Raw genomic sequence first — 56149 nt, forward strand, 5'->3', positions numbered from 1 at the left:
CTTCTGCAGGCGTATCCATGCGGCCCTCACGCCATCTTCGTAACCCCGCTGCTCCGGCGATCCGGGCTCTAGCCCGTCGTGGTAGCGCAGCAGGATGTCCCGGCTGACGCTGCCAAGGTGTTTCCGACCAAGGTCGTAAGCGTCCCGGTAGGCCCTGGTGGCCTCACTACGCGGCGCGTACGGGGTCGGCGGGTACTCGCGCTCGCGGCGCGGCGGCTGCTCCGGATGTGGCAAAGGGGTCGACTCCAAACTGGTTGGCTCGACCCCTTAGGTAGCCCAGTCTACGCCCCGGATGACACAACGGCTCAGGGGAGCGGGCAGGACGCTGCTCCGCCCGCCAACGGATGGCAAACCGTACGGATCTGGGAGCACGAGTCCCCAACGTAGGCTGCTGAGCGAGTCCGACGAATCGTACGCGGACTTCAGCTTTCCTCGACCGAAGGCAGCTCCTCGACGTCCTGGGCGTCGGGGGCTCCGGGCGACATCTGAAGCGTGTCGCGCTCGAGCTCCATCCAGCGTTCCACGGCAGTGCCGACTGTGCTGACCTCATCCGGCGTGAGGACCCGCGCTCCATCAGCGTCGACCACTGCGAGCTGGACTGGGAGTCCCACGAGCCCGCTGGACGCGCTGCACGTCGTTTGGATGGCACGGTAGGCCAATCGAAGTCCCTGCTCGACGGTCAAGTCGTCGACCATGTAATGCTTCATCAGTGCGTGACATACCTGCGCGAAAGGCCCGCCGCTACCGATGGCATAGAAGCCACGCTCGTGGTGCCAGTTGAGGGATCCGTCGTGATCCATCTCAAGGAACCAGGCGGTCCCATTGGCGTAGCCCAGGAGCAGAAACGTGGAGATCATCGATCCAGCGGTTGTCCCGGCGGCGAACGCCGTAGTGCTCAGCGCCGACTTGTAACACTTCAGCACTGTCGGCTGAAGGATCCCCTTCACCTTGTTCCGAAGGAGGTTGATCTGCGGCTCGGTGAACACACCCTCTGGCTTGGCATCGAGCTTGGAAGCGAACTCGACGGCCACCTCTTCCTTCACGTACACCGACCCGGCTGCCGTCCAGATGACCGGGTTGTGCTCGAAGGCATTCACTTTCTGGGACGGCATCGCGTTGCCTGTGCTCGTGCTGGCCATGCTGTCCGAAGCGACGATGACCCCGTCCTTGCAGACGAGACCAATGGCGACCGTCATCCGCTGAACTGCGACTTGGTCGCGTAGTCGGGGTAGGCGGCGTACACGTCACGAAGCAGCCTGCTGAACGAACGGCCGGTCACGAACTTCCGCACAGAGCGCAGGAATGCCTGCTCTCTTGGCTCGAGTTGCGACCACACCTTGTTGGCTCGATCTTCGCCTGCGGGCGTCGTCTTGAACTCCGGGTACTGATGCCCGGGGCGGCGCTCAAGATCGAGCAGGTCGCCCGCAGCCATCGCACGGAGGTCGGTGTTCAACTCGCCGCTGTAGGGGCCCCAATTGTACGGCTCGAAGTCATAGGTCCGGAGCTCGTCGGTCCCTCGCATCGACACCAGGAAGGCGGCCTTCTGCATGCGGATGCGGTCTAGCGGAAAGGTCTCGCCTTCACCCTTCGCTTGCTCGCTCGCTAACGCAAGCACGAGATCGCGCCCCAGCATCTCTGCCCCTTCATTGTGTTCGCCCGGCTGGTCGTGGTGTGCCGAGCGTTGCAGTCCAAACTTAGAGTATAGGTCCGGCACTCCGTGGGAGGTTAGTCCTGCCGACGCCGTGCGGTCGCCGGAGAAGCCTTCGCGCATTCCTGAGCATCGTGCGACAACTGGACATATGTGTCCACCGCTGAGCCCGCTCATGACGGCGATCGTGACTCAGGCGCGCCAGGATCTTGGAGAACTTGCCCCATCTGTGCCCCCGGCGCCCACGTTCGCGGCATCTGTGCAGGTCAACGGCTTCCGTCCGACGCTCTGTAAATCCGTCGGCTTTGCCTTCGAAGGTTCGAATCCTTCATCTGCCACGCCTGGGAGAACACCCCGGTGACCAGCGGAAACGTTGGCCACCGGGGTGTTTCGCTTTGATCGCACGAGTCGTGACACGACCAGTCGGATCGGCTACGGTGACCAGCGTGCAGGACAGTCGGGCAGCGATCGTGAGCGACCTGCTCGACCTGCTCCGCTCGACCGAGCTCGACACGAGCTGGACCTCGTTCGTCACGGACGCCGACCTGATCGCAGAGGTCGAACGCATCGAGGTATCTCTCCTGGATGGAAATGTGGCGGCGGAGAAGCAGCTGGGCCTGCTCTTCGCCCCGACCGGCGTGCTCCAAGAGGTCGCCATCAGCAGCGGCCTTCAAGGCGAGTACCTGCGCCTGGCGAGCCGACACGACAAGGTCGCGGACAACCGAGGAGCACCATGACAGTCGATGCAACTGCGTCCACCGCGGAGAACGATGAGTTCTGGCGGGAGCGGCGGGTGTGCTTCCTGACGACGAGCCGCCCGGACGGCAGCCCGCACCTCGTCCCCGTGGGGGTGACTTTCGATCCCGAGGCCGGTATCGCGCGGGTCATCTGCAGCGTGGGGAGCAAGAAGGTCCGCAACGTACGCGCGGCCGGGCCCGATGCGCAGGTAGCGGTCAGCCAGGTCGACGGGCGGCGCTGGTGCACGCTGGAGGGCACGGCGGTGGTCAAGGATGACGAAGCGTCGGTCGCCGAGGCCGAGCGGCGCTATGCGGAGCGCTACAAGCAGCCCCGGCCCAACCCCGAGCGCGTCGTCATCGAGATCACGGTGACCAGGGTGCTCGGGAACGTACGTCCGTCGGGTTGGTGAGCTGCGCTCACGAGGTCACTGAGCCCGTGCGCCGGGCGTCGTGGTCGGAGTGCCACGCGGTCAGGATGCGGAGACGTTCGTCCGACGGGCTGCCGGCGGGGGCGGTGAGGACCATCAGGCGCTGGCCGGAGCCGTCGGGGCTCTGCCAGGTGTCGCAGTCGAGGGTCAGGTCGCCGAGGGTGGGGTGGTGGTACTGCTTGGTGCCGAAGCTCGCGGAGTTCACGTAGCGCTCGGCCCACCACGTACGGAAGTCGGAGTCGCGCACGGAGAGCTCGCCGACGAGCACGGCCAGCTCGGGATCATCGGGGTCCTTCGCGGCCTCCATCCGGAGGGCGGCCACGGCGTCCCGGGCGTCGTGCGTCCAGGTGGAGTGCAGGCCGCGTACGAGCGGGTGGGTGAACATGAGGCGGATGTAGTTCCGCTCCGGGGCCGGGATCGTCGAGAAGTCGACGAACAGCGCCGCCGCGGCGCGGTTCCAGTCGAGGACGTGAAGCCGCTTCCCCAGGACCAGGGCGGGCGTGTCGACCAGCTGGTCGAGAAGCCGGCGGGCGGCCGGCCGGACCTTCTGGGTGGTCCGGCGCCTTCGGGGGAGCGCATCCACCTTGCCCGCGATCTCGTAGAGATAGGCCTGCTGGTCATCGTCCAGCCGCAGCGCGCGTGCCAGGGTCTCCAGGACGGATGCGGATGCCTTCACCCGCCCCTGCTCGAGACGGGTGTAGTAGTCGACGCTGATCACGGCGAGGGAGGCGACCTCCTCCCGGCGCAGGCCACGCACCTTTCGGTGACTTCCCAGGTCAGGCAGGCCCACCTGGGCCGGACTCAGGCGTGACCGACAGGCCTTGAGGAAGGCTCCGAGCTCGTCGGGCGCCGCTGGGTTGCTCATGCGTTCCATTGTGTCCGGGACGTACGAAACCTGGGAGGGAAGGAACCTTCCCAGGCAAACACTGGCCGCTTTCGCGCTCCTTCGAAGCGGTGGAGGTTCGTACTAGTGCCGGATGGACCGGCACCAGTACGAAGGAGAGAACCGTGGTCACCAAGCTGGACGTCACGTTCGACAGCGCAGGGATCGAGATCGCTGCCCACCTCTATGTCCCGGACGGCGCCACCGCCGCGCCCGCCATCGTCGTCGGCCACCCGGGGACGGGGGTCAAGGAACAGGCCTCGGGGCTGTACGCCTCGCGGTTGGCCGAGCAGGGCTTCGTCACCGTCGCCTATGACGCCGCGTACCAGGGCGCCAGCGGCGGCCTTCCTCGTGGGCTCGAGGATCCGGCTCAGCGCATCGAGGACATCAAGTCGGCGGTCTCCTTCCTGACCGCCCGCCCGGAGGTCGACGCCGAGCGCATCGGGGTGCTCGGCATCTGCGCCTCAGGCGGCTACTCGCTCCCCGCGACGGCCGGCGACCACCGGATCAAGGCGCTCGGGACGGTCTGCGCCGTCGACGTCGCCCGTCAGTTCCGCCTCGGCGCCAACGGCACCCAGGACCCGACCGTGTTCCAGGCGATGCTCGACGGCGCAGCGGCCGCGCGTACGGCTCGGGCCAACGGCGAGGACCCCGGCGTCCTGCCGCTCTTCCCGACGACGGTCGACGAGGCGCGGGCGATCGGCGGCGAGCACGCGGCCGAGGGCTTCGACTACTACTGCACCCCGCGGGCCGACCACGAACGGGCCGCGAAGTCGTTCGACTGGACGAGCGTCGACAAGATGGCGACGTTCGACGCCTTCGCGCAGGTCCCGCTGATCGGGCAGCGTCCCCTGCTCATGGTGCTCGGCACCCGCGCGGAGACGGCATGGATGGCGATCGACGCCTTCCAGCGAGCTGTGGGGCCGAAGGAGGTCTTCTGGGTCGAGGGAGCGAGCCACGTGGACCTCTATGACCGCGAGCCTTACGTAGGGGCAGCGGTCGATCGACTGGGCGCCTTCTTCGCCCAGAACCTGGCGTCACCAGGAATTGCGCTCGGCAACCTCACGTCCGCGACCTAGAGTCGAGGAGTCGCGAGACAGGAGATTCCGATGAGCGTCGAGCTGAACCACACGATCGTGCACGCCTCCGACCGGGAGGCGACGGCGACCCATCTGACCGAGATCCTCGGGCTCCCCGAGGCCCAGGTCTTCGGACCGTTCCGGATCGTCGAGCTCTCCAACCAGGTCAGCCTCGACGTGGTGGAGGACCAGGGGTTCCGGCCGCAGCACTATGCGTTCAAGGTGACCGAGGCCGAGTTCGACGAGATCTTCGGCCGGATCACCGAGCGTGGCATCACCTACTGGGCCGATCCCTTCCACCGCAACGAGGGCGAGATCAACCACAACGACGGCGGCCGCGGGGTCTACTGGGAGGCCCCCGACGGGCACAACCTGGAGATCATCACGGTGCCGTACGGCGGAGCCTGATCCCTGGCGAGAGGTCAGGCGAGGTCGGCGGCGAGCTGCTTGCCGGCCTCGGTGAGTAGCGGGACGGCGCGCTCGATGAGCTCGTCGCTCATCCGGCCGGTGGGGCCGCTGATCGACATCGCCAGGCGTGGGGCGTAGTCGGGGACGGCGACGGCCACGCAGCGTACGCCTGCCTCCTGCTCTCCCTCGTCGATCGCGTAGCGGCGCTCGCGGACCTGCTCGAGCTGGCCGAGGTAGTCGTCGCGCGAGGTGATCGTGGTCGAGGTGTAGGGGACCATGTCGGTGCGCCGGAGGATGTCGCGGACCTGGTCGGGAGCCATGTCGGCGAGGATCGCCTTGCCGACGGCGGTGCAGTGCGGGGACACCCGGCGACCGACCTCGGTGAACATCCGCATCGACTGGCGCGACTCGGTGTGGGCGACGTAGACGATCTGGTCGCCGTCGAGCATCGCCAGGTTGGCCGACTCGCCGACCTCGTCGACGAGCCGGGTGAGGTGGGGGCGGGCCCAGGTGCTGAGCATGCGCGAGGAGCTCTCGCCGAGCCGGATCAGCTTCGGGCCGAGGACGTACTGCCGGTTGGCCTCCTGGCGGAGGTAGCCCAGGTCGACGAGGGTGCGGACCAGCCGGTGGATGGTCGGCAGCGGCAGGCCGGAAGCCGCGGCGAGCTGGGAGAGGCCCATGGTCCCGCCGGCGTCGGCCATCGTCTCCAGCAGCGCGAAGGCTCGCTCGATCGACTGCACGGCCCCCGTGCGTGCCTTCGGCGCCTTCTCGTTCTCGCTCACCTGAACTCCTTTGTTCTTCCGGGCTGTTCTTCCGGATGACGGAAGTCTAGCGTCGTCTAGAGGAAACCCGGCTGGTTGCGTCCCTTGTCTGACGGGATTAATATCCGCAATGCGGAAAGAAGAATCCATTCAAAGGAAAACATTAGCCCTGGGAGGGTGGAGCTCGTGAACATTCAGATCACCGGCGGCGAGGTCGAGCGAGGAACCGAGATCCTCACCCCGGAGGCCCTCGAGTTCGTCGCGGAACTGCAGCGACGGTTCGGGTCCCGCCGTGACGAGCTCCTGGCCGCCCGCCGGACCCGCCGCGAGGAGGTCGCGCGCACCGGCCGGCTCGACTTCCTCCCGGAGACGGCCGACGTACGCGCCGGCGACTGGACCGTCGCGCCCGTGCCCGAGGACCTCCAGGACCGCCGCGTCGAGATCACCGGCCCGACCGACCGGAAGATGACGATCAACGCCCTCAACTCTGGGGCGCGGGTCTGGCTGGCCGACATGGAGGACGCCAGCACCCCGCACTGGAGCAACGTGGTCGGTGGCCAGGTGAACCTCTACGACGCCGTGCGGCGGCAGATCTCGGCGATGTCCCCGCAGGGCAAGCTCTACGAGCTCAAGCAGGACGAGCGGCTCGCCACGATCGTGATGCGCCCGCGCGGCTGGCACTTCGACGACCAGCACGTCGTGGTCGACGGCCAGCCGGTGGTCGGCGCTCTGGTCGACTTCGGGCTCTACTTCTTCCACAACGCCCGCGAGCTCGTGGAGCGCGGGAGCGGGCCGTACTTCTATCTCCCCAAGATGGAGAGCCACCTCGAGGCGCGGCTGTGGAACGACGTGTTCACCTTCTCCCAGGCCGAGCTCGGGATCCCGCACGGCACCGTGCGCGCGACCGTCCTCATCGAGACCATCCCGGCCGCGTTCGAGATGGACGAGATCCTCTACGAGCTGCGCGACCACGCCTCGGGGCTCAACGCCGGGCGCTGGGACTACCTGTTCAGCCTGATCAAGTACTTCCGCGACGCCGGCCCCTCGTTCGTGCTCCCGGACCGTGCCACGGTCGGGATGAAGTCGCCGTTCATGCGTGCGTACGCCCAGCTGCTGGTGAAGACCTGCCACCGGCGCAACGCGCACGCGATCGGTGGCATGGCCGCCTTCATCCCGAGCCGCCGGGACCAGGAGGTCAACGCCATCGCCTTCGCCAAGGTCCGTGAGGACAAGGAGCGCGAGGCCGGCGACGGCTTCGACGGGTCCTGGGTGGCCCACCCCGACCTGGTGCCGATCTGCCGGGAGATCTTCGACTCCGTTCTCGGGGATCGGCCGAACCAGGTCGACCGGCAGCGCGACGACGTCTCGGTCGCCGCTGAGGACCTGCTCGACGTCGCCTCCGCGGACGGCGCGATCACGCTCGCCGGCCTGCGCGACAACGTCGAGGTCTCGCTGGTCTACCTCGACGCCTGGCTCCGTGGTGCCGGTGCCGTCGCCATCCACAACCTGATGGAGGACGCGGCCACGGTCGAGATCTCGCGCTCGCAGATCTGGCAGTGGATCCACAACGAGTCGAAGCTCGATGACGGGACGCAGGTGACCGCGGAGCTCGTACGCCAGGTCCTGGACGAGGAGATGGCGAAGCTGCTCGCCGCGGCCGACGGGATCGAGCACCGCCTGGAGCAGGCCCGCACCATCTTCGAGGAGGTCGCGCTCGCCGACGACTACGTCGACTTCCTGACCCTGCCGGCCTATGACCAGGTGGTCGGCGTATGAGTCACCTCGACGACCTCATCGGGCGGCTCGACCGCGCGCTCGCCGATGCCGACGCGGCCCTGACCGCGAGCTATCCGGGGGACCGTGGCGTACGGCAGCCAGTGCATACCGTCTACGTGCCGGGCGACCGCTACGACGAGAAGACGGTGGCGCAGTGGTCCGCCGAGGCCGGTCAGGTGCTGGCCGAGCATGCGGCGTCGATGACCGACTTGGACGCGGGGGTCCTCGACCGGGTACGGGCCAAGCTGGCCGCCGAGCCGATCGAGGACCTGCGGATCGACTTCGAGGACGGCTACGGGAACCGGCCCGACGCGGACGAGGACGCTGCCGTCGTGGCGGCCGCCGAGGCCCTCTCCGCCACCGTCCGCGACGGCTCCGCGCCGCCCTTCCACGGCATCCGGATCAAGTCCTTCGAGGCGCCGACGCGACACCGCGGGCTGCGTACGCTGGACCTGTTCCTGGGCGAGCTCGCCCGGGCCGGCGGTCTGGGCGACGGGTTCGTGATCACCCTGCCCAAGGTGACCTCGGTCGAGCAGGTCACCGCCATGGTGACCGCGCTGTCCGCGCTCGAGGTCGCCCATGGGATCGAAGCCGGGAGCCTGCGGTTCGAGATCCAGGTCGAGACGCCGCAGGCGATCCTCGGCTCCGACGGCACCGCGCTGATCGCGCGGATGATCGCCGCCGGGTCCGGTCGGGTCACGGGTCTGCACTACGGGACCTACGACTACTCCGCCTCCCTCGGGGTCGCGGCGGCGTACCAGAGCATGGAGCACCCGGTCGCCGACCACGCCAAGGACGTGATGCAGGTGGCGGCCGCCGGCACCGGCGTCTTCGTCTCGGACGGCTCGACCAACGTGCTGCCGGTCGGGGACCCCGATGCGGTGCTCGCGGCGTGGCGGCTCCACTCGCGCCTGGTGAGCCGGTCGCTGGCGCGCGGGATCTACCAGGGCTGGGACCTGCACCCTGCCCAGCTGCCGAGCCGTTACCTGGCGACCTATGCGTTCTTCCGGGACGGGCTCGAGGTCGCGAGCGCCCGGCTGCGGGCGTACGTCCACGGCGGCGACTCCAGCTATCTCGACGAGCCCGCCACTGCTGCCGCGCTCGCCGCGTTCGTGCTGCGTGGGGTGGAGTGCGGGGCGGTCGCGGCCGGGGAGGTCGAGAGCCTGGCCGGGATCGATCTGGCCAAGCTGGCCGAGCTCGCGCGGCGGCGGATCGCCGCCTGAGCCTGACGATCGCGCGGCGGCAGGCTGGGTAGCCTGCCGCCATGCGCGTCGAAGCCGAGTTCACGACCGAACCGTTCCGTGGCGAGGGTGAGCCGCCCGAGCACGCGACGGCGGCGCTGGAGGCCGCCCGCGAGGCCGGTCTGGAGTGCGACTTCGGGCCGCTGGGCACCTCCGTGCGCGGCGAGCGGGACGCGGTGCTGGCGACCCTGGCCGCGGTGGTCGCCGCGGGTCTCGACCACGGCGCCGACCAGATCACCTTCCAGGTGCGCGTCGAAGGACACAGCGCGCCGCGGCGTACGGCCGGCGGGTTGGAGGGGCTCCTCGCCGACGTCGCAGAGGAGCTCGGTGGCGACCTGCGGACGCTGGACCGGCAGGGCAAGCAGCGCGCGGTGCGGCTGCTGGAGGAGCGCGGTGCCTTCGACTACCGCAAGAGCGCCGAGATCGTGGCCGGGGCGCTCGGGGTCACCCGGTTCACGGTCTACAACTACCTGAACCGCGAACGCGAGTAGTGCCCCAGGCGTTTTCAACAAACTGTTGACTGTGATGAGCGACACATGCAATCGTTGTTGCTGTACGGAAATTAGTTTCCGCATAGCGAGAGAGAACGGTTCATGGATCTCCAGAGCTTCAACACCTCACCGCCGGATGTCGTACGTCCTGTGCTGCAGGCCTGCTGCGACGCGCCGAGCTGGGTCGCCGCCGTCCTGGCCGGCCGCCCCTACGCCGACGAGGCCGACGTCGCCCGCGCTGCCGACCGGGCCGCCCGCCGGTTCACCGCCGCCGACATCGACCAGGCGCTGGCCGCCCACCCGCGGATCGGAGAGCGCGCCGAGGGCGAGCACGCCGAGGCCGCCTGGTCGCGGCGCGAGCAGGCCGCGGTCGGCACCGACCAGGCCACCGCACAGGCTCTCGACGACGGCAACCGGGCCTATGAGGAGCGCTTCGGCCGGGTCTTCCTGATCTGCGCGACGGGCCTCTCGGCCGACCAGGTCCTCGCCTCGCTCCGCGACCGGCTCGGTCACGAGCGCGACGAGGAGGCGGCCGTGGTCGCCGACGAGCTGCGTCGCATCGCGCTCCTCCGTCTCGAGCGGGTCCTGGACGCCGAGGTGTCCGCATGACCAGCGCCATCACCACCCACGTGCTCGACACCGCGCTCGGCCGCCCGGCCGCCGGTGTCCCGGTCCGGCTCAGCCGGATCGACGCCAACGAGTCGTCCGTCGTCCTCGCCGATGCCATCACCGACGGCGACGGCCGGGTGACCGACCTGGGACCCGATCAGGTCCCGGCCGGCACCTATCAGCTCCGGTTCGGCACCGCCGCCTACTACGCGGCGACCGGTCAGGAGTGCTTCTACCCGCAGGTCTCCGTCACCTTCGCGGTCACCGACCGGCGGCACCACCACGTGCCACTTCTGCTGAGCCCGTTCGCCTACTCCACCTACCGAGGGAGCTGACATGCCCATCCGCCTTGGCCAGAACCAGTACGGCAAAGCCGAGAACCGCGTCGTACGCATCTACCGCGACACGCCTCGTCACCAGATCCGGGACCTCAACGTCTCGACCTCGCTGCGCGGGAGCTTCGACGACGCCCACACCAGCGGCGACCAGAAGGACGTGCTGCCCACCGACACCCAGAAGAACACCGTCTTCGCCTACGCGAAGAAGATCGGTGTCGCCTCGATCGAGGAGTTCGCGCTCGCCCTCGCCGACCGCTACCTCGAGGCCTGCCCGGCCGCCGAGGGCGCCCGGGTCGAGATCGACGAGTACGCCTGGGACCGGATCCAGGTCGATGGCGCGGGTCACGACCACTCCTTCGTCCGCTCGGGTGGCGGCGTACGGACCACTGTGGTGAACGTGGACGGCCGCGGTGAGGACCGGGTCGCGCATGTGGTCTCCGGCATCAAGGACCTGGTCGTGCTCAAGTCGACCGGCTCGGAGTTCCACGGCTTCCTCAAGGACGAGTACACGACCCTGCAGGAGACCACCGACCGGATCCTGGCGACCTCGCTCGTCGCCCGGTGGCGCTATGACGGTACAGACGTCGACTGGGACAAGACGTACGACTCCATCCGGGCCCTGCTGCTGCAGCGGTTCGCGGAGGTCCACAGTCTCGCGCTGCAGCAGACCCTGAACGGGATGGGCACCTCGGTGCTCGAGCAGCACGGGGACGTCGCCGAGATCAAGTTCTCCGCGCCCAACAAGCACCACTTCCTCTCCGACCTCTCGCCTTTCGGCCTGGACAACCCCGGCGAGGTCTTCTTCGCCGCGGACCGGCCCTACGGCCTGATCGAGGCCTCGGTCGTACGCGACGAGGCACCCGACGCCGGCAACGCCTGGCACGCCATCCCCGGATTCTGCTGAGGGCCGGGCCATGTTCGGTCGTAGGAGACAGACAACCGCATCCGGCCCGACCCGACCTGAGGACGAGCGGCATCCGCCGGCTCAGCTCCTCGCCTACGGCACGCAGCACATCCTGACGATGTACGGCGGCGTGATCGCGCCGCCGCTCATCGTCGGGGGTGCCGCGGGTCTCTCCGGCACGGACCTGGCGCTGCTGGTGACCGCGGGCCTCTTCGTCTCCGGCCTCGCGACGCTGCTGCAGACGCTCGGCCTCGGCCCCTTCGGCAGCCGGCTGCCGATCGTGCAGGGAATCTCGTTCGCGAGCGTGTCGACGATGGTCACCATCGCCAGCGAGGACGGGCTGCGTCCCGTCTTCGGCGCGATCATCGTCGCCGGCCTGATCGGACTCGTGCTGTCCTCGTTCTTCGCCCAGCTGGTCCGGCTGTTCCCGGCCGTCGTCACCGGCACGATCATCACGGTCATCGGCCTCTCGCTGATGCCGGTGGCGTTCCGGTGGGCGATGGGCAACGACGCGACAGCGCCGGACTACGGATCGATGACCAACATCGCGTACGCCGGGCTGACCCTGCTCATCATCCTGGTGATCAGCCGGGTGTTCCAGGGCGCGATCTCGCGGTTGTCGATCCTCATCGGGCTCGTGGCCGGGACCGTGATCGCGGTGATCGCGGGGCAGGCCGACTTCTCCTCGGTCGGTGACGCCGACCTGGTCGCGCTCCCGCCGCTCCTGCACTTCGGCAGCCCGACCTTCGAGGTCGGCGCGATCGTCTCGATGACGATCGTGGTGCTGGTGATCATGACCGAGACGACCGCCGACATCCTGGCGATCGGCGAGATCGTGGAGACCGACGTGGATGCTCGACGCGTCGCTCGCGGTCTCCGCGCCGACATGGCAGCGACCACGGTCGCCCCGCTGTTCGGCACCTTCCCGTGCAGCGCGTTCGCGCAGAACGTCGGCCTGGTGGCTTTGACCGGCATCCGGAGCCGGTACGTCGTCGCCACCGGGGGCCTCGTGCTGTTGCTCCTCGGGCTGCTGCCGGTGGTCGGCGCGGTGGTGGCGGCGATCCCGTACCCCGTGCTCGGCGGCGCCGGCATCGTGCTGTTCGGCTCCGTCGCGGCCTCCGGGATCCGTACGCTGTCGCGCGTCGACTACGAGGACAACCTCAACATGGTGATCGTCTCCGTCGCGATCGCCGTCGGCATCCTGCCCATCGCGGCGCCGACCTTCTGGGACGCCTTCCCGGAGTGGCTCGGAGTGATCATGCACTCCGGCATCAGCGCCACCGCCCTGGTCGCCGTCGTGCTCAACCTGCTGTTCAACGAGATCACCGTCGGCAACCGCTCCGGCGCGTCCGTATTCGCCGCCTCGCAGGACAGTCGCGAGGGCTTCGGCGACCGGCTCGACGACGACATCGAGCGTTCCTGACTGCCGAGACGTCACTCGCGTCGGCCGAGTGGGCACCGCGGTGCCCACTCGGCCGACGTACGTGACGGCTCGGTAGGGCCGGACAGCCCGGGGTCTGATCGCTCCTGTGGCTGAATGAATATTCTTTCGCCCGGAGGTGGGGCTCCCGGTATGAGCTGCCGAGACGTCAGTCCCGTCGGCCGAGTTGGCACGACGGTGACGTCTCGACCGACGTACGTGACGCCTCGACAAGGGCCGGGTCAGCCCGGGGTCTGATCATTTCTGCGGGTGAACGAATTTTCGTTCGTTCGAGGGTGGGGTTCCGGAATGCGCTGGCGAGACGTCACTCCCGTCGGCCGAGTGGGCACCGCGGTGCCCACTCGACCGACCTAGGTGACGTCTCGACCGACCTAGGTGACGTCTCGACCGACCTAGGTGACGCCTCGGGCGACCTGGGTGACGCCTCGGCGGGGTGGGTCAGCCGACGAGGTGCGGGTCGGGGGCGGTGATGGGGTCGCCTTCGATCCAGACGCGGTGCACGTCGGCGGGGGTGCCGAGGGCGAACATCTTGGCCAGGGCGTCGGCGGGGTCGGCGGCGTGGGCGAGGCCGACGTCGAGAGGGGTGCTCGCGGCCGGCTTGATCCACTGGGCGTCGAAGCGGCGGCCGACGCAGAAGTCGCCGATGGCAGCCCCCAGGCCGAGGGCCTCGGCGCCTGCGCGGGTGGCCAGGTGGAGGAGGTGGGTGGGGGTCAGGGGATGACCGGCCTCGCCGAGGAGCTGCTGGGCGACGTACGCCCCCAGGCCCTCCTTGAGCAGGGAGAACCCGGTCCCGGCGCCGACGTCGGAGCCCATCGCGACGCGCACCCCGTGGGCGCGGTGGCGGGCGAGCGGGAAGAGGCCGCTGCCGAGGGCGGCGTTGCTGGAGGGGCAGTGCGCGACGGCGGCTCCGCGCGCGGCCAACAGTGCGAGCTCGGGGTCGGTGGGGTGCACGTTGTGCGCCAGGACGGTGCCGGGGCCGACCAGGCCGTGGCGGTCGTAGGAGGTCACGTAGTCGCAGCCGAAGAGCGCCTCGACGGTCTCGATCTCACGGATGTTCTCGTTGACGTGGGAGGTCAGCATCGCCCCGGGCACGGCCTTCAGTACGTCGGCGCAGGCCGCGAGCAGGTCGTCGGTGCAGGACAACGAGAACCGCGGGGTCACGGCGTAGCGGGCCCGGCCGACGCCGTGCCAGCGGGCGGCGAGCGCGAGCGACTCCTCGCGCGCCCGGTCGGGGTCGGTGAACAGGTCCTCGCGGATGAGCCGGTCGCTGACCACGAGGCCGCTGGTGATCCGCAGCCCGACGCGCGCGGCCTCGGCGAAGACGGTGTCCACGGCGGGCGCGAAGTGGCTGCCGAAGACCAGCGCGGTGGTGGTGCCGGCGCCGACCAGGCCGCGGACGAAGTCGGTGGCGACGCCCTCGGCGTAGGTCGGATCGGCCAGGCGTGCCTCCTCGGGCAGCGCGGTCCGGTCGAGCCAGTCGAGCAGCGGCATGCCGAGGCCGCCGATGACGCGTACCTGCGGGAAGTGCACGTGGGTGTCGACGAATCCGGGCAGCACGAAGCCGCCGGAGAGGTCGACGACGTCCTCCTGAGGGTGCTGACGGTGCAGATCGGCGAACGACCCGCGGGCGCGGATCACGCCGTCGCGGACGAGCAGCGCGCCGTCCTGCTCGGTGCGGAGCCGACCGCCGGTGAAGGGGTCGTCGGGAGTGTCGAGGAAGGTCCCTCGGTAGAGCGTCATTCGGGATGTCACCTTGATTGTTGTTCGGTCTTCGCGGGGTCGCCCGCGAAGAGTTGCAGCAGCCGGGCCGCGACGCTGACCGCGATCGTGGCCGGCTCCTTGCCGCCGAGATCTGGGAGCCCGATGGGCGTGGTGATGCGGGCGATCACCTCGGGGGTGTGCCCCTCGTCGGCGAGCTTGGCCCGGAACCGGCTCCACTTGGCGCTCGAGCCGATCAGTCCGATCGACCCGAGATGTCCGGCCCGCAGAGCCGCGTCGCACAGGGCGGCGTCCTCGGCGTGATCGTGGGTCATGATCAGGACGTGGGTGCCCTCGGGCAGCTCGCCGATGACGAGCTCGGGCAGCACCGGCACCTCGTGGATGTGGACGCCGGCGACTGCGTCGTCGAGCCCGCGCAGCTGGTCGGGCTCGAGCTGGGCGGCACGGGAGTCGACCAGATGCAGCTCGAGGTCGTGGCGGGCCAGGATGCGGGCCAGCTCGACCCCGACGTGGCCCATCCCGAACACGGCCACGGACGGCACCACGGGCAGCGGTTCGAGCAGCAGCTCGACCTCGCCACCACAGCACTGGACGCCGTGCTGGTAGGGCGCCTTGTCGGAGAGCGACACCTTGAGCGACTCCGGTGCGGCGAGACCGTCGGTCAGCATCGCCCGGGCGCGCTCGATCGCGACCGCCTCCAGGTTGCCGCCACCGACCGTGGCCCAGGTGCGGTCGTCCGAGACGACCATCTTCGCCCCGGCCTCACGCGGCGAGTGGCCACGTACGGACATCAGGGTCACCAGTACGCCGGGAACGCGCTGCTCACGCAGCCGCTGGACGGCCTTCAGCCACTCCATGTCAGCACCTCCTCGCGAGGCTCCGTCGCGGGTTCGACAGGCGTACGTGCTCGGTCGAGCGCCCAGTAGACGGCCTCGGGCGTAGCGGGCGAGGCCAGGTCGACGCTGGTGCCGGCCGGGCCGAAGGCGGCGGCCGCCTCGCGCAGCGCCTCGCGGACCGAGAAGGCGAGCATCAGCGGAGGCTCGCCGACGGCCTTGGAGCCGTAGACGGCACCCTCCTCGTGGGCCTTCTCGAGCAGCTTTACGCGGAAGTCCTCGGGCATCTCGGAGAAGCTCGGCAGCTTGTACGTGCTCGCCGCCTGCGTCGCCAGCCGGCCCCGGTTGGGTCCGTCGGAGGTGTCCCAGCGCAGGTCCTCCAGGGTCAGCCAGCCGGCGCCCTGCACGAAGCCGCCCTCGATCTGGCCGATGTCGATCAGCGGGCTCAGGCTGTCGCCGACGTCGTGGACGATGTCCACGCGCCGCAGCGTGTAGGCACCGGTGAAACCGTCGACCTCGACCTCGGAGGCCGCGACCCCGTTGGCGAAGTACTTGAACGGCTCACCCCGCATGACGTTGGGGTCCCAGTGCAGACCCTCGGTGCGGTAGAAGCCAGCCGCCCACAGCTGCACCCGCTGGTGGTAGGCGGCGTTGACCAGCTCGTTCCAGCCGATCTCCCCTGATGCGGGGGAGAGGCCGTGGACGACACCGTCGTCGAAACGTACGTCGCTGGGGCTGATCCCGAGACGGCCACCGGCGACCTGGGCGAGCCGTTCGCGGATCTGCTCGCAGGCGTTCTTGATCGCGGCGCCGTTGAGGTCCGCACCGGAGCTGGCCGCCGTCGCTGAGGTGTTGGGCACCTTGTCGGTGCGGGTGGGGGCGAGGCGTACCCGGGACAACGGCAGGCCGAGCGCGGTCGCGGCCACCTGGAGCATCTTGGTGTGCAGGCCCTGGCCCATCTCGGTGCCGCCGTGGTTGATCAGCACCGAGCCGTCCTTGTAGACGTGCACGAGGGCGCCGGCCTGGTTGAAGGCGGTGAGGTTGAACGAGATGCCGAACTTCACCGGCGTCATCGCCAGACCCCGCTTGGTGTGCGGGTGCAGCCTGTTGAAGGCTTCGATCTCCGTACGTCGCCTGGCCACCTCGCCCGAGGCCGCCACCTGGTCCCAGCAGGCCGCCAGCCGGTCGGCCTGCTTGACCTGCTGGCCGTACGGCGTGGTCTGGTCCTGCTGGTAGAAGTTGCGGCGGCGCAGCTCGAGCGGGTCGATGCCGAGCAGCGGCGCGCACCGGCCGAGCAGGTCCTCCATGACGAGCATGCCCTGTGGTCCACCGAAGCCGCGGAAGGCGGTCTGCGAGGTCTTGTTGGTGCGTGCGACCCGGCCGTCGACACGGATGTTCGGCACCCAGTAGGCGTTGTCGATGTGGCACAGCGCTCGAGCCAGCACCGGCTCGGAGAGGTCGAGGCTCCAGCCGCCGTCGGCGGTGAGCGTGGCCTCGAGGCCGACGATGTGCCCCTCGTCGTTGAACCCGGCGCGCCAGGTGCTGTGGAAGCCGTGGCGCTTGCCGGACATGGTGATGTCCTGGGTGCGGTTGAGGCGCAGGCGGACCGGCCGCCCGGTCAAGGTGGCGCCGAGCGCGGCGATGGCCGCGTAGCCGTGCGGCTGCATCTCCTTGCCGCCGAACGCGCCGCCCATCCGCAGACACTGCACGGTGACTTCGTGGCTCGGTACGCCGAGCACGTGGGCGACGATCTCCTGGGTCTCCGACGGGTGCTGGGTGCTGCTGTGCACCAGCACCTGGCCACCCTCGTCGACCAGGGCGAGCGAGACGTGGGTCTCGAGGTAGAAGTGCTCCTGACCTGCGAACTCGAACTCGCCCTCGAAGACATGGGCGGCGTTCTCGATCGCCGCGACGGCGTCGCCGCGCTCGAGGTTGCGCGGGGTGCCCTGGAAGCTCTCGGCGGCGATCGCCTCCGGCACGGTGACCAGCGACGGCAGCGGCTCGTAGTCGACCTCGACCGCGGCCGCGCCCAGCCGGGCCGCCTCCTGGGTCTCGGCGAGCACCCAGCACACCGCGTGGCCGTGGAACATCACCTCGGTCGGGAAGAGCGGCTCGTCGTGCTTGACGCCCGCGTCGTTGATGCCGGGTACGTCCTCGGCGGTGAGCACGCGGACGACGCCCTGGACCTCGTGGGCCGGGGCGGTCCGGAGCGCGGTCACCAGGGCGTGCGTGTGCGGGGCCTGGACCGGCCAGGCGTGCAGCGTGCCGGCGATCCGGCCCACCAGGTCGTCGGTGTAGAGCGCCTCGCCGGTGACGTGCAGCGCGGCGCTCTCGTGCGGGAGCGGGATCCCGACGATCGGGTTGTCGGGGCGTTCGGACAGGGCGCTCATACGGGCACCTCCTCGCGGTGGGTCTCGGGGTGGGTGTGGAACAGGCGCAGCAGCGACTGGCCGAGCATCGCCGAGCGGTAGGACGCGCTGGCGCGGTGGTCGTCCATCGGGGTGCCCTCGCCGGCGAGGACGGCCGCGGCGCGGCGTACGGTCTCCTCGGTCCAGGGCCGGCCGACCAACATGTCCTCGGTGGCGACGGCGCGCAAGGGCGTCGCGGCGACGCCGCCCAGGCCGATCCGGGCGCGGACCACGGTGCCGTCGACGACCTCGAGCGCGTAGCCCACGGCCACGCTGGAGATGTCGTCGAAGCGGCGCTTGGCGATCTTGTGGAAGCCGACGAGCGGGGCCAGCGGCAGCGGAAGGCGTACGCCGCGGATCAGCTCGTCGGCGGCCCGGACCGTCTCGCGGTAGCCGGTGAAGTAGTCGGCCAGCGGGACGACCCGCTCGCCACGGGGCGAGGCCAGGACGACGTCGGCGTCGAGCGCGAGCAGTGCCGGCGGGGCGTCGCCGATCGGGGAGGCGGTGCCGATGTTGCCGCCGATCGTGGCGCCGTTGCGGATCAGGCGCGAGGCGAACTGCGGGAAGAGCTCGGCCAGGAGCGGGACCCGCCCGTCGAGGCGACGCTCGATCTCGGTCAGGGTGAGCGCGGCGCCGATCTCGATCGTGTCGTCCCCGACCGTGAGCGAGCGGAGCTCGGGCAGTCGGTCCACCGCCACGACCAGCGGCGCGCGGCGGCCGCGGATGTTGACCTCGACGCCCCAGTCGGTCGAGCCGGCGACCACTTGCGCCTCCGGCCGCTCGGTGAGCAGGGTGAGGGTCTCGGCGAGGGTCGCGGGGCGTACGAACTCGGCGCCGTCGACGGCGATCCGGGTCGGGCGCGGCGCGGGCGGTGGTGCCTGGCGGCGGGCGGCGAGCGCGTCGTCCTCGTCGGGGGCGCCCAGTGCGTACGCGGCGTCGCGGATCGGGCGGTAGCCGGTGCAGCGGCACAGGTTGCCGCTCAGGGCGTGCAGGTCGACCCCGTTCGGGCCGTGCTCGTGGTCGCACGTCCCCGCCTCGGCATCGGCGCTGCGCCCGGGGCGGTAGAACTCCGCGGCCAGGCTGCAGACGAACCCGGGGGTGCAGTAGCCGCACTGCGACCCGCCGCGGACGGCGATCTCCTGCTGGACCGGGTGGAGGTCGCTGCTGGTGCCGAGGCCCTCGCTGGTGACCAGCTCCTGACCGTCGAGCGCGGCGACCGGGACCAGGCAGGCGTTGACGGCGGTCCACTCGGTCGCGGTGTCGGTGCCGGGCCGGGCGACCAGCACCGAGCAGGCGCCGCACTCGCCCTCGGCGCAGCCCTCCTTGGCGCCGGTCAGGCCGCGGCCTCGCAGCCAGTCGAGGGCGGTGGTGTGGGCGGCGACCCCGGTCAGGGGGACCTGGTCCCCGTTGACGGTGACTGAGGGATCGGTCATGGCTGGCTCCGGATCGGGTTGCGGGTGCGGGCGCTGTGGATCGGGTTGGCGTCACGCAGGAAGTCGTCGAAGCGGTGGCCGGCGATCTTGGCGATCTCGATCAGCGCGGCGGCGTGCTCCTGCCGTTCGCAGTTGCCGAGCCGCGACCGACCCTCGGCAAGGATCCGGTCGAGCGAGTCGGAGTCGCGTACGGAGATGACCAGCGGGAAGCCGAACCGCTCGTGGTAGGCGTCGGTGAGCGAGGTGAGCGCCTCCTGGTCCGGCTCGGCCAGGTGGGTCAGGCCCTTCGAGGACTGGTCGCGCAGCGACTCCTCGCCGACGAGGCCCTCGGAGACCAGCCGCGAACCCAGCTCGGGGTAGGCCTCGATCAGCTCGCGCTGCTCCTCGGCGGTGCCGCTGAAGAGGGCGTCCTGGAAGGCGCGGCGCAGGGCGTGCGTGTCGGCGAACGGACGCTGCTCCCAGGCCCGCTCGACCATCCACCGCGGTCCCTGGAAGAGACCGTCGAACGTCTCCACGAACTCCGTACGCCCCATCTGGTTGACCTGGTCGAGCCGGACGCCCTCGCCGGGCTGGCCGGCGACGGCGGGGCCGTAGTCCGGGCCGACGTGGTGGAACAGGATGTTGAGTGCGATCGCGGTGAGGCTGCCGAGGGTGATGCCGCTGCCGAAGATGATCTCGGCCCATCCCGGGACGGCCTGGGCGACCTCGGGCTGCGCGGTGACGTACATCGCCAGGCCGACGCTGGTCGCCACGATCACGACGTTGCGGTGGTCGTGGAAGTCGACCTTGCTGAGCGTCTGGAAGCCGACGACCGCGACCGTCGCGAACATCGCCAGGGCGGCGCCGCCGAGGACCGGGTGCGGGATGCCGGCGACGATCGCGCCGACCTTCGGGAGCAGCCCGATGAACACCATGATCAGCCCGGCCGTGGCGACGACCCAGCGGCTCTTGACCCGGGTCAGCCGGACGAGCCCGACGTTCTCGGCGAAGCAGGTGTAGGGGAAGGAGTTGAAGACGCCGCCGATGGTGGTGGCCAGGCCGTCGGCACGCAGGGCGCGGGCGATGTCGGTGCGGCCGATCCGCTTCTCGACGATCTCGCCGGTGGCGAAGACGTCACCGGTGGTCTCGACGGCGGTGATCAGCATGACGACGATCATCGACACGATCGCGGCGGCGGAGAACTGTGGCCAGCCGAAGTGGAACGGGGTGGTCACACCCACCCAGTCGGAGCCGGCGACCGCGTCGAAGTGGGCGTCCCCGAGAGCCCACGCGACGAGGGTGCCGACGACCAGGCCGACGAGCACGGCGACGGTGGCCATGAAGCCCTTGAACACGCGCTGGATGATGACGATCAGAGCCAGGGTGCCCAGGGCGTACGCCAGGTTGCGACCGCTGGTCGGGTCCGAGGTCGGGCCGGCGCCACCGGTCGCGTCCGCGGCGGCGACGGGGAGCAGGGCGATGCCGATGATGGTGATCACCGAGCCGGTCACGACCGGCGGGAAGAACCGGATCAGCCGGCTGAAGTAGGGGGCGATGAAGAAGGTCGCCAGACCGGCCACGATCACCGCACCGTAGATCACGAGCAGCCCGTCGGTGCCGCCTCCGGCCGCGAGCCCGATCGCGATCATCGGCGAGACGGCGGTAAAGGTGACACCCTGCAGCAGCGGCAGGCGTACGCCGACCTTCCAGAAGCCGACCGACTGGATGATCGAGGCGATGCCGCAGGTGAACAGGTCGGCGTTGATCAGGTGGATCAGCTCCTGCTGACTCAACCCGATCGAGTTGGCGAGCAGGATCGGGACGATCACCGCTCCGGCGTAGAACGCGAGCACGTGCTGGAGGCCGTAGACGGCGAGCTTGGGCGCCGGGAGCACCTCGTCCACGGGGTGGGTGGGGCGGCCACCGTCCTTCTTCTGGGGCCGCATCGACCTCAGGACTGCTCTCGCGTTCATCCTCACACCTTTCTCGGGGCGCCCTGGTGGGCAGGTGAGCTGTGACTCTCACCACAGCCTGGTCTCTCGGGGCCCCGAGCGGCACCCGCCGATCATCCGAAGATGGGGTCTGCGTGGATCTGGGCTTTGTGTGATCCTCCAGGATGCCGCGCGGCCGGTTTCGGAGGGGTTTCCGTGGCGTGAAACCGGCCGGCGCTCGGGGATGGTTCAGAGCGATCTGAGGGCGAGGAAGACGTCGACGCGGTCCTCCATCGTGGTCAGGTCACGGCCGGTCAGCTCCTCGACCCGGGAGATCCGGTAGCGCACGCTGTTGACGTGGAGATGGAGCGACTCGGCAGTACGCGTCCAGGACCCGGCGTACGTCAGGAACCGCTCGAGCGTCGGCACCAGATCGCTGCCGGTGCGCTGGTCGTGCTCGAGGACGGGGCCGAGGACGCGCTGCGCATAGGTGCGGCGGATGTCGTCGGGGACGGTGGCGAGCAGGAGTACGTGCGAGGTGACCTCCTCCGAGCTGGACAGGGCCACCGCGCCGCCGCCGGAGCGCGCGACCCGGTGCGCGAACCGGGCCTCCTCGAGCGCACCGGCCAGCGCGTCGATGCCGCTCTCGCCGCTCAGCCCGACCGACAGCGAGCCGCGGACCAGGGCCGGCGCCAACCGGGTGAGCGAGCGGCGCAGCTGGTCGGTGAGGTCCGGACGGGACGGAAGGAACGCGACGGCGCAGCCGTCGCGGGCGCTCGCGACCACGGACGGCCCCAGGCCGAGAGCGACATCCTCGAGCACCGCGGCCACCGCGTCCGGCGGACCACCCGGCCCGAGCTCGGCCACGGCGAGCACGAGAGGCCGTTCGGGATCGAGCCCGGACTGGCGCAGCCCGGTCGCGATCTCGGCAGGTGAGGCGCCGGCCTCCAGGTGGGCGAGGGTCGCCGCCGCGAGGGGTCGCCGGACCCGGAATCCCTCGTCGCGCCGGGACCGGTCCAGCGCGGTGATGGCGCCGAACTCGTGGACCATGTCGAGGTCCTCCCGCGGCCAGGTGGTGTGGTCGCCCTCGACCGCCACGGTCCATCCGGTGAGGCGGTCGGCCAGGCCCGATCCGATGGGGAACAGGGAGTAGCTGCGGTCGCCCACCTCGGCCACGGCGGGCAGCAGGTCGGCGGTCAGGAAGCGGCGGGTCAGCGCGTCGACCGTGTCCGGATCGAGCTCTCCGGGGCCGGGTACGACATGGCGCCCGCTCGCGGTCAGCACCCGGCACGCATGGCCGATCTCGGAGGCCACCCGGGCGGCCAGCTCGTCGAGGCTGCGGCCCGAGGCGATGGCGGAGAGGAGCTGGCGCTGGCGGGCCAGGCTGGCCGACATCCGGGCGCTCGCGCCGGCAGCGCCGGCGGCCGCGACGTACTCGGTGACATCGGCGAACGCCACGTCGCCGGGCACCTCCACCAGGGCGACCTGATGGCGGTGGCAGGCGTCGACGAGGTCGTCGGGAACCGCGCCGAGCAGGGCCGCTCCGGCCAGCAGACAGGTCGCGCCGCCCTCCGCGATCGAGGACACGAACGTCTCGCTGTCCTCGGGTCCGCGGCGCCAGACGAGGCCGGTGAGGACGAGCTCCCCGCCGTTCAGATAGCGGCCCGGCTCGAGCAGGTCGATCGTGATCGTCCGCCCCACCGGACGCTCCAGCGAGCCCTCCGGGGCGTGCAGGAGTCGCAGGCCCAGGGTGGGCGTCTCCAACAGCTCTGCCAGTAGCACGGTGCCTCCACGGTCCGCAGTCCGTCAGCCGCGTCTTGGAGGAACGTACAACGCCCGCGCCCGTACGCGGGAGGCCGTTGTCGTTTCTTCACCACTTTGCGGCCGAGTCCGAGACGCGGGTTGACGTGACTCCGCTCACATCCTTATATTTCGAATGTCAGAAATCAAATTCCGCATTACGGAAGGAACGGTGCGATGACCCACCAGCTCCGGTACGAGGTGAACTGCTCGATCCTGTTCACCGAGCTCCCGCTGCTCGAACGCCCCGCGGCGGTGAAGGCCGCCGGCTTCGACGCGGTGGAGTTCTGGTGGCCGTTCGCGGAGGCGGTGCCGTCCGACAAGGACGTGGACGCCTTCGTCGCCGCCGTTCAGGACGCCGGGGTGCAGCTCGTCGGCCTCAACTTCTTCGCCGGCGACATGCCGGCCGGCGACCGCGGCCTGGTCTCCTGGCCGGCCCGGTCCGCGGAGTTCCGCGACAACATCGACGCCACGATCGGCATCGGCGAGCGGCTCGGCTGCGCCGCGTTCAACGCCCTCTACGGCAACCGCGTCGACGGCGCCGCCCCCGAGGCGCAGGACGAGCTCGGCGCCGAGAACCTCGCGCTGGCCGCCCGTGCTGCAGCCCGCATCGGAGGCACCGTGCTGGTCGAGCCGGTCAGCGGTGCCGACCGCTATCCGCTGCTCACCGCCGCCGACGCGATCGCGGCGATCGACCGCGCCGGCGAGGCCAACATCGGCCTGCTCGCCGACCTCTACCACCTCGCCGTGAACGGCGACGACGTCGACGCGGCGATCGCTGCGTACGCCGCTCGCGTCGCCCACGTCCAGATCGCCGACGCCCCGGGCCGCAATGAGCCCGGCACCGGCGAGCTCCCGCTCGAGCGGCAGCTCGCCGCCCTCGAGGCGGCCGGCTACACCGGCTGGGTCGGGCTGGAGTACAAGCCCACCAACACCTCGGCCGAGAGCTTCGACTGGCTGCCGCGCGAACGCCGCAAGCTCGCCCCCGATGCCGAGTCGGCTCGTCCTGACCGGAACCAGCGCCGAGTCGGCGCGTCATGACGAGCCGACTCGGCGCGGATCTTGGTCAGGACGAGCCGACTCGACCAGCCGCGTACGCCACCCACTGATCACCCCCGTAGGAGAAGAACGTCATGACCAACATCGCCTTCATCGGCCTCGGCATCATGGGCAGCCCGATGGCCGCCCACCTCGTCGCCGCCGGTCACACCGTCGCCGGCTTCGACCACAACCCCCAGCGCACCCAGGCCCTGGCCGCGGCGGGTGGCCGGGCAGCCGAATCCACCGCCGACGCCTGCCGCGACGCCGACGTCGTCTGCGTCATGGTCCCGGACTCGCCCCATGTCGAGGAGGTCCTCGCCGCCGAGGACGGGGTCTTCGACGCCGCCCCGGCCGGCGCGCTGATCATCGACTTCTCCAGCATCCGCCCCGACGTGAGTGCGGCATTGGCCGAGCAGGCGACGGCGCGTGGCTTCCGCATCCTCGACGCTCCGGTCTCCGGCGGCGAGGCCGGTGCCAAGAACGCGGCCCTCTCGATCATGGTCGGTGGCGAAGCCGACGACTTCGCCACCGCGAAGCCGCTCTTCGACGCCGTCGGCAAGACCATCGTCCATGTGGGCCCGAGTGGCGCCGGCCAGACGGTCAAGGCGGCCAACCAGCTCATCGTCGCCGCCAACATCCAGGCGCTCTCGGAGGCGGTCGTCTTCCTCGAGGCGTACGGCGTGGACACCAAGGCCGCCCTCGAGGTGCTCGGTGGCGGGCTCGCCGGCTCGAGCGTGCTCAACCAGAAGAAGGAGAACATGCTGACCCGCTCCTTCCAGCCCGGGTTCCGGATCGACCTGCACCACAAGGACATGGGCATCGTCACGGCAGCCGCCCGTGAGGCCGGCGTCGTGGTCCCGCTCGGCTCGCTGGTCGCCCAGCTGATGGCGAGCGCGCGGGCCAACGGCGACGGCGGCCTCGACCACTCCGCGCTGCTGCGCGGCGTCGAGCGCCTGAGCGGCTCCGTCACCGAGAAGGAGAACTGAGATGGCACGCATGCGCGCGGTCGACGCCGCCGTCCTGATCCTGGAGAAGGAGGGCGCGACCCAGCTCTTCGGCCTCCCCGGCGCCGCGATCAACCCGTTCTACAGCGCGATGCGCAAGCACGGCGGACTCCAGCACGTCCTCGCCCGCCACGTCGAGGCGGCCTCGCACATGGCCGAGGGCTACACCCGGGCGAAGGCCGGCAACATCGGCGTCTGCATCGGCACCTCCGGCCCGGCCGGCACCGACATGGTCACCGGTCTCTACTCGGCCTCCGCCGACTCGATCCCGATCCTGTGCATCACCGGCCAGGCGCCGGTCGCGAAGCTCCACAAGGAGGACTTCCAGGCGGTCGACATCGCCGCCATCGCGGGTCCGCTCACCAAGATGGCGGTCACCGTGATGGAGCCCGCCCAGGTCCCGGGCACCTTCCAGAAGGCGTTCCGACTGATGCGCGAGGGACGTCCGGGCCCGGTCCTGATCGACCTGCCGCTCGACGTCCAGCTGGCCGAGATCGACTTCGACATCGAGACGTACGAGCCCTTGCCGATCGCCAGGCCGGCGGCCAGCCGTGCCCAGGCGGAGAAGGCGCTGACGATGATGCTGGCCGCGGAGCGCCCGCTGATCGTCGCGGGCGGTGGCGTGGTCAACGCCGACGCCGCCGACCTGCTGGTCGAGCTCGCCGAGGTCACCGGGGTTCCTGTCGTCCCCACTCTGATGGGCTGGGGCACGATCCCGGACGACCACGCGCTCAACGCGGGCATGGTGGGCCTGCAGACCTCCCACCGCTACGGCAACGCGACCATGCTGGCCAGCGACTTCGTCCTCGGCATCGGCAACCGGTGGGCCAACCGCCACACCGGCTCGGTCGAGACCTACACGGCCGGACGTACGTTCGTGCACATCGACATCGAGCCGACCCAGATCGGCCGGGTCTTCGCGCCGGACTACTCGATCGTCTCCGACGCCCGGGCCGCTCTGGAGATGCTCGTCGAGGTCGCCCGGGAGTGGGCGGGCTCCGGCCGGATCCCGAGCCGCGCCGCCTGGGCCGAGGAGTGCGCCGAGCGCAAGCGGACGCTGCACCGCAAGACGCACTTCGACAATGTCCCGATCAAGCCTCAGCGGGTCTACGAGGAGATGAACCGCGCCTTCGGGCCCTCGACCCGGTACGTCACCACGATCGGCCTGTCCCAGATCCAGGCTGCGCAGCTGCTGCACGTCTACCAGCCGCGGCACTGGATCAACGCCGGCCAGGCCGGCCCGCTCGGCTGGACCCTCCCGGCCGCGCTGGGGGTCGCGACCGCCGTTCCCGACGGCCAGGTCGTCGCGCTCTCGGGCGACTACGACTTCCAGTTCCTGATCGAGGAGCTGGCGGTCGGCGCCCAGTTCAACATCCCCTACATCCACGTGGTCGTGAACAACTCCTACCTCGGCCTGATCCGCCAGGCCCAGCGCGGGTTCGAGATGGACTACTGCGTCCAGCTCGCCTTCGACAACGTCAACAGCCCCGAGGTCGACGGCTACGGCGTCGACCACCTCAAGGTCGCCGAAGGCCTGGGCTGCAAGGCGATCCGGGTGACCGACCCCGCCGATCTGGGTGCCGCCTTCGAGAAGGCCAAGGCGCTTCAGGCGGAGTATCGCGTGCCGGTGCTGGTCGAGGTCATCCTCGAGCGCGTCACCAACGTCTCGATGGGCCTCGAGATCGACGGCGTCGTCGAGTTCGAGGAGCTGGCCGAGCGCGGCGAGCACGCCCCGACCGCGCTCGTCCCGCTGGACTGAGGCCGGCCTGTGGTCCGCGTGCTGGTCGCCTCCGACAAGTTCAAGGGGTCGCTCACCGCTGCCGAGGTCGCGGCGGCGGTGAGCGCCGGGATCCGCCGGGGGCGTCCCGACGTGGTCGTCGACGCGATCCCGGTCGCCGACGGCGGCGACGGCATCCTGGCCGCGGCCGAGTCCGCCGGGTTCGTCCTCGTCCCGGTCCGCGTGGCCGGTCCGACGGGCGAGCCCGTCGAGACCGCGTACGCCCGGCGGGACGACGTCGCGGTCGTCGAGCTCGCCGACGCGTCCGGGTTGGCGCGGCTGCCGGGTGTGCCGGATCCGCTGCGCTCCTCCAGCCTCGGGACCGGACAGGCGATGGCGGCCGCGATCGATGCGGGCTGTCGCCGGATCGTGCTCGGGATCGGAGGCAGCGCCAGCACCGACGGCGGGGCGGGCCTGCTCTGCGGGCTCGGCGCCAGGCTGTTCACCGTTGCCGGGGAGCCGGTGGGTCCGGGCGGAGCCGGGCTCGAGGAGGTCGCCCGGATCGAGGTCGACGAGCTGCGGCGGCGCCTCGAAGGGGTCTCGGTCACCGTCGCGTGCGACGTCGACAACCCGCTCACCGGCCCGACGGGTGCGGCCGCGGTCTATGGCCCACAGAAGGGCGCCGATGCGGACCAGGTCCGACGGCTCGACGCCGCGCTCGGTCGCTGGGCATCTCTGGTGGCGTCGTTCACCGGGACCGACCTTCGTGATCACCCCGGGACCGGAGCGGCCGGCGGTGTCGGCTTCGCCGCGCTCGCCCTGCTGGGCGCGCAGCTGCGATCGGGCATCGAGCTCGTCCTCGAGCTCGTCGACTTCGCCTCGGCCCTGGACGGTGCAGCCCTCGTCGTCACCGGCGAAGGGGCGCTCGACGAGCAGACCCTCAACGGAAAGGCGCCGGCAGGCGTCGCCGCCGCGGCCGCCCGCGCCGACGTCCCGGTCGTGGCGGTCTGCGGGGTCAACCATCTCGACCACGACCGGCTGCGGGCGGCCGGGATCGGTGCTGCGTACGCCTTGGTGGACATCGAACCCGACCTGGCCCGTTGTCTGAGCGACGGTGCGGTCCTGCTCGAGCAGGTCGCCGAGCGGATCGCCGCCGACCATCTGATCAGGGAGGACGCATGAGCTGGTGGCGGAATGCTCACCGAGGTAACTCGGTGAGCGCTCACCTCCTTCGTGGAGTTCCACGAGGGAACTGCATCGAGACCGAGGTACCTCGGTCAGCATCCGAGGAGGCGGCATGAGACTGCTGAATGTGGGACCGCGGGGTCAGGAGCGACCGGCAGCGCTCGACGACCAGGACGTGCTGCGCGATCTGTCGGCGGTGGTTCCGGCGATCGACGGCGACCTGCTCGGCGACCCCGAGCGACTTCGGATGATCCGCGACGCGGTTGCCTCGGGCCGCCTTCCCGTGGTCCCCGACGGCACCCGGATCGGGCCGCCGGTTGATCGGCCGGGGAAGGTCGTCGGGATCGGGCTCAACTACGAGGACCACGCCGAGGAGGCGGGGGTCGCGATCCCGGACGAGCCGGTCGTGTTCCTCAAGCCTTCGACCTCGATCGTCGGTCCCTACGACGCGATCGAGCTTCCGCCGGGCTCGACGATGACCGACTACGAGGTCGAGCTGGGTGTGGTGATCGGGCGAAGGCTGTCCCGCTGCCCGGATCCACGACAGGCCCTGGCCGCGGTCGGCGGCTACCTCACCGCCGACGACGTCAGCGAGCGGGCGCGCATCGCCGCGGGTCCGACCTGGGCCAAGGGGAAGTGTGCCGACACTTTCACTCCCATCGGTCCCTGGCTGGTCACGCCCGACGCCGTGAGCGACCCGCAGGCCCTCGGCCTGGAGCTGTGGGTCGACGGCGAGCGGCGGCAGTCCGGGACGACCGCCCGGATGGCCCGAAGCGTCGGCGAGCTCCTCGCCTACCTCAGTACGCTGATGACACTCGAGCCCGGCGACCTGGTGCTGACCGGGACACCTGGCGGGGTCGCAGCGTTGCGACCCGAGCCCCGGCCCTTCCTGCGGGAGGGGCACGTGGTGGAGGCCGAGGTGACCGGCCTCGGTCGCCAGCGGACCCGGGTGGTGGCACTCGAAGAGGTAGTCGATGAGGCGGAGGTGAGGGTGTGACTCGAGATCTCGATGTCGTCATCCGGGCGGCGCGGATGGTGACCCCCGAGGGCGAGACGGCAGGCAGCGTCGGAGTCCGCGACGGGAAGATCGTCGCGGTGGAGCCTGCGGCAACCGGCCTGACCGCGGACCGAGTGGTCGAGCTCGCTGACGACGAGGTGCTGATGCCCGGGGTCGTCGACGCCCACGTACACGTCAACGATCCCGGCCGGACCGAGTGGGAGGGCTTCGCCTCGGCGACCCGTGCCGCGGCTGCCGGCGGGGTCACCACCATCGTCGACATGCCGCTCAACAGCATCCCGCCGACCTGTGACCTCCCGGCCCTCGACCTCAAGCGCAAGACGGCGGCGAGCCAGGCCTTCGTCGACATCGGCTTCTGGGGCGGCGCGATCCCCGGCAACGTGGCGGAGCTGCGACCTCTGCACGAGGCGGGCGTCGCCGGCTTCAAGTGCTTCCTGCTGCACTCGGGAGTCGACGAGTTCCCGCCCCTCGACGCCAACGAGCTCGAGCTCGCGATGCGCGAGATCGCCTCCTTCGACGGGCTGCTGATCGTCCACGCCGAGGACGCGCACGCGATCGAGCACGCGCCGGAGGCAGCGGGCGGGACGTACGACAGATTCCTCCACAGCCGGCCACGGGGCGCGGAGAACCTGGCCATCGCCCAGGTCATTGAGCTGGCCCGGTGGACCGGCTGCCGCGTCCACATCCTGCACGTCTCCAGCTCCGACGTGCTCGCGATGCTGGCCTCGGCCCGCCGTGACGGGGTCCCGATCACGGCGGAGACCTGCCCGCACTACCTGACCTTCGCCGCGGAGGAGATTCCCGACGGCGCGACGCAGTACAAGTGCTGCCCGCCGATCCGGGAGGCGGCCAACCGTGAGCTGCTCTGGCAGGGCCTGCGCGACGGGGTCATCGACATGGTCGTCACCGACCACTCGCCCTCGACCCCCGACCTGAAGGCCCTCGACACCGGCGACTTCGGGGTCGCCTGGGGCGGCATCTCCTCGCTCCAGCTCGGGCTTTCGGCAGTCTGGACCGAAGCACGGCAACGCGGTTTCGCCCTCACCGACATCGCCCGCTGGATGTCCGAGTCACCGGCCCGCCACGCAGGGTTGACGGCCAAGGGGCAGATCGCGGTCGGCCACGACGCCGACTTCGCCGTCCTCGCGCCCGAGGACTCCTACGTCGTCGACGCCGTGAAGCTCCACCACAAGAACGCCGTCACGCCGTACCACGGCCGGACCCTGGCAGGCGTCGTCCGCCAGACCTGGCTGCGTGGCGAGAAGATCGACATCGAGGCCGCGCCCCAGGGCCGGCTGCTCAGCAGAGTCACCGAAGAAGGAGCCCGACCATGAGCGCAGCACACAACCCTTCTGGCCGCTACTACGCCCCGACCGGCGGCCACCCGTCGCAGCGTGAGCTGACCACCGACCGGGCCGTGTTCACCGAGGCGTACGCCGTGCTCCCGCGTGGCACCATGCGCGACATCGTCACCAGCAAGCTGCCCTTCTGGGAGGGCACCCGGCTGTGGGTGATCGCCCGGCCGCTCTCCGGCTTCGCCGAGACCTTCTCGCAGTACATCGTCGAGGTCTCGCCCGGCGGCGGCAGTGACAAGCCCGAGCTCGACCCGGGCGCCGAGGGCGTCCTGTTCGTGGTCGAGGGCGCCCTGACGTTGACCCTCGAGGGCGAGAAGCACGACCTCGCCCCCGGCGGCTACGCCTTCCTCCCGCCCGGCTCCACCTGGACCCTGCACAACACCAGCGACCGGGTCGCCCGCTTCCACTGGATCCGCAAGGCCTACCAGGCCGTCGAGGGCATCGAGGTCCCCGAACCGTTCGTCACCAACGAGGTCGACGTACCCGGCGGCGAGATGCCCGGCACCAACGGCGCCTGGAAGACCCAGCGGTTCGTCGACCCCGATGACGTACGCCACGACATGCACGTCAACATCGTCAGCTTCGAGCCGGGCGGCGCGATCCCGTTCCCGGAGACGCACGTGATGGAGCACGGGCTGTACGTCCTCGAGGGCAAGGCCGTCTACCTGCTCAACAAGGACTGGGTCGAGGTGCAGGAGGGCGACTTCATGTGGCTGCGGGCGTTCTGCCCGCAGGCCTGCTACGCCGGCGGACCCGACCGGTTCCGCTACCTGCTCTACAAGGACGTCAACCGCCACGCTCAGCTCAGCCGGCAGTTCACCTGATGCCGGTCGCCGTCGTCACCGGAGCCGGCTCCGGACTGGGGCGGGTGATCGCTCAGGCGCTGGACGGTGCCGGCTTCCAGGTCGCGCTGCTGGGACGTACGAAGGCATCGCTCGAGGAGACCGCGTCGGTGATGGCGCGGTCCCTCGTGCTGCCGACCGACGTCGCCGACGCCGCCGAGGTGGAGGCGGCGTTCGCCGCCGTCGTCGGGATGTGGGGGCGGGTGGACCTGCTGGTCAACAACGCCGGCACCTTCGGCCCGAGCGGTGAGGCCGACGAGATCCCGCCCGAGGAGTTCGCCGCGACGCTCGCCGTCAACGTCACCGGCTCCTTCCTGTGCGCCCGCGAGCCCTTCGCCCAGATGAAGCGGCAGTCCCCGCGAGGAGGGCGGATCATCAACAACGGCTCGATCTCCGCCCACGTCCCGCGCCCCGGCAGCGCGGCGTACACCACCTCCAAGCACGCGATCACCGGCCTCACCCGCGCGCTCGCCCTCGACGGCCGCGCCCACGACATCGCGGTGGGCCAGATCGACATCGGCAACGCGGCCACCGAGATGACCGCCGGCATCGCCGTCGGCGCCCGCCAGGCCGACGGCACCGTACGTCCCGAACCGACCTTCGACCCGCAGCACGTCGCCGACGCGGTGGTCGCCATGGCGCAGCTCCCGTCCGGCGTCAGCGTCCCCGCGATGACGATCATGGCCACCGGGATGCCGTACGCCGGGCGCGGCTGAACCTGCTGAGCGTCAGGCGACGGCCAGCAGGATCAGGCCGAGCGCCGAGCCGGCGAACACGATGGTGTTGCGGACCCTCTGGAGGGTCCAGGTCCAGTCCGGGAATCCCGCTTCGGCGACCTTCAGCAGGGCCGGGACGTCCACGCCGGCCAGCTCGGGGTCGTTCTTGCGGCGGAAGGCGGCCTGCACGGATCGGGTCGCGGTCAGGTTGCTGTAGACGATGACGCAGTTGCCGATGAACAGCAACGACAGCACCACCACGTTCACCGGCTGCATCCAGTCGAACCCGGCGAGAGTGAGACCCGCCGCCGTCACCAGTAACGCGGCGATGCCACCAGGTGCCCACCACTCGTGCCCGCTGGCGTCGAACCGCATGCCGTTCTCGCGCAGCGCGCTGGTGCGTACGCCCTGGCGGGCGAGCTCGGCCTCGGCGCCGGCCATGGCGTGGGCGCCGAATCGGTGGCGCACGATCGGGATGCTCAGGAAGGCCGCGGCGGCTGCGAGCTCGACGGCGACGATGACTGCGTTCATGGTGGTGCTCCTCCAGTGTGGGGTCGATGGCACCACTGTCCAGCCATGACGCTGCGTCAAGGTCAAGAGTCGCTTCCCGGGAAATGCAGCCCGATCGGAAAAACGATGGCCTCGGACGAAATCCGATCCGCCCCGGCGCCCGAACACCGGGTAGCGGCGCCTCTGCGCCGACCGTCCGCCGGTCCACAGACGCCCATCGCCCCACCACGAAGGAGTCCGATGAAGACCATCGAAGCCGCCGCCGCCCAGAGCCTGGCGGGTGAGCGTTGGCCGATGCTGCAGGAAACGCCCACGGGTCCGGTGACCCGGGGCGCCGCGGCTGCCGCGGCTGCTGTGTTCCGGGCCGCCACGAAGCGGCTCGGGATCAGCGTGAGCCACGACGGCAGCCCGGCCGACATCGTGCTGCACCGGCCCGAGGAGTTCTACGCCAGGCTCAGCCGGCATGGGCTGATCGGTTTCGGCGAGGCGTACCTGACCGGGGCCTGGGACGCCCCGGAGCTGGGGGAGACCCTGACCGTGCTGTGCCGGGACATCGACGGTCTCCTCCCCGGGTGGGCGCAGCGGCTGCGCGGGGTCTACGAACGGCGCCGCGGGGCGAAGGACGTGAACACGCCGGAGAACGCGCGCGAGCACATCGGCCACCACTACGACCTGTCCAACGACTTCTTCGCGCTCTTCCTGGACCCGACGATGACCTACTCGGCGGGCCTGTTCTCCTCCCTGCCCTCTACCGAGGACCTCGCGCTCGCCCAACATCGCAAGATCGACCGGATCCTCGATGAGGCCGGAGTCGGAGCGGGCACCCGTCTGCTGGAGATCGGGACCGGCTGGGGAGAGCTGGCCCTGCGGGCCGCCGCCCGGGGCGCCCAGGTCACCTCGGTGACCCTCTCCGTCGAGCAGGCCGCGCTGGCCCGGCGCCGGATCGGCGCGGCCGGTCTGGGCCATCGGGTGGACGTGGAGCTGCGCGACTACCGGGCCGTGGACGGGACGTACGACGCGGTGGTCTCGGTCGAGATGATCGAGGCGGTCGGCGAACGGTTCTGGCCGGTGTACTTCGCGAAGATCGACGAGGTCCTGGCCCCGGGCGGCACCGCGGTGATCCAGGCGATCACCATGCCGCACGACCGGATGCTCGCCACCCGGAACACCGAGACCTGGATCACCAAGTACATCTTCCCCGGCGGGCTGCTCCCCTCGACCGAGGCGATCACCGACGTCACCGAGGCGCACACCCGGCTCCGGGTGCGCAGCCGGCTCTCCTTCGGCGCCCACTACGCGGAGACCCTGCGGCGCTGGGACCGCGCGCTTCTCGATCGCGCCGAGGAGGTCCGGGCGCCCGGGTTCGACGAGACGTTCCTGCGGATGTGGCACTTCTACCTGGAGTACTCCCGCGCCGGGTTCGCCGCCGGCTACATCGATGTCCAGCAGCTCACGTTCACCCGGGACGAGACCCCGACCGGCGGGGGAACCGGTCAGGGCCTCGAGCTCTGAGGCGGCGGTCAGCCGCTGTGCTGCTCGATGATCCGTGCGATCTCGGTGAAGCCGCGGTTGCGGGCGTGCTGGAGCGGGGTCACGCCGTCGCGGTCGGCGATGCTCGGGTCGGCGCCGTTCTCGAGCAGGCTGCGGACGACCTGCTGCCAGCGGTCGGAGCCCTCGCCGAGGATCACGGCTTCGAGGAGGGCGGTCCAGCCGAGGTCGTTGACGTGGTCGATGTCGATGGCGGTCTTCGCGACCCGCTCGACGTAGTCCGCGTGGCCGCGCTCGCTGGCGGGGATGATCGAGAGACCGCCGTAGCGGTTGCGTACGGTCAGGTCCGGGTCGACGGTGAGCAGCAGCTCGGCCATCGGGACGCTCCCGGTGACGCCGGTGACCAGCCAGGGGGTGTCGTGCTGGCCGTCGAGGGCGTCCGGGTCGGCACCCAGGTGGACGAGCAGTCGAGCCGTGGAGAGGTGGTCGTCGGTGACGGCGAGCAGCAGCGGCGTACGCCGGTTGCCGTCTCGGGTCTCCAGGTCGGCGCCGCCGCGGAGGGCCGCCGCGGCCGAGTCCACGTCACCGGCTGAAGCGGCACGTAGGAGCTGAGGGTCGGCGTCGGCTACCTCGGAAGAAGCGGTACGCAGCGTCGACACGATCGCGTCGAACCCCCGCTCCTCGGCGTGCTGAAGGGCGGTCTTGCCGTCCCGTCCGGCCTCGACCGAGATGTCCACGCCGGCCGCGACGAGCACCCGCACGGTGTCGGCCGCATCCGGGCCGTCGTCGCCCAGGACGACCGCCTCGTGCAGCGCGGTCCAACCCAGGTTGTTGACGTGGTCGAGGTCGATCCCGGCCTGCACCAGACGCCCCACGACGTCGGCGTGGCCGCGCTCGGCGGCGCGGATCAGCGCGGTGCCGTCGTAGGAGTCCTTGGCGTTGATCTCGGCACCGTTGCGAAGCGTCAGGTCGAGCAGGTCGACATAGCCCTCGCTCGCGGCGATGAGGTAGGCGCTCTGCTGGGTGTCGTCCTGATAGTTCACGTCCGCGCCGGCCTCGACCAGCTCGCGGGCGCGGGCCACGTCGTTGTCCCACGCGGCCTTGATCAGCTGCTCGTTCATGCGCTTCTGCTCCTCGGGGTCGGGGGTGCTGTCCGCTTTCTTCGTCGCGGCGGACGCCGAGCTCGACGAAGAGCTGGACGAAGAGCTGGACGGAGAGCTGGACGGAGACGGTTCGGCGGTCTCCGACGGCGCCGCGGCGCAGCCTGCCAGAAGCACGGTCAGCGCCGCCGCGGCCAGCGACCACCGCAGGGGAGAGTCGGTCATCGCGGCATCCTGGCGGTGACGATCTCGTACGGCCCCTGCGCGGTCTGCTCGTCGAAGTGGCTGTCGACCAGCAGCATCCGGCCGTTCAGCAGCTTGCCGGTGGTGAGGACGCGGTCAGGGTCGGTGGAGCGGGAGGAGACGTGCTCGGCCGAGGTCGCGGACCGGTTCAGCTCGAGGTGCACGATCTGCTTGTCGAAGTTGCGGATCACCGCGAGGTCGCGGCCCTGCCGGATCAGGCCGTCGGCGTTGCGCAGGTTCGCGCCATCGGTGTCGATCGCGCTGACCTCGCCGGTCGCGACCGAGAAGCGCCACAGCTGCCCGGTGTTGCCCTGGGCGACCACGAAGGCGGAGCGGTCCTGGCTCAGCACGATGCCGCCGAGGTTGAAGCCCTCCTGACGGGTGATCAGCGAGCTGCCGTCGGCCCACTCGGTCGCCTCCCAGCCGGAGGCACCCTCGGCGACGCGGATGATCGTGGGGTCGTTGGAGTTGGTGAAGTACGCGGCCCCGTCCGGCCCGATCGCCACATCGTTCAGGAACGCGTCGTTGTCGGGGACACGGAGAGCGGCCAGCAACTCGCCCGACGAGCTGTAGACCCACAGGTCGGGACGGTCGTTGCCGGTGCCGTTCGGGCCACCGGCGATGTAGATGCGGCCCTCGTCGTCGACGGTGATGCCACGGGCGGTGTAGCGGCCGTCGGTGCCGTCGCCGGCCAGCCACTCCTCGGCCTGGGCGCGGTCGGCGGAGCCGCGCTGGATCTCGCCGCCGGTGACCTCGCTGACGTAGAACTTCCCGGACTCGGGATCCACGCCGATGCCCTCGAACTTCGAGCCGCCCTGGGCCGACGGGTCGCCCTCGAGCAGGTAGCTCGCCGGCCGGCCGTGTCCCTGCGCGGCGCTGGCCGCGGTGCCCATGCCGAGAGCGGTGACGGACAGGGTGGCCGTGGCGGCGATGCCGGCAAGCCCGGCGAGGGCAGCGATTCGGGACGTACGCATGGTGGTTCTCCTCCGGTTGGTCGAGCTGATGCATCAACCATCGCCGTCGGGGAGGGGTCCGGACATCGGGTGACCGGCGACGTCTGGATAGCCGTCCGGCGACACTCCGGATAGCCGATCGGATGATGCCTGGACACCCGCGACCGACCTAGCCTGGAACAATCATGTCGACCGACGCCGCGCCCAGCCCACGAGCCGGTGGGATCCTGGCCGGCCAGTCGCTGCTCGACCGCTGGCTCCACATCTCACTGGTGGTGCTCGTCGTCGCCTCGGTCGCGCGCTATCTGCAGGGCCACGGCCTCGGTGACCAGGCCGAGGTGGTCCTGTCCGGTGCAGCGGTCCTGCTGATCGCGTACGCCGCGGGCCGCCGCCTCACCGGCACGGCCGCGGTCGTCTGGCTGGCCGGCGTGGTCGCCTGCTGGACGGTGCTGGCGCTGATCGCGCCGTCGTTCTCGTGGGCGGCGGTGCCGCTGGTCTTCCTGGCGCTGCGGATCCTGCCGTTCCGGTGGGCGGTGGCCGCCACGGTGTTCCTGGTCGCGGTCGTCGCGGTCGCCTGGAGCCGGATGACCGGCCTGGCCGACCCGACCGTCCTCCTCGGGCCGGTCTGCGTGGCCGTGCTTGCGGTGACCGCCTACCGCGCTCTCGAGCGCGACGCGGTCACCCGGCGCGCGCTCCTCGCAGACCTCGAGGCCGCCCAGGACGAGGTCGCCGACGCCGAGCGCCGAGCCGGTGTCGTGGCCGAGCGCGCGCGCCTGAGCCGGGAGATCCACGACAGCGTCGCCCAGGGCCTGACCAGCATCAACCTGCTGCTCCAGGCCGCCGACCAGGAGTGGTCCTCGCGCCCGGACGACGCCCGTGACCACGTCGACCAGGCGGCCACGATGGCCCGCTCCTCGCTCGACGAGGCCCGTCGGGTCGTACGCGACCTCGCCCCCACCGAGCTGACCGGCGGATCGGCGCTGGTCACCGCCGTACGCCAGGTCGCCGACGACGTCGCCGCCACCACCGGGCTCAGCGTCCCGGTCCACGTCCACGGCGACCCGCACGAGGTCGGCGGACGCGTGGCGACGGCCGTCGTCCGCACCCTGCGCGGCGCCCTCGCCAACGTCGCCGAGCACGCCGGCGCGACCACGGCGGTCGTCTCCCTCACGTTCCACGAGGGCGCGGTCGCCCTGGACGTACGCGACGACGGAGCCGGGTTCGAGCCTGCCCGGCTGAAGGAGTCCGACGGGCTGCGCGGACACGGTCTGGCCGGGATGCGGGCCCGTGCCCGCCTGCTGGGTGGAGACTTGGTCATCGAGAGCGCCCCCGGCGAGGGCACGGTGCTCGCGGCCTCGTTCGCGGCCGGACAGACAGCATCTCAGGGGGAGGAACGTCGTGGCTGAGCAACGCATCCGGGTGGTGCTGGTGGACGACCATCCGGTGGTCCGGGCAGGCGTACGCGCCCTGGTGGACGCCCAGGACGACCTGGCCGTGGTCGGCGAGGCGGCCGACTCGGCCCAGGCCGTCGCGGTCGTCGGCGAGACGCAGCCGGACGTGGTGCTGATGGACCTCAGCCTCGGCGACGGACCGGGTGGCGCGGAGACCACCAGGCTGGTCCGCGAGCTGCCGTCGCCGCCGCAGGTGCTGGTGCTGACGACCTACGACACCGAGGCCGACGTGCTCGAGGCCGTCGACGCCGGCGCGGCGGGCTACCTGCTCAAGGATGCGCCGCCCGACGAGCTGTTCCGCGCCATCCGCGGCACCGCGCGAGGTGAGACCGTGCTGGCGCCCTCGGTCGCGACCCGGCTGCTGCAGCGGGCCGCCTCGCCGACGCCGAAGGTGAGTCCGCGCGAGGTCGAGATCCTGCGGCTGCTCGCCAAGGGCCTGGGCAACAAGGAGATGGCCCGCGAGCTGCTGGTCAGCGAGGCGACGGTCAAGTCACACCTCTCCCACATCTACACCAAGCTCGGTGTCGACACCCGAGCCGGCGCCGTCGCCACGGCCATCGAACGCCGCATCCTGCGGCCCTGACCGTACGAGGGACTCAGCAGGTCGCGAGCAGCATCGGCTCCAGCAGGAGGCCGAGGTCGTAGGGCGGCTCGGTGGCACCGGTGTAGTCGCGGCCGGTCCAGGCGAGGGTGACCTGACGCTCGCCGTCGCGCGAGGTCCAGTTGATCGACTGGGTGCCGAAGTGGGCGCCGTCGTGGCCGTAGAGGTACTCACCCTCCGTGCAGGGATCGGCGACGCGATAGATGCCCAGCCCGTATTCGGGGTCAGCGCTGCCCGCGCGAGGCGGGAGCATGGCGTCGACCGAGGCCGGTGAGACCAGCTCACCGGTCAGCAGCGCCTCGTTGAGCGAGGCCAGGTCACGGGTGGTGCTGGTCGCGGCGCCGGAGGCGTAGAAGACGCTCGGGTCCAGGTCGGTCAGGGGCCGCCATCCGGTCTGGTCGATCTTGGCCGCACCCTCGAGGAACGGTCCGCGGTTGTGCGAGGTCTTCGGGTAGTCGGTGCGGAGCATGCCGGCCGGCCAGAAGATGCGCCGGCGGAGCAGGTCGTCGAGATCATGGCCGGTCTCCTTCTCGAGCATGACGCCGAGGGCGACGTAGCCGTAGTTGGAGTAGGAGAAGTCGGTGCCCGGCTCGAAGAGCCAGGGGACCGAGCGCATCGCGGCCAGGTGCTCGGCCTCGGTGTAGTGCTGACCGACGGCGTCGATGAGCTCCTCCAACGAGTTGGGGTCCTCGACGCGGGTCAGCAGCAGCTCCTCGGGACCGCGCGGGGCCCCGGAGCGGTGGCTGAGCAGGTGCTCGATCGTGACGCCGGCAGGAAAGATCCCGGGCAGTACGTCCTCGGCCGGGGTGTCCAGACTCCAGGTGCCGCGCTCGACCTCCTGCATGACCAGGGTCGCGATCATCGTCTTGGTGTTGCTGGCGACGTGGAACCTGTCGAAGGCCCGGACGTTGCGCTCGGTGCCCGCCTCGCGTACGCCGCCTGCCCCCGTCCAGGTCAGACCCGGAGCCTCGACCCGGGCAGTGACGCCGAGGGCGCCGTCGGCGATGACCGCGTCGACGGCACGGTCGAGCTCGGCGGCAGCCGGAGTCGCCGACCGGGCCTTGAACCCCTGCTGCTTGGCCGCCGCCCGCTCGGCGATCGCGGTCGCCTCCCGGGTCAGCGCGGTCGGGTCCGGCGCGACGGCCGCTGGCCCACGACCAGGGTCGGGATCAGGCTGGGCGTACGCGGCCGGCACGGCCGTCAGGGGTAGAAGCACCGCGGCGATCGCTGCGGTGCCCGTGCGGACGAGGGTCCGAGACATGGCTGCTCCTGTCGTCGTTGACGTTTCGCAGCCATCGTTCCGGGGGCGGACGTACGCCCACATCAGCCTCGAGTCGGAGATCGAGGCCGTCGTTCGTCAGTCTCGAAGCTGACGCCGCAGCGCGCGGGCGGCCTTGCCCTTGCGGGAGAAGAGGTCGCGGCGCTCGGCGGCGGTCATCGCGGCCAGCTTCTCGACGACCGAGGACGGGAAGCCGGCGACCTCGGGGGACTCGCTGGTGGGCACGGTGGTGTGCACGACCGGGGCACCGGGGACGCCACCGGCGCCTTCGTCGTAGAGGTGGACCAGCGAGATCGCCTGGTGGCCGGCGACGGCCGAGGAGAACCGGTCGGCGGTCGCGGGGGCGGCCGCGAAGCAGCTCGCGGAGGCGACCGAGACCGGGATGCCGGCGAAGGTGGTGTTGGTCGAGTAGTGCAGGTGACCGGCCAGGATGGCGCGTACGTCGCTGCCCGCCAGCACCGGAGCGAGCCGGTCCTGGCCGTCGAGCTCGATGATCACGCTGGCGTCGTTGAGGGGGAGCGGCACCGGTGGATGGTGCATCGTCAGCAGGGTGCCGTGAGGCGCCGGCTCCTTCAGCACCCCGGCCAGCCACTCGAGCTGCGAGTCGTCGATGTCGCCGTGGTGCCAGCCGGGCACGGTGGAGTCCAGGGCGATGATCCGCAGGCCCGCGATCTCGTGGACGCGGTCCTGCGGGGCGTCCGAGGCCTCCCCGAAGAGCACCTCGGAGTAGACCTCGCGCTCGTCGTGGTTGCCCATCACCCAGACGATCTCCGCGCCGAACTCGGCCGCGACCGGCTCCACCTGCTCGCGAAGACGTACGTAGGCACCGCGCTCGCCCAGGTCGGCGAGGTCGCCGGTGAAGACGATCGCCTGCGGCGGGGTGGGCATCCCGCGCAGTCGCGTCAGGGCCCGCTCGAACCCGGGCGCGGGGTCCACCTTGCCGTAGATGCGCCGCTCGTCACCGGCGTAGAGATGGGTGTCGGAGAGATGGGCGATCGTGTGGCGTGGAGCGGGATACTGGCCGAACTGCACGGAGCCAGACTAGGGCGTGTCTCCCAAATCCACGCCCGCTACGCGGCGTTTCGCATCCGATCTGGCCGCGTTGGCGCCGCTCGACAGCCACCAGGATGCCGTCGCAGCGCCGCCTTGCCAGATCGGCCCGAAACGCCGCTCGCGGCCGCCGTGTCTTTGAGAGACACGCCCTAGCGCCGAAGCCGCACGCTCAGGGCGACCCCGACGAGCGCGGCGGCCGCTCCGCAACCGACGGCGAACCATGGCAGGCTCGTCGGGATGCCGAGGTGCACGGTGATACCGAGGATGCGCGAGAGCCCCCAGGGGATGAGCGCCATCTGGTCGTTCCAGACCGTCAGGGCACGTTCGGTGCCCATCAGGGCGACGCCCACGCCGCCGATGACGACAGGCGCTCCGGCCGCGATCAGGACGCTGCCGACGGCTCGGCGGCGGCTGATTCCGTAGGCGCTCCGCAGCGCCAGCGCCGTGGCGACGAACAGCAGGCCGAAGCCGGCGAACGCGACGGTGATGTAGAGCGTACGAGGGCCCGGCTCGGTCCAGAAGAGGAACCAGTAGCGACCCGGTCCGCGGGTGGCGAGGGCGGCCATCAGGATCACCGACCGGACCAGGACGATCCCGCCGATGACCGCCCAGAGCGCGAAGGGGTCGCGACGCCCGATCAGGAGCCGCAGCGTCAGCGCGAACAGCAGCCAGCCGCCCAGCGTCACGACGAGATGCGCAGGCGCCGCGAACCACGTCAGCGTCGCCCGGCCGAGAACCAGCACCACGAGGGGCAGGACCAGGACCGCCGTCCGCTCCCAGCGTCGCGGCGGCACCTCCCGCAACGCCCGGCCCAACCGCCACGGCCGAGTCACCGCGATGCGCAACGGCCTGACCAGGAGCAGCCCGGCCAGGGCGAGCACGAGCAGCCCACGTGCGAGCCAGGCCATCGCCGGATCCCGGTCGGCCCGCGTCGTACCGATGTCGGCGGCGGTGAACTGGAAGGCGGGGTGGGCCTGGTCGTCGCCGTAGGTCGAGACGTGAGAGGCGCGCGATCTCTCGAACGCCGCGCGCGCCGACTGCCATCGTTCGCGCGCGTCCGACGAGCCGGTGTCGAGCCATTCGACGTGATACATCGTCATCGCGCGGTAGTCGCTGAGGACTCGGAACAGGTTGATCTCGTAGTCGATCGAGGCCAGGAGATCCGTACGCAGCGCCGGATCGCGCCAGGTCGACGGATCGGTACCGGCGATGATCCGCCGCATCGACTCGGCGGTCTCGATCGCGTCCCGGCCGCCGTCGGCCGCCTCGTCGAGGCGGTCCTTGCTGATCGCGTAGACGCTGCTGAGGACGGCGGTGTCCCCGGTGACGATGTCCCACTCGAACAGCCAGGTCTGGGGCGGGATCTCGAGCCCGAGCGCGCGCACCTGGTTCTCGGCGAACGGCTCGATGTAGAGCCCGGCGAGCACCGCCTCGCGCGAGAGCGCCATCGCCTCCCCGATCGCCCGCACCGTGGCCTGGTCCGAGCTGAACGTCGCGCGCGCCCAGTCCGCGGTGATCTCGCCCGGCTCGGCCGAGGTGTCCCAGGCGAGCCGGGATGCTGCGTACGAGTTCAGGTCCCACAGTTGCCAGAGGCCCTCGCGGAGGTAGAGGGTCCGTGGCCCGGCGTGGATCGGGCCGCCGTCCTGGTTCCAGGTCCACACCCCCTCGATGTCGGGATTCGTCCTGACCAGGTGGGTCAGCGCCGCCGAGTAGGCGGCGGCGAGATCGTTCGGGAGTGCCCCGAACCCCTCGAACTCGCGCCGGCTCTGCAGCTCGACGATGCGCCGGTGGCCGCCGACCTCGAGGGTCGGGTTCAGCGGGAGGAAGGAGTAGAAGTCGCCGGCGACGTGCTTCGTCGAGACGATCAGCGCATCGCTGTGCACGTCACCGAGAACCTCCTCGTACGAGGCGGGGTTGGTGTGCAGGTCGCCGACCGCGCCGACGCCGACGCTCCAGGTCCGGAAGATGATCTCTCGATCCTGGCGCTCGGCCACTGTCGTGAACGCGTCGAGCATCGCCTTGACCGCCGTCGGCGTCGTGACCGCGATCTGCGACCAGTAGTCCCAGCCGGGCAGCTGGTAGATCCGGCCGCCCTCGCCGATGCGGATCAGCAGACCGTCGACGTAGGGCATCTCGGCGAGGAGCTCCTCGAGCCCGGCGGCGTAGATGTCCCAGAGCTCCGGGTCCTCGGCGTCGAGACCGTGCTCGTCGAGGTAGTCCTCGAGCGGCGTGGACAGGGCGAGCATGTCGGTACCGAGGTAGACCCTCATCCCGGCGTCGTGCGCGTACCGCCACATCGAGCCGAAGTGCTCGCGCATCGCGAGCGCTCTGGCGACGTGCGGATCCTCGGCGGTCGGATAGATCTCGTCGCCGTCTCCGAAGCGGTCGAACGTGACGTACTCGAGGAATCCGGGCATGACGATGCCGTTGTAGCCCCGGGCGAGCTGATGATCGACGTACGTCCGGAACTGCTCGGCGTCCTCGGCGAGCGCCTCGGTGTCGACGAACGGCGCGTCGGAGAGGATCGCGTCGGCGAACTGGCCGCTGTTGTGCGAGTACTCCTCGCCCGTACGCCAGTCGGCGGCCGTCCCGGGAACGCCGGCCGCGCCCTTGTCGACCAGGCGCAGCGGGAGATCCGGCTGCTGCACCTCGCCGTCCTCGCCGGGCGTGAGGAGCGGTCGGGCCGTGCGTACGCGATCGGTCAGCTGGAAGAGCCCGGCTGCAGCGCCCGCCGCGTCCGCGGCCTCGAGACGGATGTCGGGGCCGTCGCTCGTGGCCCGGTACGCCTCGGGCCCGGCGCCCTCGCCGAGGTCGGTCCCGGTCGTCACGGTCAGCGTGCCCTCGGCTCCGGAGCCGTCGACCGCCTTCTGGAACGCCTCGGCCGCGTGCCGGACCCGGGGACTCGCCTCGGCAAGCTGCACCCGGCCGACGGTGGGTGCGGTCGCCGTCCGTACCGGCGCGACGCCCGCCGTCTCGGGCGCTGCCGCGACCGGCTCGGCGCTGATCCCGAGGAAGCCGGAGACCTGGGTGGCGAGCACGAAACCGACCGCCAGCAGGAGGACGAGCGATGCGATCAGGATCGCCGGTGCCCGTCGAGCACGCGTTCTCACGCGTGGATCGTAGGGGACGGTTGGATGTTGGCGGGCAGCTTCCACGAGCCACTTGGAAGTTCCCGACAACTTCCAACTCAAACGATCCCTGAGTGGTAAGTTGACCGGTCATGGATCCGGAGAGGTACGACGCTCCGCAGTTCGGCAGGGCGACCCGTGAGCCGGGGAACAAGTGGGCCTACTGGTACTACCGACCCGCCCACATCCCGCGTGACCTGGCGTTACAGCCACTCACCGTGAAGGCGCTCTCGGACGCCGACGCCGCGCTGGGACGCCTCCAGGGGGTGAGTGCGCTGATCCAGGATCCCGAGCTGCTGATCGGGCCCTACCTGACCCAGGAGGCGGTCGCCTCCTCCCGGATCGAGGGCACCCAGACCTCCCTGGAGGAGGTCCTCCAGGACGAGGTCAGCGGTCAGGCGACCAGGAGCGAGGACGTCGCCGAGGTGAAGGCCTATCTCGCCGCGACCCGCCAGGGCTTCGAGCTCATCAAGAGCTGGCCGCTCAGCCAACGGCTCGTCCTCGAGCTCCACAAGACCCTCCTCACCGGCGTCCGGGGGCACGAGCGCCACCCTGGTGAGTTCCGGCGGATGCCGGTCTGGGTCGGGTCGCCGACCGACGACCCCACGACCGCCGCGTACGTCCCGCCCCTCCCGCCCGACCTGCCGGAGCTGATCGCCGACTGGGAGGCGTACGTCAACGTCCCCGACCTCAGTCCGACGCTGGTGCGGTGCGCGCTGATGCACTATCAGTTCGAGACGATCCACCCGTTCCTCGACGGCAACGGGCGCATCGGGCGGCTGCTGATCAACCTCATGCTGATGGAGGAGGGGCGGATGACCACGCCGCTGCTCTATCTCTCGGGCTACATCGAGGCCCATCGCCAGACCTACTACCAGCGGCTGCAGAGCGTCCGGGAGCGGGGCGAGATGCAGGAGTGGCTTCAGTTCTTCCTCACCGCGGTGCGACGCTCGGCCGAGGACGCCAGCACCAGGTCCGAGCGGCTGGTCGCGCTCCGGGAGAGCTATCTCGACGAGGCCGCCACCTCGCGCGCCAACCTGTCCGGGCTGGTCACGCTGCTGTTCGCCAACCCCTACCTGACCGTCAAGCGCGTCCAGGACGCGACCGGCCTGACCAACCAGGGTGCGCGCAACCTGATCCAGGACGCCGAGCGGCGCGGGTGGATCGAGGCCGCCGGCCGGTCGGGCCGCGGCGGCCGCCACTACTGGATCGCCAGAGCGGTGATGGACGTGATCGAGGAGCCACTGGCGTACGACTGACGCTGACGGGAAAACGTGCAGGTGGCCCCGGCGTGCACGTGTGCACGTCCAGGGCCACCTGTGTGACGTTGCCGAGCAGATCGGTAGGGGGTGATCACTCAGCTCTGGTCAGCCGGCTCAGAAACCGCCGAGAGGAGCCATCGGGTTCGGGACCGCGCCGACCGGGAGGCCGTCGAGAGCCGGGTTCTCCATCGGGAGCAGGAACGAGACCTGGTCCAGCTCGCTGTCGGACAGCTCGGTCGGCATGGCGCCGCCCATGATCTTGTCCATCACGATGCCGGGCGCACCGACGTAGGCGCCGGAGACGACCAGAGCGGCACCGTTGCCGACCTGGTGCGCGCCGCCGTCCCAGTTCACCCAGGCCTTCTTCTGCGCGGGGCTCAGCTCGTCGCCGGTGGCACCCATCAGGATGAGGCCCGGGGCGCCGACCCACGCGCCGCTGACCATGCGAGCGGCGCCGCCGGTGGCCTGGCCGGCGCCACAGATGAAGCTGGCCCAGGCCTTCTGGCTCGAGGGCGAGAGGTCCGAGGCGCCGGAGGAGTTCTCCGCGATGCACTCGGCCTCGGTGCGGTTGTGGTGGGTGCCGTCGGCCGCGGTGGCGGTGCCGGCGGTCAGTGCGATGGCGACACCCGAGAAGGCGGCGACGGCCGCGGTGCGGCGGAGCAGCCCTGTCATCTTGTTCATTTCGTACCTTTCATCGATCAACTCGAATTGAAACATCACGCACGGGCGCGACCCCCGGATCGATAACACGTGTATCGATACGTTCGCGTCCGAGAAGCGATGCTAAAAGCCTCAACGGTGATAAGGACAGGACGACACGGATGTTTTCATGTCAACTAGTGACGAATGAAATGTAATGACGTAATTTTCGCCAACCTGCAACATTCTTGTCTGAACGTGCGTAAATGCGCAGATGGCCCGGTCGTGCACGTGGCACGACCAGGGCCATCTGGGGACGGCGCCGATCGGATCGTGGTGGGAGCTACGGTCGGTCGGCGGTCGTCATGTCGACGCTCAGAGGGACCCGAAGGGAGCCATCGGGTTCGGGATCTGGTCGGTGGCGACACCGTCGAGCGCCGGGCTGTCCTGCGGGATGAGGAACGAGACCTGCTCGAGCTCGGCCGGCGACAGGTCGCTCGGGGTCGCCCCGCCCGCGATCTGGTCCAGGATGATGCCCGGCGCGCCGACGTAGGCACCCGCGACCATCATGGCGGCACCCTCGCCGATCTTCTGCCCGCCCTCGTCCCAGTTCGCCCAGGCCGCAGCCTGCTCCGGGGTGATCGGGGAGCCGGTGGCGCCGGCGAGGATCAGGCCGGGAGCGCCGACCCAGGCACCGCTGACCATCTGGGCAGCGCCGCCGGTGATGTACGAGCCGCCGAGGATGAAGTCCTCCCAGGCCTTCTGGCTCGAGGGGGAGAGGTCCGACGTCGCGGTGCTGACGGCAGTGGTGGTGTCAGCGGTGACCGGAGCGGCCTCGGCCCCTCCCATGGTCAGTGCGAAGGCGACACCCGAGAAGGCGGCGACGGCCGCGGCGCGGCGGAGCAGCCCTGTCTTCTTGCTCATTTCATACCTTTCGTCGTCAATTCGAATTGAGCGCAACGCGGTCTATGAGTCGACAACTCTCGTTTCGACACGTCCACGCGCGCTTCACGACGCTAGGGACACTCAGTGGCTGAAGGTTCCAGCGACACGGCATGGTGGTTACCAAGTCAAGGTAAACGTTCCATACCGCCCGGTAATACGATGCCCGGTTGGGTTAATCCAGGGTTCATCCGCTGATCGCGCGCTGCTCGCGTCGGTGGCAGACGGGCTTTCCTATCGAGTTCTAACGTCGAAGCATGGATCATGCCGCGGCCGTGAGCCTGGCCATCGGCGCATGCGTCCTGTTCTCGCTCTCCGCCGCGGTTCAGCAGCGCGCCAGCGCGCTCGCGCCCGGACGCAGCGGCGGGATCTCGGGTGTCGAACGGCTGATGCTGGCGCTGGTGCGCAACCCGCTGTGGGTCGCCGGTGCGGTGATCAACGCGATCGGCTTCGGGGTGCAGGCGGTCGCTCTCCACCTGGGGTCGGTCTCGGTGGTGCAGTCGGTGATGCCCACACAGCTGCTCTTCGCGTTGGTCTTCGCCTCGATCGCCGCCCGCCACTGGCCGACGGTCTCCGACTGGGTCAGCGGCGCCGCGATCTGTGGTGGCGTGATCCTGCTGGTCACCGACGACCACCGCGGCGGCACCTATGCTGACGTCGGTCGCGTCGCACTCTTCGCCGGGTGCGTGGCGGTCGTGATCTGCGTACTCCTGCTGGTGGCCCATCGGTTCCCGCCGCCGGTCGCGGCGGCGACCACGGCGGTCGCGGCCGGCTGCTCGTTCGCGACGACTTCGGTGCTGTTGAAGATCACCGCCGACCGGGCCGCCGCCGACGGGTTCCTCGGGTTGCTGACACTGCCGGCGTTCTACGGCCTGCTGTGCACCTGCGGCCTCGGGATCGTGCTCACCCAGGCGGCGCTCGCCGCCGGCCCGCTGCCGTGGGCGATGGCGGCGATGACGATCACCAACCCCACCGTCTCGTACGTCGCCGCGGTGGTCGCCTTCGGCGCCTCCGCCCCCACGCTGTGGGTCGCGGTGAGCGCCGGAGCGTTGCTGGTCACCGGGATCGTCGGGCTCGCCCGATCACGATCGGCGGGCAGGTGGACCCCGGTGCAGCCGGAGCCACCCGGGACCTCCCCGGAGCGGTTCACCGCTCAGCGGTGAACCGCTCGAACGCGCCTCAGACTCGCTCTTGCATCGATCGCGGCCACGAGCGCCGCCTGGTCGATCTGGGCTTGAGGTGCTCGGGCAGCGCGCTGATGTAGGGCGCCGCGTGCCGACAGGCGCTGCACGTGACGTCCCGGTAGTCGTAGGTGGTCGGCGGATCTTCTCCGTATGCGCTGCAGACCGGGCCGAACGAGTCGGCGAAGTGCGTGTGCTGCTGTGTTACCTGGTCGGCTTCCGCTTTCGTTGAATCGCTCATGGTGAACCGTCTAACGAGTCAACTGCTCATGCGTAACGCCGTGCTCGCCGAGCCGCTTGCCGTTGCCGCGAGCGCGCGAGGAGATAGGTCGGCGCGGTCTCCTGCGCGAGACGGGAGTGAAGGTCCAGCATCTCCTCGATCGTGCGCGACCACGGGAACTGCTCGGCCCGCTCGCGAGCCGCGTTGCGGGTGGCTCCGACCGGCCGCTCAGCGACGTCGATGACCGCGTCGGCCAGCGCCGCCGGGTGGGCGGCCGCCCAGGCCCCGCACCGGGCATCGATGAGCTCGCGGGCGCCGCCCCGGTCGGCGGTCACCACCGGCGTACCGCTGGCGAGAGCCTCCAGGACCGCCAGCCCGAAGGTCTCGCGCGGGCAGACGGAGAGCGCGACGTCGGCCGAGGCCAACGCCCGGGCGATCCGGCCGCGGTCGGAGACGTGCCCGTGGAAGACGACGGGTGCCCCGGCGGCGAGGGCCTCGATCTCGGCACGGTGCGGCCCGTCGCCGTAGACGTCCATGCGTACGTCGAACCCGCGCCGATGCAGCTCGACGGCGGTGGCGACGGCGAGGTCGGGGGACTTCTCGCGGGAGAGGCGGCCGACGTGGATGAGTCTCAGGGTGTCGTCGCGGTGCCCGAGCGAGGGCGAGAAGCTGTCGAGGTCGACGCCCAGCGGCACCTGCGCGATCGGGCAGCCGACGGTCGCGGCCAGCGGCTCGAACTCGTGCCGGGCGTAGTCGGAGGTCACCAGCACCTGGTCGAAGGAGCGCACCAGCATCCGGTTGAGCAGCGCGGTGGAGACCTTCGAGGTGGCGTCCATGCCGGTGTAGGTGGGCATGTACTCGTCGAGGCGCTCGTGGGAGAAGAGCACCGTCCCGATGCCCTGACGCCGGGCCCAGCGGGAGACGGGCAGCATCGTGAACTTGTCGCTGACCTCGAGGCTCGTCGGGTTGAAGCGGGTCAGCACGTCGGTCACCCGCCACGGCTCGATGATCAGCCGGTATCCGCCGCCCACGCGCGGCGCTCTCAGCTGCACCACCTCGCCGAGGTCGGTCGTGGTGACCGAGTCGTACGGGCCGGGGACGACCAGAAGCCGGTCGTGGCCCGCCTCGAGATAGCCACGGGCGAGGGCCTCCAGAGCCGTCTTCATGCCGCCGGAGGTGGGGCCGACGAAGTTCGCGAGCTGAGCGATGAGCACGGGCCACATGGTGTGGCATCGAGGTAGCCCTTCGGCGACCTCGATGTGACGCACGCATGGCGAGTAGCGTTCGGAGCATGACCAACCTGGATGCGCACCCCACCCCCGTCGAGTGTGTCGGTGGGACCGGCGACGAAGGCGTGGAGATCCAGATCATCACTCCGCGAGACGTCCCGTTGGGCGGTCCGCGAGCGATGAACGTACGCCGCACCCTGCCCGCCCGCTCGCGCTCGCTGATCGGAGCATGGTGCTTCCTGGACCACTACGGTCCCGATGACGTCGTCGTCTCCGGCGGGATGGAGGTGCCGCCCCACCCGCACACCGGGCTGGCGACGGTCTCCTGGCTGTTCACCGGCGAGATCGAGCACCGCGACTCGGTCGGCACCGTGGCGATGGTGCGGCCGGGCGAGGTCAACCTGATGACCGCCGGGCGCGGGATCTCCCACTCGGAGAACTCCACCCCCGAGACCACCGTCCTGCACGGCGCGCAGCTGTGGGTCGCGCTGCCGGACGAGTTCCGCGACGTCGAGCCGGGGTTCCAGAACCACGCACCCACGCCGATCGAGCGCGACGGGGCGACCGTGCGGGTCTTCATGGGGTCGCTCCTCGGCGTCACCTCGCCGGTACGGACCCACTCCGAGATCCTCGGCGCCGAGATCCTGCTCGAGCCCGGCACGCGGCTCGAGATCCCGGTCGACGATCGGTTCGAGCACGGCGTACTCGTGGACACCGGTGAGGTGTCGATGACCGGCCTGGGCGCGTCCGGTCCGGCCTCGGCCGACGTGGAGAAGGACTCTCTCGCCTACGCCCCTCCGGGCGCCACCACCCTGATCCTGCAGGCCGGTGAGGCGTGGACCCGACTGCTCCTCCTCGGCGGTACGCCGTTCGGCGAGTCGATCATCATGTGGTGGAACTTCGTCGGGCGCACCCACGAGGAGGTCGTCGGCTACCGCGAGGAGTGGCAGGGCCAGGTCACCCGTGGCGGCGGCGAGGTGGTCGAGGACTCCCAGGACCTGGCCGAGGGCCGTTTCGGCGTGGTCGAGGGCAACCACCAGCGGCCGATCCCGGCGCCCCCGCTTCCCAACGCCCGGCTCCGCTCGCGGTCTTAGGCCGCGTCCGCGCTCGTGCTTAGACTGCACTCGTGAGTGACGAATCCTCAGACCCAGGAGTCGTGCTGGCCGTGGCGGTGGGCCGCAGCCGCAGCCAGGCGGCGGTCTTCGACCTCGCCGGGCGCGAGCTGGCCGGAGACACCCGTGACCACGAGGTCGGCATCTCCGCCGAGGTGCTGATGCCCGAGGTCGTCGAGCGGATGACCAAGATGGTGACCTCGATCGACCTGCCGGTGCTGGCGATCGGGATGAGCCTGCCCGGCGTGGTCAACCCCGATCTCGGGATGAGCATCGACACCCCGGCGATGGGTGGCTGGGACGGCGTCCAGCTGGCCCCCTACTTCACCGCGCTGACCGATGCGCCGCTGATCCTCGCCCACGACGCCCACGCGCTGGCGCGGTCGGAGCTCTTCAACTCCGACCATCCCGTACGCAACGCCCTGGTCGTCAAGGCCTCGACCGGTCTCGGCATGGGCATCATCGTCGACGGCAAGGTCGTCACCGGAGCCCTCGGGGCGGCCGGCGAGATCGGCCACACCCGCATCGACGCGGCCGGCGACCGACCCTGCCGCTGCGGCTCGACCGGGTGCCTGGAGACGGTCGCGGCCGGCTGGGCGCTCGCCCAGCGGCTGACCGACTCCGGCGTCCCCGCCGGTCACGTACGCGACCTCGTGGCGGCTGCGAACGACGGCGACGCGGTCGCGCGCGGGCTGCTGCGCGAGGGTGGACGACAGCTCGGCGAGGTCGTGGCCGCGGCCGTCAACCTGCTCAACCCGGAGGTCGTCGTCATCGGCGGTGACATGGCCGGTGCGTTCGACCTCTACACCGCAGGGGTGCGCGAGAGCGTCTACGCCCGCGCCAACCCGATCGCCACCCGCGAGCTCACCTTCATGGCCCAGCTCCACGGCGACTCCTCGGGCCTGGTGGGCTGCGCAGCGATGGCGATCGAGTCCCTGACCCCGTGATCGTCGGCCTGCTCTGGCTGCTCGGGTGCCAGCTGGCCGGAACCGCGATCGTCGAGCTGACCGGGATCCCGCTGCCCGGACCCGTCGTCGGGATGCTGCTGCTCTTCGTCGCTCTGGTGCTGCGGCGCCGTGACGGCGAGGACGACCCGGTCATCCAGGTCGGCGACTACTTCCTCTCCCACCTGCAGCTCTTCTTCATCCCGGCCGGTGTCGGCGTGATCGCCTACGTCGCGGTCATCCGCGACGCGGCGGCGCCGATCGTCGTCGCACTGCTCGGCTCCTGGCTCCTCGGCCTGGCCACCGTCGGCTGGGTGCTCAGCCTGTTCCTCCGCCGGGTCCCGTCGGTCGCCGGCACCGAAGGCGCGCCGGGGGAGGAGATCGAATGAGCGAGCGTCAGCGAGCGACAATGAGCCTCGGGCCGCCACTTCCGTATTGTGGCGCTTGCGCTACGGAGGTGGCGGTTTGAGCGTCATCCTGTGGCTGTTCGTGACGGTGGCGGCGTACGAGTTCGGGCGGTGGCTGCGGGCGCGGACCCGTTCGCCGCTGGCACAGCCGGTGGCGGTGGCGATCGTGATCGTCGGCACCCTGCTTGCGGTCAGTGGCACGAGCTATGCCGACTACGCCGACGCCACCACCTTGATCAGCTTTCTGCTCGGCCCGGCGACGGTCGCGCTGGCGATCCCGCTCTACCACCAGGTCGCGCGGCTGAAGGGGATGGTGGTGCCCGTCCTGGTCGCGCTGACCGCCGGCGCGGTCGTGTCGATGGTCTCAGGCATCCTGCTGGTGCGCTGGCTCGGCGGCGGGGACGTCCTGGAGCGGACGATAGCTCCGAAGGCCGTGACGACGCCGGTGGCGATCGAGCTGGCCGACCGCCTGGGCGGCTATCCGGAGCTGTCGGCGGCCTTCGCGATCGTGATCGGAATCGTCGCCGCGATGGTCGCGCCGCGAGTGCTGACCCTGATCGGCATCCGTGACCCGCGGGCCCGCGGTGTCGCGGTCGGCGCCGTCTCGCACGGCATCGGCACCGCCCGGATGCTGGAGGAGAGCCGCGTCGAGGGCGCCTTCTCCGGACTGGCGATGGGACTCACAGCGGTTGTGACATGTCTCCTGGTTCCGCTGGTGGCGTACCTCCTCCTCTGAGGCTCCCGCGGGCTTAACGTTGACGGCATGGCTCGAGTGCACGCCTTCACCGACGACGTGCTCGGCACTCTCGACGCGGTCGGGGTCGCCGATGCCCTGCGGCGCGGTGACTTCAGCACCCTCGAGGCGGTCGAGGCGTCCATCGCCCGGATCGAGGTGGTCGACGCCTCGCTGGGTGCGATGGCCTACCGCACCTTCGACCGAGCCCGGATCCAGGCGCGTGCTCCCCGGGCCGGTTTCTTCGCCGGTGTCCCCACCCTGATCAAGGACAACACCGACGTCGCCGGTGTGCCCACCAGGAACGGCACGGACTCGTACGCCATGCCGCCGGCCTCACGCAACGGCGAGATGACCAAGCTGCTCTTCAAGCTGGGGTTGCTGTCCCTGGGGAAGACCCAGCTCTCGGAGTTCGGGTTCTCGGGCACGGCCGAGCACGCGCGGCTCGGAGCGGTGCGCAACCCCTGGGACACCGGCCGCGTGGCCGGTGCGTCCTCGGCCGGCTCGGGCGCGCTGGTCGCCGCGGGGGCCGTACCGATCGCCCATGGCAACGACGGCGGCGGCTCGATCCGGATCCCGGCCGGCGCGTGCGGTCTCGTCGGGCTCAAGCCGACCCGCGACCGGCTGCCGCAGGACCCGCTCTACGGCTTCCTGCCGCTCAAGATCGTCACCGACGGTGTGCTGACCCGCTCGGTGCGTGACACCGCCGCCTTATTCCGGGAGGCCGAGAAGGCGCACCACACCTCGCTGCCGCCGATCGGGGACGTCACCGGCCCCGGGTCGAAGCGGCTGCGCTGTGCCATCTTCACCGGAGCGCTCGGGCGCGAGGCCAGCCCCGAGGTCGCCGAGCTGACGCTGAAGACCGCGGCGGTGCTGGAGGAGCTCGGGCACACCGTCGAAGCGGTGCCGCCGCCGGTGCCCGACACCTTCGCCGACGACTTCGTCCTCTACTGGGGGACGCTGGCGGTCGCACTGGTCAACGCCGGCCCGCTCCGCGGCAAGACCTGGGACCGCCGCCGGCTCGACAACCTCACGGTTGGCCTCGCGCAGCACACGCTCAAGAACGCCAAGTACGTCCCGGCCGCCATCGTCCGGCTGCGCAAGGCGCAGGCGATCGCGGAGGGGTTCCACGCTGCGTACGACGTCGTCCTGACGCCCACGGTCGCACACGAGACCCCGGAGATCGGCCGGCTGGCGCCGAGCCAGGCCTACGAGCTGGTGATGAAGGGGCTGATGGACTGGGTGGCGTTCACGCCGTGGCAGAACGTCACCGGTGGGCCGGCGGTGTCGCTGCCGATTCAGGAGACTCTGGCCGGGCTGCCTCAGGGGATGATGTTCGGGGCGGCGCCGGGACGCGAGCGAATGCTGCTCGAGCTGTCCTACGAGCTCGAGGAAGCGATGGGTTTCGCGCGCATCTGGGAGCCCGATCGAGGCGCCGAGGACCCCGCTGACCTGCGATGATGCGGCCCGCGGAGGGAAGGGTCGTGTCGATTTGTTGAGCACGCCGCCCCTACCGTAATGTTCTCTTTCGCAACGCCCCTTTAGCTCAGTCGGCAGAGCGTCTCCATGGTAAGGAGAAGGTCTACGGTTCGATTCCGTAAAGGGGCTCTGGAGTTCGGGACCCGCGGTAGGAATACTGCGGGCCTGATTCCTGTTGAGGCGGGGTAGCTCAGGCGGTTAGAGCGCACGACTCATAATCGTGAGGTCGCGGGTTCGATCCCCGCCCCCGCTACCGCCAAAGACCGCACCACCTCGATCAGTACTGTAAGGAAACTCCTGTGGCCAGCAAGAGCAGCGACGTTCGCCCGAAGATCACCCTCGCTTGCACCGAGTGCAAGGAGCGGAACTACATCTCGAAGAAGAACCGTCGGAACGACCCCGACCGGATCGAGCTCAACAAGTACTGCCCGCGTTGCCGCAAGCACACCGCGCACCGCGAGACCCGCTGAAGTTCGACTTCTAGGTAGAGCGCGACACTGATCGGCGCTCCGAACGCCCCGCCCCGAGTTCCGGGAGGCGGGGCGTTCGTCATTTCGCCGAGACGTCACCCCGGTCGGCCGAGACGTCACTCCCGTCGGCCGAGTTGGCGAGGGCGTGCCAACTCGGCCGACCTACCTGACGCTTCGGCCGACGTGGGTGACTTCTCGGCGGGCCACTAGAGTTGGCCGCATGGCAGTTGATGGGTCGCTCGTAGGGCGCGCGTTTCCTCCGACCAGGCCCTATCGGGTCACCGACGAGAAGGTGCGGGAGTTCGCTGCCGCCACCGGCGTGAGCTGGGAGAGCGGGGACCCGGTTCCGGCGACGTTCCCGATCGTGCTCGCCTTCGACGCGATGAACGCCTTCCTGGACGACGTCCAGGTCGAGCTGTCGCGGATCGTCCACGGCGAGCAGAAGTTCTCCTACGCCCGGCCGATCGCGCCGGGGGACGTGCTGGTCGCGATCCTGAGCGTCGCCTCGCTGCGACAGATCGGCGGCAACGACATCATCGGTACGGTCTCGGAGATCACCGACGACTCCGGGGCGGTCGTGTGCACCACCTCGGCCACCCTGGTCCACCGAGCGGCGGAGGTCGCGTGATGACGCTCGAAGCAGGCGCCGAGCTGGCCCCGAAGACCTATCCCGTCACCCGGGCGTCGCTGGTGCGCTACGCCGGCGCGAGCGGCGACTTCAACCCGATCCACTGGTCCGACCGGATCGCCACCGCCGTCGGCCTCCCCGGCGTGATCGCCCACGGCATGTTCACCATGGCGCTGGTCGCCCGAGCGGTCTCGGAGTGGACCGACGGTGCCGAGGTCGTCGACTTCGGAGCCAAGTTCACCAACCCGGTCATCGTGCCCGATGACGACGAGGGCACCTCGGTGACGGTCAGCGGCACCGTGAAGTCGGTCGAGGACGGGCTGGCGACGATCGCCCTGACGGTCCTCTCCGGCGACCAGAAGGTCCTCGGCATGCCGAAGGTGACCGTGCGTGCCTGACCTGCTTTCGGACCACACCACCTTCCATCTCGGCGGTCCGGCGGCGGAGTTCGTCAGCGCGACCACCGAGGCGGAGATCATCGAGGCCGTGACCGCGGCCGACGCTGCCGGCAAGGACGTGCTCGTCCTCGGCGGCGGCAGCAACCTGGTCGTCGCCGACGCCGGCTTCCCGGGCACCGTCATCAAGCTGGCGACCACGGGCGTGTCGGCGGAGCCGGTCGAGGGTGGCGTACGCGTCACGGTGGCTGCGGGCGAGACCTGGGACGACTTCGTGACGACCGCCGTCGACAAGGGCTGGAGCGGTGTCGAGGCGCTCTCCGGCATCCCTGGCAGCGTGGGCGCGACCCCGATCCAGAACGTCGGGGCGTACGGCCAGGACGTCTCCCAGACCATCACCTCGGTCAAGGTGTTCGACCGCGAGCTTCGCGAGGTGCGGAGCTTCACCGCCGGGGAGTGCGGGTTCGGCTACCGCTGGTCGCGGTTCAAGGCCGTGCCCGGCCGCTACGTGGTCCTCGAGGTCACCTTCCGACTCGGCACCGACGGCGAGACCGGCTCCCCGATCGCGTACGCCCAGCTCGCCGGCGCGCTCGGCGTCGAGCAGGGCACCCGGGTGCCGTCCAAGCAGATCCGCGAGGCCGTCCTGTCCCTGCGCCGCAGCAAGGGCATGGTCATCGACGAGGCCGATCACGACACCTGGTCGGCCGGCTCGTTCTTCACCAACCCGGTGGTGGCTCCCGAGGACGTACCCGAGGGCGCTCCGGCCTACCCGCAGCCCGACGGCACGGTGAAGACCTCCGCGGCCTGGCTCATCGACCACGCCGGGTTCAAGAAGGGCCATGCGCCCCAGGCTCTGGCAGGCCGCGTGTCGCTCTCCACGAAGCACACCCTCGCCCTCACCAACCGCGGCGAGGGCACGACCGAGGACCTGCTCGCCCTGGCGAGAGAGGTACGCGACGGGGTCGAGGCGGCGTACG

General features: G+C 70.5%; 53 protein-coding genes and 2 tRNA genes (1 of these 55 cut by a window edge). 36 read left to right on the forward strand and 19 right to left on the reverse strand.

Annotated elements, in window-relative coordinates; translation table 11 throughout:
- Positions 1–422 precede the first annotated feature (422 nt).
- The gene (locus ACIRON_RS25280) at positions 423–1196 is read right to left on the reverse strand and encodes a hypothetical protein (RefSeq protein ID WP_402996639.1); all 774 of its coding nucleotides are present in this window, start codon (positions 1194–1196) and stop codon (positions 423–425) included.
- Positions 1193–1771, reverse strand: a complete 579-nt coding sequence (locus ACIRON_RS25285) for a hypothetical protein (RefSeq protein ID WP_402996641.1) — start codon at positions 1769–1771, stop codon at positions 1193–1195. The genes ACIRON_RS25280 and ACIRON_RS25285 overlap by 4 nt, the downstream gene beginning before the upstream one ends.
- Positions 1772–2094: 323 nt before the next feature.
- Between ACIRON_RS25285 and ACIRON_RS25290 the strand changes: the two genes are divergently transcribed.
- Positions 2095–2385, forward strand: a complete 291-nt coding sequence (locus ACIRON_RS25290) for a hypothetical protein (protein ID WP_402996643.1) — start codon at positions 2095–2097, stop codon at positions 2383–2385.
- Positions 2382–2795 carry a PPOX class F420-dependent oxidoreductase gene (locus tag ACIRON_RS25295; RefSeq protein ID WP_402996645.1) on the forward strand — a complete coding sequence of 138 codons (414 nt, stop codon included), beginning with the start codon at positions 2382–2384 and terminating at the stop codon, positions 2793–2795. The genes ACIRON_RS25290 and ACIRON_RS25295 overlap by 4 nt, the downstream gene beginning before the upstream one ends.
- A 7-nt stretch (positions 2796–2802) precedes the next feature.
- Here the strand turns inward: ACIRON_RS25295 and ACIRON_RS25300 are convergent, their stop codons facing one another.
- Complete coding sequence (locus ACIRON_RS25300) at positions 2803–3678, reverse strand: helix-turn-helix domain-containing protein (protein ID WP_402996647.1); 876 nt, start codon at positions 3676–3678, stop codon at positions 2803–2805.
- Positions 3679–3821: 143 nt separating this feature from the next.
- Between ACIRON_RS25300 and ACIRON_RS25305 the strand changes: the two genes are divergently transcribed.
- On the forward strand, positions 3822–4775 hold the full coding sequence (locus ACIRON_RS25305) for an alpha/beta hydrolase (RefSeq protein ID WP_402996649.1): 954 nt from the start codon (positions 3822–3824) through the stop codon (positions 4773–4775).
- Positions 4776–4805: 30 nt separating this feature from the next.
- Positions 4806–5183 carry a VOC family protein gene (locus tag ACIRON_RS25310; RefSeq protein ID WP_402996650.1) on the forward strand — a complete coding sequence of 126 codons (378 nt, stop codon included), beginning with the start codon at positions 4806–4808 and terminating at the stop codon, positions 5181–5183.
- A gap of 14 nt (positions 5184–5197) precedes the next feature.
- On the opposite strand, the gene ACIRON_RS25315 is transcribed toward ACIRON_RS25310, so the two are convergent.
- A complete protein-coding gene (locus ACIRON_RS25315; protein WP_402996652.1) occupies positions 5198–5965 on the reverse strand; it encodes an IclR family transcriptional regulator in 768 nt (255 codons plus the stop codon).
- A 165-nt stretch (positions 5966–6130) separates the two neighbouring features.
- Here ACIRON_RS25315 and aceB point away from each other — a divergent pair, with 165 nt between their 5' ends.
- From aceB to ACIRON_RS25350, 7 genes are all read left to right on the forward strand, one after another.
- Positions 6131–7720, forward strand: coding sequence for a malate synthase A (gene aceB, locus ACIRON_RS25320; RefSeq protein ID WP_402996654.1), 1590 nt, complete (start codon positions 6131–6133; stop codon positions 7718–7720).
- Positions 7717–8943 (forward strand): DUF6986 family protein, encoded by a 1227-nt coding sequence (locus ACIRON_RS25325; protein ID WP_402996656.1) that lies wholly within the window; start codon positions 7717–7719, stop codon positions 8941–8943. Before aceB ends, ACIRON_RS25325 begins: the two co-directional genes overlap by 4 nt.
- 41 nt (positions 8944–8984) lie before the next feature.
- Positions 8985–9452: a helix-turn-helix domain-containing protein gene (locus tag ACIRON_RS25330; RefSeq protein WP_402996658.1), complete on the forward strand. Its 468-nt coding sequence runs from the start codon at positions 8985–8987 to the stop codon at positions 9450–9452.
- A 102-nt stretch (positions 9453–9554) separates the two neighbouring features.
- Complete coding sequence (gene uraD / locus ACIRON_RS25335; RefSeq protein WP_402996660.1) at positions 9555–10061, forward strand: 2-oxo-4-hydroxy-4-carboxy-5-ureidoimidazoline decarboxylase; 507 nt, start codon at positions 9555–9557, stop codon at positions 10059–10061.
- Complete coding sequence (uraH, locus tag ACIRON_RS25340; RefSeq protein WP_402996662.1) at positions 10058–10396, forward strand: hydroxyisourate hydrolase; 339 nt, start codon at positions 10058–10060, stop codon at positions 10394–10396. Before uraD (ACIRON_RS25335) ends, uraH begins: the two co-directional genes overlap by 4 nt.
- A gap of 1 nt (position 10397) precedes the next feature.
- A complete protein-coding gene (gene pucL / locus ACIRON_RS25345; RefSeq protein WP_402996664.1) occupies positions 10398–11303 on the forward strand; it encodes a factor-independent urate hydroxylase in 906 nt (301 codons plus the stop codon).
- A gap of 10 nt (positions 11304–11313) precedes the next feature.
- Positions 11314–12726, forward strand: a complete 1413-nt coding sequence (locus ACIRON_RS25350) for a nucleobase:cation symporter-2 family protein (RefSeq protein WP_402996666.1) — start codon at positions 11314–11316, stop codon at positions 12724–12726.
- Positions 12727–13182: 456 nt separating this feature from the next.
- On the opposite strand, the gene ACIRON_RS25355 is transcribed toward ACIRON_RS25350, so the two are convergent.
- From ACIRON_RS25355 to ACIRON_RS25380, 6 genes are all read right to left on the reverse strand, one after another.
- Positions 13183–14484: a guanine deaminase gene (locus ACIRON_RS25355; RefSeq protein ID WP_402996668.1), complete on the reverse strand. Its 1302-nt coding sequence runs from the start codon at positions 14482–14484 to the stop codon at positions 13183–13185.
- Between the two features lie 8 nt (positions 14485–14492).
- Positions 14493–15320: a xanthine dehydrogenase accessory protein XdhC gene (gene xdhC, locus ACIRON_RS25360; RefSeq protein ID WP_402996670.1), complete on the reverse strand. Its 828-nt coding sequence runs from the start codon at positions 15318–15320 to the stop codon at positions 14493–14495.
- Complete coding sequence (gene xdhB, locus ACIRON_RS25365; protein ID WP_402996672.1) at positions 15308–17686, reverse strand: xanthine dehydrogenase molybdopterin binding subunit; 2379 nt, start codon at positions 17684–17686, stop codon at positions 15308–15310. Before xdhB ends, xdhC begins: the two co-directional genes overlap by 13 nt.
- The gene (locus tag ACIRON_RS25370; RefSeq protein WP_402996674.1) at positions 17683–19137 is read right to left on the reverse strand and encodes a xanthine dehydrogenase small subunit; all 1455 of its coding nucleotides are present in this window, start codon (positions 19135–19137) and stop codon (positions 17683–17685) included. Before ACIRON_RS25370 ends, xdhB begins: the two co-directional genes overlap by 4 nt.
- Positions 19134–21089 carry a 2-oxo-4-hydroxy-4-carboxy-5-ureidoimidazoline decarboxylase gene (uraD, locus tag ACIRON_RS25375; RefSeq protein ID WP_402996676.1) on the reverse strand — a complete coding sequence of 652 codons (1956 nt, stop codon included), beginning with the start codon at positions 21087–21089 and terminating at the stop codon, positions 19134–19136. The genes ACIRON_RS25370 and uraD (ACIRON_RS25375) overlap by 4 nt, the downstream gene beginning before the upstream one ends.
- Positions 21090–21296: 207 nt before the next feature.
- The gene (locus ACIRON_RS25380; protein WP_402996678.1) at positions 21297–22829 is read right to left on the reverse strand and encodes a PucR family transcriptional regulator; all 1533 of its coding nucleotides are present in this window, start codon (positions 22827–22829) and stop codon (positions 21297–21299) included.
- Positions 22830–23024: 195 nt separating this feature from the next.
- Here ACIRON_RS25380 and ACIRON_RS25385 point away from each other — a divergent pair, with 195 nt between their 5' ends.
- From ACIRON_RS25385 to ACIRON_RS25420, 8 genes are all read left to right on the forward strand, one after another.
- On the forward strand, positions 23025–23888 hold the full coding sequence (locus tag ACIRON_RS25385; RefSeq protein ID WP_402996680.1) for a hydroxypyruvate isomerase family protein: 864 nt from the start codon (positions 23025–23027) through the stop codon (positions 23886–23888).
- 92 nt (positions 23889–23980) lie between these two features.
- Positions 23981–24874, forward strand: coding sequence for a 2-hydroxy-3-oxopropionate reductase (locus ACIRON_RS25390; RefSeq protein ID WP_402996682.1), 894 nt, complete (start codon positions 23981–23983; stop codon positions 24872–24874).
- A gap of 1 nt (position 24875) precedes the next feature.
- Positions 24876–26651 (forward strand): glyoxylate carboligase, encoded by a 1776-nt coding sequence (gcl, locus tag ACIRON_RS25395; protein WP_402996684.1) that lies wholly within the window; start codon positions 24876–24878, stop codon positions 26649–26651.
- A gap of 9 nt (positions 26652–26660) precedes the next feature.
- Positions 26661–27791 carry a glycerate kinase gene (locus ACIRON_RS25400; RefSeq protein ID WP_402996686.1) on the forward strand — a complete coding sequence of 377 codons (1131 nt, stop codon included), beginning with the start codon at positions 26661–26663 and terminating at the stop codon, positions 27789–27791.
- A 115-nt stretch (positions 27792–27906) separates the two neighbouring features.
- Positions 27907–28791, forward strand: a complete 885-nt coding sequence (locus tag ACIRON_RS25405; protein WP_402996688.1) for a fumarylacetoacetate hydrolase family protein — start codon at positions 27907–27909, stop codon at positions 28789–28791.
- A complete protein-coding gene (allB, locus tag ACIRON_RS25410; protein ID WP_402996690.1) occupies positions 28788–30146 on the forward strand; it encodes an allantoinase AllB in 1359 nt (452 codons plus the stop codon). Before ACIRON_RS25405 ends, allB begins: the two co-directional genes overlap by 4 nt.
- Entirely contained in the window at positions 30143–30991 is an 849-nt protein-coding gene (locus tag ACIRON_RS25415) for a bifunctional allantoicase/(S)-ureidoglycine aminohydrolase (RefSeq protein ID WP_402996692.1), read from the forward strand. Before allB ends, ACIRON_RS25415 begins: the two co-directional genes overlap by 4 nt.
- Positions 30991–31725: an SDR family oxidoreductase gene (locus tag ACIRON_RS25420; RefSeq protein WP_402996694.1), complete on the forward strand. Its 735-nt coding sequence runs from the start codon at positions 30991–30993 to the stop codon at positions 31723–31725. Before ACIRON_RS25415 ends, ACIRON_RS25420 begins: the two co-directional genes overlap by 1 nt.
- 12 nt (positions 31726–31737) lie before the next feature.
- Here the strand turns inward: ACIRON_RS25420 and ACIRON_RS25425 are convergent, their stop codons facing one another.
- On the reverse strand, positions 31738–32256 hold the full coding sequence (locus tag ACIRON_RS25425) for a hypothetical protein (protein WP_402996696.1): 519 nt from the start codon (positions 32254–32256) through the stop codon (positions 31738–31740).
- Positions 32257–32475: 219 nt separating this feature from the next.
- On the opposite strand from ACIRON_RS25425, the gene ACIRON_RS25430 reads away from it, so the two are divergent.
- Positions 32476–33747 carry a class I SAM-dependent methyltransferase gene (locus tag ACIRON_RS25430; RefSeq protein ID WP_402996698.1) on the forward strand — a complete coding sequence of 424 codons (1272 nt, stop codon included), beginning with the start codon at positions 32476–32478 and terminating at the stop codon, positions 33745–33747.
- 8 nt (positions 33748–33755) lie between these two features.
- On the opposite strand, the gene ACIRON_RS25435 is transcribed toward ACIRON_RS25430, so the two are convergent.
- Positions 33756–34844, reverse strand: a complete 1089-nt coding sequence (locus tag ACIRON_RS25435; protein WP_402996700.1) for an ankyrin repeat domain-containing protein — start codon at positions 34842–34844, stop codon at positions 33756–33758.
- Between ACIRON_RS25435 and ACIRON_RS25440 the strand changes: the two genes are divergently transcribed.
- Positions 34843–35067 carry a hypothetical protein gene (locus ACIRON_RS25440; RefSeq protein WP_402996702.1) on the forward strand — a complete coding sequence of 75 codons (225 nt, stop codon included), beginning with the start codon at positions 34843–34845 and terminating at the stop codon, positions 35065–35067. The two genes, ACIRON_RS25435 and ACIRON_RS25440, sit on opposite strands and share 2 nt — an antisense overlap.
- On the opposite strand, the gene ACIRON_RS25445 is transcribed toward ACIRON_RS25440, so the two are convergent.
- Positions 35045–36040, reverse strand: coding sequence for an SMP-30/gluconolactonase/LRE family protein (locus ACIRON_RS25445; RefSeq protein WP_402996704.1), 996 nt, complete (start codon positions 36038–36040; stop codon positions 35045–35047). The genes ACIRON_RS25440 and ACIRON_RS25445 overlap by 23 nt on opposite strands.
- Before the next feature lie 164 nt (positions 36041–36204).
- Here ACIRON_RS25445 and ACIRON_RS25450 point away from each other — a divergent pair, with 164 nt between their 5' ends.
- Both ACIRON_RS25450 and ACIRON_RS25455 read left to right on the forward strand, forming a co-directional pair.
- On the forward strand, positions 36205–37425 hold the full coding sequence (locus ACIRON_RS25450) for a sensor histidine kinase (RefSeq protein ID WP_091042864.1): 1221 nt from the start codon (positions 36205–36207) through the stop codon (positions 37423–37425).
- On the forward strand, positions 37418–38053 hold the full coding sequence (locus tag ACIRON_RS25455; protein WP_402996706.1) for a response regulator: 636 nt from the start codon (positions 37418–37420) through the stop codon (positions 38051–38053). The genes ACIRON_RS25450 and ACIRON_RS25455 overlap by 8 nt, the downstream gene beginning before the upstream one ends.
- 13 nt (positions 38054–38066) lie before the next feature.
- Here the strand turns inward: ACIRON_RS25455 and ACIRON_RS25460 are convergent, their stop codons facing one another.
- The 3 genes from ACIRON_RS25460 to ACIRON_RS25470 form a co-directional block, all read right to left on the reverse strand.
- Positions 38067–39332 (reverse strand): serine hydrolase domain-containing protein, encoded by a 1266-nt coding sequence (locus ACIRON_RS25460; protein ID WP_402996708.1) that lies wholly within the window; start codon positions 39330–39332, stop codon positions 38067–38069.
- Between the two features lie 96 nt (positions 39333–39428).
- Positions 39429–40382: a metallophosphoesterase gene (locus tag ACIRON_RS25465; protein WP_402996710.1), complete on the reverse strand. Its 954-nt coding sequence runs from the start codon at positions 40380–40382 to the stop codon at positions 39429–39431.
- A 170-nt stretch (positions 40383–40552) separates the two neighbouring features.
- Positions 40553–43513: a hypothetical protein gene (locus ACIRON_RS25470; protein ID WP_402996712.1), complete on the reverse strand. Its 2961-nt coding sequence runs from the start codon at positions 43511–43513 to the stop codon at positions 40553–40555.
- Positions 43514–43623: 110 nt separating this feature from the next.
- Between ACIRON_RS25470 and ACIRON_RS25475 the strand changes: the two genes are divergently transcribed.
- The gene (locus ACIRON_RS25475; protein WP_402996714.1) at positions 43624–44790 is read left to right on the forward strand and encodes a Fic family protein; all 1167 of its coding nucleotides are present in this window, start codon (positions 43624–43626) and stop codon (positions 44788–44790) included.
- A 117-nt stretch (positions 44791–44907) separates the two neighbouring features.
- Here the strand turns inward: ACIRON_RS25475 and ACIRON_RS25480 are convergent, their stop codons facing one another.
- Positions 44908–45474, reverse strand: coding sequence for a type III effector (locus ACIRON_RS25480; RefSeq protein ID WP_402996715.1), 567 nt, complete (start codon positions 45472–45474; stop codon positions 44908–44910).
- Between the two features lie 333 nt (positions 45475–45807).
- Positions 45808–46356, reverse strand: a complete 549-nt coding sequence (locus ACIRON_RS25485; RefSeq protein WP_091042847.1) for a type III effector — start codon at positions 46354–46356, stop codon at positions 45808–45810.
- A 275-nt stretch (positions 46357–46631) separates the two neighbouring features.
- Between ACIRON_RS25485 and ACIRON_RS25490 the strand changes: the two genes are divergently transcribed.
- Positions 46632–47537, forward strand: coding sequence for a DMT family transporter (locus ACIRON_RS25490; protein WP_402996717.1), 906 nt, complete (start codon positions 46632–46634; stop codon positions 47535–47537).
- A 285-nt stretch (positions 47538–47822) separates the two neighbouring features.
- On the opposite strand, the gene ACIRON_RS25495 is transcribed toward ACIRON_RS25490, so the two are convergent.
- Positions 47823–48941, reverse strand: a complete 1119-nt coding sequence (locus ACIRON_RS25495; protein ID WP_402996768.1) for a glycosyltransferase — start codon at positions 48939–48941, stop codon at positions 47823–47825.
- Positions 48942–49066: 125 nt separating this feature from the next.
- On the opposite strand from ACIRON_RS25495, the gene ACIRON_RS25500 reads away from it, so the two are divergent.
- The 11 genes from ACIRON_RS25500 to ACIRON_RS25550 all read left to right on the forward strand — a co-directional run.
- The gene (locus ACIRON_RS25500) at positions 49067–50098 is read left to right on the forward strand and encodes a pirin family protein (RefSeq protein ID WP_402996719.1); all 1032 of its coding nucleotides are present in this window, start codon (positions 49067–49069) and stop codon (positions 50096–50098) included.
- A gap of 32 nt (positions 50099–50130) precedes the next feature.
- Complete coding sequence (locus ACIRON_RS25505) at positions 50131–51063, forward strand: ROK family protein (protein WP_091042835.1); 933 nt, start codon at positions 50131–50133, stop codon at positions 51061–51063.
- Entirely contained in the window at positions 51060–51449 is a 390-nt protein-coding gene (locus tag ACIRON_RS25510; protein ID WP_402996721.1) for a CidA/LrgA family protein, read from the forward strand. Before ACIRON_RS25505 ends, ACIRON_RS25510 begins: the two co-directional genes overlap by 4 nt.
- 76 nt (positions 51450–51525) lie before the next feature.
- The gene (locus ACIRON_RS25515) at positions 51526–52203 is read left to right on the forward strand and encodes an LrgB family protein (protein WP_402996723.1); all 678 of its coding nucleotides are present in this window, start codon (positions 51526–51528) and stop codon (positions 52201–52203) included.
- 27 nt (positions 52204–52230) lie between these two features.
- Entirely contained in the window at positions 52231–53661 is a 1431-nt protein-coding gene (locus ACIRON_RS25520; protein WP_402996725.1) for an amidase, read from the forward strand.
- Positions 53662–53735: 74 nt separating this feature from the next.
- Positions 53736–53808 (forward strand) — tRNA-Thr (locus ACIRON_RS25525).
- A gap of 50 nt (positions 53809–53858) precedes the next feature.
- Positions 53859–53932, forward strand: a tRNA-Met gene (locus tag ACIRON_RS25530).
- Between the two features lie 46 nt (positions 53933–53978).
- A complete protein-coding gene (rpmG, locus tag ACIRON_RS25535) occupies positions 53979–54149 on the forward strand; it encodes a 50S ribosomal protein L33 (RefSeq protein WP_091042824.1) in 171 nt (56 codons plus the stop codon).
- 220 nt (positions 54150–54369) lie between these two features.
- The gene (locus ACIRON_RS25540) at positions 54370–54777 is read left to right on the forward strand and encodes a MaoC family dehydratase N-terminal domain-containing protein (RefSeq protein ID WP_402996727.1); all 408 of its coding nucleotides are present in this window, start codon (positions 54370–54372) and stop codon (positions 54775–54777) included.
- On the forward strand, positions 54777–55175 hold the full coding sequence (locus ACIRON_RS25545) for a MaoC/PaaZ C-terminal domain-containing protein (protein ID WP_402996729.1): 399 nt from the start codon (positions 54777–54779) through the stop codon (positions 55173–55175). The genes ACIRON_RS25540 and ACIRON_RS25545 overlap by 1 nt, the downstream gene beginning before the upstream one ends.
- A protein-coding gene (locus ACIRON_RS25550; protein ID WP_402996731.1) for a UDP-N-acetylmuramate dehydrogenase crosses the window boundary here: on the forward strand, positions 55168–56149 show its 5' portion. It continues 47 nt past the right edge of the window; only the first 982 of its 1029 coding nucleotides appear in the window; the start codon lies at positions 55168–55170; its stop codon lies off the right edge, out of view. The genes ACIRON_RS25545 and ACIRON_RS25550 overlap by 8 nt, the downstream gene beginning before the upstream one ends.

Origin of the sequence: Nocardioides sp. NPDC101246 (assembly GCF_044767415.1) — a bacterium.
Lineage (GTDB): Bacteria > Actinomycetota > Actinomycetes > Propionibacteriales > Nocardioidaceae > Nocardioides.

Bases quoted from the DNA above. Each gene is read 5' to 3' on its own strand.
- ACIRON_RS25310 (WP_402996650.1), top strand. From the start codon at position 4,806: ATGAGCGTCGAGCTGAACCACACGATCGTGCACGCCTCCGACCGGGAG.
- ACIRON_RS25520 (WP_402996725.1), top strand. From the start codon at position 52,231: ATGGCTCGAGTGCACGCCTTCACCGACGACGTGCTCGGCACTCTCGAC.
- ACIRON_RS25415 (WP_402996692.1), top strand. From the start codon at position 30,143: ATGAGCGCAGCACACAACCCTTCTGGCCGCTACTACGCCCCGACCGGC.
- ACIRON_RS25355 (WP_402996668.1), bottom strand. From the start codon at position 14,484: ATGACGCTCTACCGAGGGACCTTCCTCGACACTCCCGACGACCCCTTC.
- gcl (WP_402996684.1), top strand. From the start codon at position 24,876: ATGGCACGCATGCGCGCGGTCGACGCCGCCGTCCTGATCCTGGAGAAG.
- pucL (WP_402996664.1), top strand. From the start codon at position 10,398: ATGCCCATCCGCCTTGGCCAGAACCAGTACGGCAAAGCCGAGAACCGC.
- ACIRON_RS25445 (WP_402996704.1), bottom strand. From the start codon at position 36,040: ATGCGTACGTCCCGAATCGCTGCCCTCGCCGGGCTTGCCGGCATCGCC.
- ACIRON_RS25500 (WP_402996719.1), top strand. From the start codon at position 49,067: ATGACCAACCTGGATGCGCACCCCACCCCCGTCGAGTGTGTCGGTGGG.
- ACIRON_RS25495 (WP_402996768.1), bottom strand. From the start codon at position 48,941: ATGAAGACGGCTCTGGAGGCCCTCGCCCGTGGCTATCTCGAGGCGGGC.
- ACIRON_RS25475 (WP_402996714.1), top strand. From the start codon at position 43,624: ATGGATCCGGAGAGGTACGACGCTCCGCAGTTCGGCAGGGCGACCCGT.
- ACIRON_RS25435 (WP_402996700.1), bottom strand. From the start codon at position 34,844: ATGAACGAGCAGCTGATCAAGGCCGCGTGGGACAACGACGTGGCCCGC.
- ACIRON_RS25370 (WP_402996674.1), bottom strand. From the start codon at position 19,137: ATGACCGATCCCTCAGTCACCGTCAACGGGGACCAGGTCCCCCTGACC.
- ACIRON_RS25430 (WP_402996698.1), top strand. From the start codon at position 32,476: ATGAAGACCATCGAAGCCGCCGCCGCCCAGAGCCTGGCGGGTGAGCGT.
- ACIRON_RS25450 (WP_091042864.1), top strand. From the start codon at position 36,205: ATGTCGACCGACGCCGCGCCCAGCCCACGAGCCGGTGGGATCCTGGCC.
- uraD (WP_402996676.1), bottom strand. From the start codon at position 21,089: ATGAACGCGAGAGCAGTCCTGAGGTCGATGCGGCCCCAGAAGAAGGAC.
- ACIRON_RS25350 (WP_402996666.1), top strand. From the start codon at position 11,314: ATGTTCGGTCGTAGGAGACAGACAACCGCATCCGGCCCGACCCGACCT.
- ACIRON_RS25405 (WP_402996688.1), top strand. From the start codon at position 27,907: ATGAGACTGCTGAATGTGGGACCGCGGGGTCAGGAGCGACCGGCAGCG.
- ACIRON_RS25420 (WP_402996694.1), top strand. From the start codon at position 30,991: ATGCCGGTCGCCGTCGTCACCGGAGCCGGCTCCGGACTGGGGCGGGTG.
- ACIRON_RS25295 (WP_402996645.1), top strand. From the start codon at position 2,382: ATGACAGTCGATGCAACTGCGTCCACCGCGGAGAACGATGAGTTCTGG.
- uraD (WP_402996660.1), top strand. From the start codon at position 9,555: ATGGATCTCCAGAGCTTCAACACCTCACCGCCGGATGTCGTACGTCCT.
- ACIRON_RS25460 (WP_402996708.1), bottom strand. From the start codon at position 39,332: ATGTCTCGGACCCTCGTCCGCACGGGCACCGCAGCGATCGCCGCGGTG.
- ACIRON_RS25390 (WP_402996682.1), top strand. From the start codon at position 23,981: ATGACCAACATCGCCTTCATCGGCCTCGGCATCATGGGCAGCCCGATG.
- ACIRON_RS25480 (WP_402996715.1), bottom strand. From the start codon at position 45,474: ATGAACAAGATGACAGGGCTGCTCCGCCGCACCGCGGCCGTCGCCGCC.
- uraH (WP_402996662.1), top strand. From the start codon at position 10,058: ATGACCAGCGCCATCACCACCCACGTGCTCGACACCGCGCTCGGCCGC.
- xdhC (WP_402996670.1), bottom strand. From the start codon at position 15,320: ATGGAGTGGCTGAAGGCCGTCCAGCGGCTGCGTGAGCAGCGCGTTCCC.
- ACIRON_RS25540 (WP_402996727.1), top strand. From the start codon at position 54,370: ATGGCAGTTGATGGGTCGCTCGTAGGGCGCGCGTTTCCTCCGACCAGG.
- ACIRON_RS25440 (WP_402996702.1), top strand. From the start codon at position 34,843: ATGCGCTTCTGCTCCTCGGGGTCGGGGGTGCTGTCCGCTTTCTTCGTC.
- ACIRON_RS25485 (WP_091042847.1), bottom strand. From the start codon at position 46,356: ATGAGCAAGAAGACAGGGCTGCTCCGCCGCGCCGCGGCCGTCGCCGCC.
- ACIRON_RS25385 (WP_402996680.1), top strand. From the start codon at position 23,025: ATGACCCACCAGCTCCGGTACGAGGTGAACTGCTCGATCCTGTTCACC.
- xdhB (WP_402996672.1), bottom strand. From the start codon at position 17,686: ATGAGCGCCCTGTCCGAACGCCCCGACAACCCGATCGTCGGGATCCCG.
- ACIRON_RS25330 (WP_402996658.1), top strand. From the start codon at position 8,985: ATGCGCGTCGAAGCCGAGTTCACGACCGAACCGTTCCGTGGCGAGGGT.
- ACIRON_RS25285 (WP_402996641.1), bottom strand. From the start codon at position 1,771: ATGCGCGAAGGCTTCTCCGGCGACCGCACGGCGTCGGCAGGACTAACC.
- ACIRON_RS25490 (WP_402996717.1), top strand. From the start codon at position 46,632: ATGGATCATGCCGCGGCCGTGAGCCTGGCCATCGGCGCATGCGTCCTG.
- ACIRON_RS25300 (WP_402996647.1), bottom strand. From the start codon at position 3,678: ATGAGCAACCCAGCGGCGCCCGACGAGCTCGGAGCCTTCCTCAAGGCC.
- ACIRON_RS25545 (WP_402996729.1), top strand. From the start codon at position 54,777: ATGACGCTCGAAGCAGGCGCCGAGCTGGCCCCGAAGACCTATCCCGTC.
- ACIRON_RS25280 (WP_402996639.1), bottom strand. From the start codon at position 1,196: ATGACGGTCGCCATTGGTCTCGTCTGCAAGGACGGGGTCATCGTCGCT.
- ACIRON_RS25325 (WP_402996656.1), top strand. From the start codon at position 7,717: ATGAGTCACCTCGACGACCTCATCGGGCGGCTCGACCGCGCGCTCGCC.
- ACIRON_RS25425 (WP_402996696.1), bottom strand. From the start codon at position 32,256: ATGAACGCAGTCATCGTCGCCGTCGAGCTCGCAGCCGCCGCGGCCTTC.